General features: G+C 40.6%; 26 protein-coding genes. 18 read left to right on the top strand and 8 right to left on the bottom strand.

Going from position 1 to position 47,215, the window contains the following annotated elements; translation table 11 throughout:
- From BM291_RS04290 to BM291_RS04275, 4 genes are all read left to right on the top strand, one after another.
- Positions 1-2,028 (top strand): T9SS type B sorting domain-containing protein (locus BM291_RS04290; protein ID WP_092894922.1); only part of this gene is annotated, 2,028 nt, incomplete at its 5' end.
- A 35-nt stretch (positions 2,029-2,063) separates the two neighbouring features.
- A complete protein-coding gene (locus BM291_RS04285) occupies positions 2,064-3,038 on the top strand; it encodes a PorP/SprF family type IX secretion system membrane protein (RefSeq protein WP_092894921.1) in 975 nt (324 codons plus the stop codon).
- A gap of 2 nt (positions 3,039-3,040) precedes the next feature.
- Positions 3,041-5,446: an OmpA family protein gene (locus BM291_RS04280; protein WP_245786765.1), complete on the top strand. Its 2,406-nt coding sequence runs from the start codon at positions 3,041-3,043 to the stop codon at positions 5,444-5,446.
- Positions 5,447-5,726: 280 nt separating this feature from the next.
- Positions 5,727-6,575, top strand: a complete 849-nt coding sequence (locus tag BM291_RS04275; protein ID WP_092894919.1) for a glycoside hydrolase family 16 protein — start codon at positions 5,727-5,729, stop codon at positions 6,573-6,575.
- Positions 6,576-6,682: 107 nt separating this feature from the next.
- Here the strand turns inward: BM291_RS04275 and rluF are convergent, their stop codons facing one another.
- Complete coding sequence (gene rluF, locus BM291_RS04270) at positions 6,683-7,414, bottom strand: 23S rRNA pseudouridine(2604) synthase RluF (protein WP_092894918.1); 732 nt, start codon at positions 7,412-7,414, stop codon at positions 6,683-6,685.
- A gap of 342 nt (positions 7,415-7,756) precedes the next feature.
- Positions 7,757-9,064, bottom strand: coding sequence for a peptidoglycan DD-metalloendopeptidase family protein (locus BM291_RS04265; protein WP_092894917.1), 1,308 nt, complete (start codon positions 9,062-9,064; stop codon positions 7,757-7,759).
- A 321-nt stretch (positions 9,065-9,385) separates the two neighbouring features.
- Between BM291_RS04265 and aspS the strand changes: the two genes are divergently transcribed.
- The 3 genes from aspS (at position 9,386) to BM291_RS04250 (ending at position 13,213) form a co-directional block, all read left to right on the top strand.
- Complete coding sequence (aspS, locus tag BM291_RS04260; RefSeq protein ID WP_092894916.1) at positions 9,386-11,140, top strand: aspartate--tRNA ligase; 1,755 nt, start codon at positions 9,386-9,388, stop codon at positions 11,138-11,140.
- Positions 11,141-11,508: 368 nt separating this feature from the next.
- Positions 11,509-12,549 carry a methyltransferase gene (locus BM291_RS04255; protein WP_092894915.1) on the top strand — a complete coding sequence of 347 codons (1,041 nt, stop codon included), beginning with the start codon at positions 11,509-11,511 and terminating at the stop codon, positions 12,547-12,549.
- Between the two features lie 190 nt (positions 12,550-12,739).
- Entirely contained in the window at positions 12,740-13,213 is a 474-nt protein-coding gene (locus tag BM291_RS04250; protein ID WP_394333441.1) for a hypothetical protein, read from the top strand.
- Between the two features lie 73 nt (positions 13,214-13,286).
- Here the strand turns inward: BM291_RS04250 and BM291_RS04245 are convergent, their stop codons facing one another.
- Entirely contained in the window at positions 13,287-13,982 is a 696-nt protein-coding gene (locus tag BM291_RS04245; protein WP_092894913.1) for a lysoplasmalogenase, read from the bottom strand.
- Between the two features lie 350 nt (positions 13,983-14,332).
- Between BM291_RS04245 and BM291_RS04240 the strand changes: the two genes are divergently transcribed.
- The 6 genes from BM291_RS04240 (at position 14,333) to BM291_RS04215 (ending at position 25,736) form a co-directional block, all read left to right on the top strand.
- Entirely contained in the window at positions 14,333-17,677 is a 3,345-nt protein-coding gene (locus BM291_RS04240; protein WP_092894912.1) for a TonB-dependent receptor, read from the top strand.
- Between the two features lie 234 nt (positions 17,678-17,911).
- The gene (locus BM291_RS04235) at positions 17,912-18,697 is read left to right on the top strand and encodes an alpha/beta fold hydrolase (protein WP_092894911.1); all 786 of its coding nucleotides are present in this window, start codon (positions 17,912-17,914) and stop codon (positions 18,695-18,697) included.
- A 17-nt stretch (positions 18,698-18,714) separates the two neighbouring features.
- Positions 18,715-19,797 carry an efflux RND transporter periplasmic adaptor subunit gene (locus tag BM291_RS04230; RefSeq protein WP_092894910.1) on the top strand — a complete coding sequence of 361 codons (1,083 nt, stop codon included), beginning with the start codon at positions 18,715-18,717 and terminating at the stop codon, positions 19,795-19,797.
- Position 19,798: 1 nt separating this feature from the next.
- Complete coding sequence (locus BM291_RS04225; protein ID WP_092894909.1) at positions 19,799-22,861, top strand: efflux RND transporter permease subunit; 3,063 nt, start codon at positions 19,799-19,801, stop codon at positions 22,859-22,861.
- Positions 22,861-24,207, top strand: a complete 1,347-nt coding sequence (locus BM291_RS04220) for a TolC family protein (RefSeq protein ID WP_092894908.1) — start codon at positions 22,861-22,863, stop codon at positions 24,205-24,207. The genes BM291_RS04225 and BM291_RS04220 overlap by 1 nt, the downstream gene beginning before the upstream one ends.
- 134 nt (positions 24,208-24,341) lie before the next feature.
- Positions 24,342-25,736, top strand: a complete 1,395-nt coding sequence (locus BM291_RS04215) for an MltF family protein (protein WP_092894907.1) — start codon at positions 24,342-24,344, stop codon at positions 25,734-25,736.
- A gap of 85 nt (positions 25,737-25,821) precedes the next feature.
- Here BM291_RS04215 and BM291_RS04210 read toward each other — a convergent pair whose 3' ends face one another.
- From BM291_RS04210 to BM291_RS04200, 3 genes are all read right to left on the bottom strand, one after another.
- Positions 25,822-26,295 (bottom strand): RidA family protein, encoded by a 474-nt coding sequence (locus BM291_RS04210; RefSeq protein ID WP_092894906.1) that lies wholly within the window; start codon positions 26,293-26,295, stop codon positions 25,822-25,824.
- Positions 26,296-26,319: 24 nt separating this feature from the next.
- Entirely contained in the window at positions 26,320-27,633 is a 1,314-nt protein-coding gene (locus BM291_RS04205) for a gluconate:H+ symporter (RefSeq protein WP_092894905.1), read from the bottom strand.
- 84 nt (positions 27,634-27,717) lie between these two features.
- Positions 27,718-30,030, bottom strand: coding sequence for a T9SS type A sorting domain-containing protein (locus BM291_RS04200; RefSeq protein WP_092894904.1), 2,313 nt, complete (start codon positions 30,028-30,030; stop codon positions 27,718-27,720).
- A gap of 40 nt (positions 30,031-30,070) precedes the next feature.
- On the opposite strand from BM291_RS04200, the gene BM291_RS04195 reads away from it, so the two are divergent.
- The 3 genes from BM291_RS04195 to BM291_RS04185 all read left to right on the top strand — a co-directional run bounded on the left by BM291_RS04195 (position 30,071) and on the right by BM291_RS04185 (position 34,038).
- Positions 30,071-31,261, top strand: a complete 1,191-nt coding sequence (locus BM291_RS04195; protein WP_092894903.1) for an Lnb N-terminal periplasmic domain-containing protein — start codon at positions 30,071-30,073, stop codon at positions 31,259-31,261.
- Between the two features lie 63 nt (positions 31,262-31,324).
- The gene (gene uvrB / locus BM291_RS04190; protein WP_092894902.1) at positions 31,325-33,367 is read left to right on the top strand and encodes an excinuclease ABC subunit UvrB; all 2,043 of its coding nucleotides are present in this window, start codon (positions 31,325-31,327) and stop codon (positions 33,365-33,367) included.
- A 26-nt stretch (positions 33,368-33,393) separates the two neighbouring features.
- Complete coding sequence (locus tag BM291_RS04185) at positions 33,394-34,038, top strand: AlbA family DNA-binding domain-containing protein (RefSeq protein ID WP_092894901.1); 645 nt, start codon at positions 33,394-33,396, stop codon at positions 34,036-34,038.
- On the opposite strand, the gene BM291_RS04180 is transcribed toward BM291_RS04185, so the two are convergent.
- On the bottom strand, positions 34,019-34,936 hold the full coding sequence (locus BM291_RS04180) for a 1-aminocyclopropane-1-carboxylate deaminase/D-cysteine desulfhydrase (RefSeq protein WP_092894900.1): 918 nt from the start codon (positions 34,934-34,936) through the stop codon (positions 34,019-34,021). The two genes, BM291_RS04185 and BM291_RS04180, sit on opposite strands and share 20 nt — an antisense overlap.
- 58 nt (positions 34,937-34,994) lie before the next feature.
- Here BM291_RS04180 and BM291_RS04175 point away from each other — a divergent pair, with 58 nt between their 5' ends.
- Positions 34,995-36,029 carry an RluA family pseudouridine synthase gene (locus BM291_RS04175; protein WP_092894899.1) on the top strand — a complete coding sequence of 345 codons (1,035 nt, stop codon included), beginning with the start codon at positions 34,995-34,997 and terminating at the stop codon, positions 36,027-36,029.
- 1,094 nt (positions 36,030-37,123) lie between these two features.
- A complete protein-coding gene (locus BM291_RS04170; RefSeq protein WP_092894898.1) occupies positions 37,124-41,464 on the top strand; it encodes a hypothetical protein in 4,341 nt (1,446 codons plus the stop codon).
- 84 nt (positions 41,465-41,548) lie between these two features.
- On the opposite strand, the gene BM291_RS04165 is transcribed toward BM291_RS04170, so the two are convergent.
- Positions 41,549-47,215: PKD-like domain-containing protein (locus tag BM291_RS04165; RefSeq protein WP_217647290.1), on the bottom strand; the 5,667-nt coding region annotated here is incomplete at its 5' end.

Genomic DNA, 47,215 nt, shown 5'->3' with positions numbered 1-47,215 from the left:
TGTGTTATCAGCTCAGGTTACTCAGTAGCTCCAGCGCCAGTAACACCAGCAGCACCAGTATTGACAGTTCCTGCACCATTGTGTGATGCGACTACAGTTGCGATAACGTTCACTGCAGTTGACGGAGTTGAGTACTCCTTGAGTTCAGACTTCACGACTACAATTACCAACGGCAGCTTTACAGCAAATGCAAACAGCACAGGAACAGTATATGCAAGAGCAACGGGTACAACCTGCGTGATCAGCTCAGGCTACACAGTAGCTCCAGCGCCAGTAACACCAGCAGCACCAGTTTTGACAGTTCCTGCACCACTTTGTGATGCGACTACGGTAACGATCACGTTCACTGCAGTTGAAGGAGTAGAATACTCATTGACTTCAGACTTCAGTACCACGATTTCAGAGGGTAGCTTTACAACAGAAGTAAACAGCTCAGGAACGGTATATGCACGAACTGAAGGAACAACATGTGTTATTAGCTCTGACTACACTGTAGCTCCAGCGCCGATATCACCTGCAGCACCAACTACTGATGGAGACCAAGTTGAGTGTCTTCAGGATCAAATGGATGCTTTGACAGCATCCGCAACAGTGGGCGAAGGACTTAGCTTAGTTTGGTACGATGCGCCAACAGGAGGAAATGAAGTGGCTGACCCAAGCTTAAGTACTGTAGGGAATATAACCTACTATGCAGAAGCAGTAAATAATGCAACTGGTTGTGTAAGTGTGACTAGAACTCCAGTAACCCTAACCATATTTAATTGTGCAATTCAGTTTACTAAAACAGCTGATGTGACTGAGGTTAAGGAAATTGGTGAAGTGATTACTTACACCTTAACAGTAACCAATACTGGAAATGGAACATTGACTGACGTGATTATCACTGATCCAATGACAGGATTAGATAAGAACATTGGCACTTTACTTCCTGGAGAGGTTAAAACTGAGGAGACAACCTATACTGTTACTGACTCTGATCTTCAGAAAGAATCCATCTTGAACGTAGCTACGGTGAAAGCCACTCTACCAAATGATGAAACTATTGAAGAAGAAGCTAGTGAGACAGTAGGAGTGTCAAACAACCAGATTATTGCAAACGATGATGACTTTGGAACCTACTTCCTTAGCTATGGCGGAAGACTAGGTAACATCTTAGATAACGATATCTTGGATGGTGTTAGACCAGATGATGCTGATGTCGATTTCGAATTCACTGAATTGGATGGAATAATAGGTTTGTTAATTGACGAAAACGGTGAATTGAACCTAATCCCAGGAGTGAATGAAGCGAGAGAATATACATTGAAGTATACCTTACGTGAGGTAGTCAATCCTTCCAATACTGATGATGCGATTGTAGTATTCAGATTAACAAATGACGAAGTCAACTTAAATATCACTAAGACAAGCTTCGAGAAAGAAGTATTTGTTGGAGATGAATTCGAATACGAAATTGTCCTTAGCAATATCGGAGGAACTCCGGCTAGTAATGTGATCGTTTCCGATGACTTGCCAAATGGTGTGACTTATATAAGTTCTCAAGTGACGGCTAACAGTAGCAATGCTGAAGTGGTACTGTCTGTAACTGGAAGTAGACTCACATGGACAATCGCTAATTTGGCAGCAGATGCTAAAGTGACATTCAGAGTAAAAGTCCTTGCTGCAACAGCAGGATCAATTACCAACGTCGTGGTAGTAGGTGCGGAAGAGGATGACACTGATGAGGTAGATAATCAAGATGACGATGTCAATACGATCAAGCCGTTCCATATTCCGAATGTGATCACTCCGAATAATGACGGAGACAATGATACTTTTGAAATTGAAGGGATTAACATATTTGTTAGCACTGAGATTACCATATTTAATAGGTACGGTGATCATGTATTTGAAAAGAAGAATTACCAAAATGATTGGAATGCTCCAGGACAAGCAGCAGGAACTTACTTCTACGTGTTGACAGCTATTGATAAAGCTGGTCAGGCACACGAGTACAAAGGTTGGATACAAGTAATAAAGAGTAATTAAGATACGTCTGCGGACAGGAAGAAAATAGACAGCATATGAAAACTACTTTTAAAATCATTGGAATGACCTTTCTGGTGGCCATATTGGCCACCGGTGGGACTTTTGGACAGCAGCTTCCGCAGTTCAGCCAGTATATCTTTAATGGGTTACACATTAATCCAGGATATGCAGGGTATAAGCAGGAGGCGTATATTCAGTCTACTTACCGAAGCCAGTGGGTTAATTTCCCTGGAGCTCCGGAGACGTTCACTGTAACGGCAGATTTATCTGCCAACGAAGGCAAGATGGGCTTCGGTATTTCTTTTCTAAGTGACAATTTAGGTCCTGCAAAAACTACTGGAGGCATGTTAACTTATGCTTATCGTATTCAGACAGGAACCAATAGTCATTTAGGTTTAGGGGTGAGCGCTGGCTTCTCTCAGTATTCGATAGATGGTAGTATGCTCGACCCGAATGACTATCCTGATTCACAGATTCCTGACGGTAGAATTAATGTGACCGCACCGAATTTGAATACTGGATTGTTTTTCAACACAAACAGGTTCTATGCCGGTTTCAGTGTTTACAATATGGTAGGAAAGAAATCTTTGGAGAAAGAAGATGTAGCACTTGCCTATCATGATTTCCACTATTACCTGACCGCAGGAGCGATCTTTGATTTTGGAGATATGGTTAAGTTTAAGCCTAGCTTTTTGATCAAAGAAGTAAAAGGTGCACCGACCAATTATGATTTGAATGCGATGTTCCTACTTGGGGAAAGACTTTGGGTAGGAGGATCTTATCGAAGCAACATCAAAATTTGGAATGACAATCTACAGGAGAACCTGAACAGTCGCAATGCAGTAGCAGCGATAGTGGAGATCTACGCTACCAAGCGATTACGTCTGGGCTATGCCTATGACCATAACCTTAATGTGTTGAGTAACTATCGAAATAACTCTCATGAGCTTTCTGTAGGCTACTATATCACTCCAAGAACAGCAGTAATGAAAAACCAAAGATGGTTCTGATTATGAAAAATACAATTACAATACTCAGTATTACCGCCGCGATGATCTTTGGATCCGTAGGAATAGCAGATGCTCAAAACAGCAAGGTGCGTTATGCCGACCAACAGGTCAAGCTGATGAATTATACGCATGCATTAGATGTGTATGAGCAGTCGTATGCGAAGAAACCTAACTATGAGACTGCTAAAAAAATCTCTATGACACAGGATGTCATTCGGGATTATGACAAGTCATATGAGTGGTGGAAAACTACAGTAGGTTATGAAGATGCTCAAAATTCCGATTATACTAGTTTCTTAAGGTCTGCTCAGTTAACAGATAATTTTAATGAGGCTGTAAGTATATTAGAAGCAAAAGGAGTAGCAGCCGACAGCTTGGGAGTAGCCAAGTTATTGACACTTCAAAGCAAAAAGAAAGTAAAGCTGGAGCAGGCTGAAGGGCTAAACTCTGCTGGATCTGATTTTGATCTGTCTGTGGATTCAGATGGAAACAAATACTTCGTATCAGACAGAGGTGGAGTGTATCCAAGTGAAATGCCAAGTTTGAGAATAGATGCCAAAAACAAATACTTCAGTGAAGAGAAAAGTGACTTCAATGATAGAGAGTACTTTTCGGTATATAGACAAGATACTACAGGCAACATAACAGCATTGGTGTCGAATGTACCAGGTACATATCATTTTTCAGATCCTAGTTACGACAAAGGACTAGGAATCTTGTTTTACTCAGTAACCAGAGATATTAAGAAAGTTAAGAAACGCGATAATATAGTCGTTCAACCAGAGATATTTTACAGCAAACTGAATGCAGACGGCACCATGGAAGGGTTTTATCCTGTACCGTTCAATGATTCAATTGGCTATTCTGTAATGAATCCTTTTGTGGATGAAGACGCCAAGCGACTTTATTTCACATCTGATATGCCTGGCGGAATGGGAGGTACAGATTTGTATTATGCTACCTACGATGAAAACATGACTTTTGGTACTCCAGTCAACCTGGGTTCTCAAATAAACTCATCAGGTAATGAATCTCACGCCTTCAGGAATGGTAATAAATTTTACTTTAGTTCTGCTGGACATCCAGGAGTAGGTGGAATGGATGTTTTCCAGGCTAACTATACAGCTACACAGTTTAGTAATGTGCAGAACATGGGGATTCCGATCAACTCGACAGCAGATGACTTTGCTTACCGCGAAATCCTAGACAAAAATGGCAACCCAGAAGTTTACGTGTCCTCAAATAGACAAGGTGGACAGGGACTTGATGATATCTACACGATACAGGAAGTGTATAAGCAATTCCTTGCTAGAGTAATTGACTGTGATGGATTGGTGGTCACTGATAGCTACATGGCTACTTTGAGAGATAAGACTCAGAATGGCAATGTGCAGACTACTAGAGGGAAGTCTGGAGAACTGCTTGCAGAACTTGAACCAGAAAGTGATTTTGGTCTTGTCATTTCCAAGCCTGGTTATTTTAGTGTGACAGACGAGAGTCTTACCACAAAAGGTTTTGCAGGAGACACAGTAAAAAGAGAATATACACTAATTGCTATTCCTTACCAATTACCAGTTCATGTAGATATTGTCTACTATGACCTTGATAAATTTAAGATAAGAGAAGATGCAAAGCCAGTTTTGGATAAGATGGGTGAGATGATGAACAAGTATCCATTCTTGGATCTATTGGTTGCTTCTCATACAGATTCTAGAGCTAGTGATGAGTATAACATTATCCTTTCCAATAACAGAGCGAAAGCAGTGACAGAATACATGGCACAGCATAATATTTCTGGAGACAGAATCAGGCTAGAATGGTTTGGAGAGCAAGGATTGGTGAATAATTGCGGGAATGGAGTTCCATGCCCTGAAGTTGATCATCAGTTAAACAGAAGGTCAGAATTGATTCTTGAAGCTTTTCCAGATCCTAGTAAGCAATACGAAATCCCAGCTAGCTTCAAAGACATGAACTTCTGTGATCCGGAAACTTTGTTTGAGGAGATACAAAAAGAGCTAGCCTCAATTCCTACAATCTATTTTGATTTTGACAAGTCTATGCTAAGATCAGTACATAAGAAAGAGTTGGAGCGCACAGCTATTATGCTGAAGCGTATGCCAAATCTGATGCTGTACATTGAAGGACATACCGATCAGCGAGGAGACGACGCATACAACAAACCTTTGTCTGAGCGTAGAGCCGAAGTTGTTAAGGCATATCTTACTAAGAGAGGTATAGAAGCTAACCGAATGGAAGATACCTGGTTCGGAGAAACTAAGCCGGTAAATGACTGCAATGAAATCACTTGTACTGAAGCGATGCACCAGTTGAATAGACGTACCGAACTTAGAGTAGGCAAATCATCATTTACTTATTCAGGTAGAAAGAAGAAAGTAGATACAATGTAATACGCTATTGATGTGAATAGTATAGTGCTAAAAGAGGCTGCCATTTGGTAGCCTCTTTTTTGTTTTTGAGCTATCGAAGCTTGATCTGTTATTATTGATCTGTGAAATTTCCGGTAATTTTTTATGAGCAAGGGCTATACTAATTATTTATAGCTTTCGACCTCATGTTCTTTATTCTAGTAATAATCTTCACTCTTTTACCTGCCTGATCTTTTAGCGCATTTGCTGAAAACTATTTTGGACTTATCTTAATCTTTTCTATTGTCCCAAAACCCTTAAAATGATCAAGCATATACTTCCCATTCTATTTTTCACACTTGGAATTGCTACCGTAGCTCAGGCACAATTCAATCCTATTGGGACAGAATATAAATTAGTTTGGCAGGAGGAATTTGAAAATGAAGGTGAAGTAAATCCTGGAATTTGGTCTCATGAGAAAGGCTTCGTGAGGAACAATGAACTGCAGTGGTATCAAGAGGCAAATGCTAAAGTAGAAGATGGAAATCTTGTGTTCATAGGAAAAAGAGAACAAGTGAAAAACACTAGGTTCGATCCAGGAAACAAGGATTGGAGAAGAAATCGGGAGTTTGCAGAATACTCGTCATCCAGTATTAATACGCGTGGAAAATATGAGTTCCTATATGGAATAATGGAAGTGCGTGCGAAAATAGACACGTCTATGGGTATGTGGCCAGCGATCTGGACACTCGGAGTTTCTAAACCTTGGCCATCTAACGGGGAGATCGATGTGATGGAATATTATCGAGTGAAAGGCGCGGCAACCATATTAGCCAATGCAGCTTGGGCAGACGAAGGGCAATACAATGCCAAGTGGGATGAGTCTAAAATTCCTTTTTCCAAGGTTCTGGAGAAAGACCCTGAATGGCCAAGTAAATTTCATCTATGGAGAATGGAATGGACAGAGAAATCCATCAAAATTTTCTTAGATGATGAATTGCTAAATGAGGTTGACTTAGCTCGAACAATCAATCCTGATGGATCCAATCCATTTCAACAACCGCATTATGTCTTACTTAATCTTGCGATAGGAGGCAATGGAGGAGATCCAAGCTCAACTTTATTTCCTAAACAATATGTGGTGGATTATGTCCGTGTTTACCAGAAATAAAGGATGCTAAAAGTTTTGCTGCACCTCCAGAAGTAGCAATTCTTGTATGATTAGAAAAGGCTTCTGGTAATGCAGCACAGCAGGAGTCCAACTAGTTCGAAAACTCCTTAATCAAAAGTCTTCGAGCTATCAGAAACCATTTCGTTAATCTCATCCATTTCTTTCTCTGTTAGGTCACGCCACTTTCCTACAGGTATGTCCAAATGAACGTTCATGATTCGGATACGCTTTAACTGAACCACTTTAAAGCCAAAGTGCTCGCACATTCTACGGATTTGTCTATTTAGACCTTGAGCTAGAATAATACGAAATTTGAATTTACTGATTGGTTCTACTTTACAAGGATTAGTGACGGTGTCTAAAATAGGAACGCCGGAACCCATAAGTCGAACAAACTCATCATTAACAGGTCTATCTACCGTGACAATATATTCCTTTTCGTGATTGTTTTTTGAGCGAAGTATCTTGTTTACAATATCACCTTCACTAGTCAGCAAAATCAAGCCTTCACTGTCTTTGTCTAATCTTCCTATTGGAAAAATGCGTTGTGGGTGACCGATGTAATCAATGATATTATCCTTTTCGCCTTTGGTGTCGGTAGTACTTACAATTCCAACAGGCTTATTAAAAGCGATGTAAGTATGAGCTTGTATAGGTTTTCCTACAGGCTTGCCATCTACTGCTACCACATCAGTTGATCCGACTTTAGTCCCAAGTTCTGGGACTATACCGTTGATAGTGATTCTGCCTTCCTCCAGCAGTTTATCTGCTGCTCGCCTGGAGCAGAAGCCAACTTCACTGAGGTATTTATTGATTCGTATTTGTTGATCTGCTTCCACTGGTAATAGAAAATGGATTAAGGCTGCAAGTTACGGAAACTGATCGAGGACTTTGTTTCTATTGGTTCAAGTCTTCAGACCTGTCCGATGCCAGGCGGGCTTGGATCCAAACCAATGCAGTTTTCTGACTGTGCAAATCATTTTTAAAGTATAGTGGTTGCGTCTTTTCTCACTAAACTAGACTTTGTTATTAATCATTATCATTCTAAAAATAATGTACTTCATTTACAAGACTCTTTGAGCAGTATGAAGACTGCCGTGAAATCAGTCCAAGTCATGAGGTTTGAACTAAAAAAAGCGCAAATCCGGAGATCTGCGCTTTTGTATAAATGTGTTTAAAGCCTACTCGCTCTTAGCTGGTGCAAATGGTTTTGGGGTTTCTGCCACTAATCTTTCTGGATCACCAGGAAGTCGTATTAGTGCCAGCCTTTCTAGATACTCAGCCTTTGTTGATTCAAAAGCCAATTTGTTTTTAGAAGAGATCGGCTCGGAAGGTGGGATTTTTTCGCTCAACCAATCTTCCTGTTTGCCATTTTTCCAAAATCTAAAGCAAAGATGCGGGCCAGTTGCTAATCCAGTGCTCCCTACGTAGCCAATTACTTGACCTTGTTTGATGCGTGCTCCAGGCTTAATGCCTTTAGCGATTTTTGACATGTGAAGGTACTGCGTAGTATAGGTGCCGTTATGCTTGATTTTCACATAATTGCCATTCGCAGAAGTGTAACGTGCATCTACTACTGTTCCTTCGCCTACCGATCTGATATCTGTTCCTGTAGGTGCAGCGTAGTCCGTGCCTAAGTGCGCTTTGTAACGTTTCTGAACAGGATGGAATCTTTTTAAACTATATCTAGAGCTAATTCTAGAATATTTTAAAGGGTCTCTCAAGAATGCTTTTTTAAAGCTGTCTCCATTTTGATCGAAGAAAGTAACTTCTCCATTTTGCTCAAAAGGAATAGCATAATAAGGTTCGCCTTTATGCTCAAAATATGCCGTCTGAATATCAGAAACGCCAACAACTATACCGTCAATTACTTTTTCCTGATAAGTCACTTTGAACTTATCGCCTTTTTGCAAAGCTCCAAAATCAATAGACCAGCCATATAGATCAGCAAACTGATCAATGATGTCATAAGTCACACCTAATCCAGTCATGTCAGAAGAAAGATTGGAATTGATGATGCCGCCAGCTTCTTTGGTTCTGAATTCTGCTGGTTTCTCAGCTTTATAAATGTCGATAGAGTCCAAATTGAATACTACATATTCTGCTGGATTTGGCTCGTAAATGAAAAATGCAGCCTGAGATGAATCAGCTGGAGTTACTACTGTGAATTTCTTATTAGCTGCTATACCTCTTACATCAAAAATAGCCTTTGATTTCTTGGCGATTTGATCGATGATTTGGTAAGGCACATTGAAAGGCGCGAGAATAGAACCGAGCGTCTGGTTTTTACTTACTGTGCCTTCTACAATATTCAGTCCGGTGACGTTGATTCCGTAGAGAAATACCTGATTCGCAAGGGAATCAATTAGTGGCGGTTCTACGATCTCTGCTTCCTTTTCGGATTGAAAAGGCAGGCTGAAAAATTGGAGTGAAGATGCTGCGCCAATGGTAATAATGAGTGCAGCAATTCCTATCCAAGTCTTTTTCATTAATCTTTACTATTAAGGGAGGGTGAAATTTAACTCAATGAAGCAAAAAAGGGCTTTTATTCCAAGTTTTGGGGTACAAACCTTTTGACCGCTCATCTTCAACTATCATACCAACGAATAAAAAGCGGTTATTATTTTATAACAAATCCTAAATATAGAATTCTCTCAATTTTCAGGATATTTTGCCTTTTCTTGAAGATCTGCTTACTTTTCTATGAAAATCGCAAAGAAATTATCGAAAAGATTGCTAATCATCCAATGATTCGTGTGTTCTCACGGTCATTTCTTTATCTTTGACCTCCCAAAAAAAACGAAATTAACATGCTGAGAACGCATACTTGTGGCGAACTTCGCCTGGATCACGTAAATCAAGAAGTAACTCTTGCCGGCTGGGTACAGCGAGTGAGAAACAAAGGAGGTTTAATCTGGGTCGATCTTCGCGATCGTTATGGTTTGACTCAATTGATTTTTGAAGAGGACTCCAGCGAAAAAGCATTATTGGAAAAAGCAGCCGAGCTAGGACGTGAGTTCGTAGTTCAGACTACCGGTAAAGTAATAGAACGGACTTCTAAAAACGATAAGATCCCAACAGGCTCTATAGAAATCAAAGTAACAGCACTTGAGGTGTTGAATGCTGCGAAAGTCCCTCCGTTTATCATCGAAGACGAAACAGACGGTGGCGAAGAGCTCCGTATGAAATACAGATATTTAGATCTTCGTAGAAATGTAGTTCGTGAGAAGCTTCAACTGCGTCATAAAATGATGCAGGAAACGCGTAAATACATGGATGCGCAGGATTTTATCGAGGTAGAAACCCCGGTTTTGATCAAGTCCACTCCAGAAGGAGCACGTGATTTTGTAGTGCCTAGTCGTACTAATCCAGGTGAATTCTATGCCTTGCCACAGTCCCCACAGACCTTCAAGCAATTGCTGATGGTTTCTGGTTTTGATAGATATTTCCAGATTGTAAAGTGTTTCCGTGATGAGGATTTGAGAGCAGATCGCCAGCCTGAGTTTACTCAGATTGACTGTGAAATGGCTTTCGTGACTCAGGAAGATATCCTAAATACCTTCGAAGGCTTGACTAAGCATTTGTTTAGTAAAGTGAAAGGTGTGGAATTGGAAGAAGTGAAGCGAATGACGTATGCTGATGCCATGAAATACTATGGTAATGACAAGCCAGATGTTCGTTTTGATATGAAATTTGTTGAGCTGAATGAACTTGCTCAAGGTAAAGGATTTAGCATTTTTGATCAGGCTGAACTGGTAGTAGGTATCTGTGCCAAAGGAGCTGCAGAGTATACCCGTAAGCAAATTGATGCACTGACTGAATGGGTAAAACGCCCTCAGATTGGAGCAAAAGGCATGATCTACGCCAAATACAATGCTGACGGCACGATCAAATCTTCTGTGGATAAGTTCTATTCCCCTGATGATCTTCAGGATTGGGCAGATGCATTTGGAGCCGCTCAGGGAGACTTGATGTTGATCCTAAGTGGTGATGCTGATAAAGTTCGTAAACAACTTTCTGAGCTTCGTTTGAAGATGGGTGAAGACCTTGGCCTTCGTGATCGTACGGTTTTCAAACCACTTTGGGTGATGGACTTTCCATTGTTAGAGTGGGATGAGGAGACGGCACGGTTCCATGCAATGCACCATCCATTCACTTCTCCTAAGAAGGAAGACATGGCACTTTTGGATACTGATCCAGGAGCTGTGCGTGCAAATGCATATGATTTGGTCATCAATGGGGTTGAAATTGGAGGCGGATCTATTCGTATTCACGATCGAACTACGCAGCAATTGATGTTCAAACATCTTGGATTTACCGAAGAAGAAGCACAAAAACAGTTTGGATTCCTGATGGAAGCATTCGAATACGGAGCGCCACCGCACGGAGGAATTGCCTTTGGTTTTGATAGATTGTGTGCAATTTTCGGAGGATCTGATTCTATCCGTGATTACATCGCCTTCCCGAAAAACAACTCTGGAAGAGACGTCATGATCGATTCACCAAGTAGCATTGCCGATGAGCAATTGAAAGAACTGTCCATCCAATTAGCAATGAAAAAGTAAGGGCGGGTCAGCATTCGCCTTGTAGCGAACAATCTTTCGACCAAATAAATCATATACAAAAAAGCTGTTTCTTAAATGAGGCAGCTTTTTTTGTTTTTTAGTTAATGTGTTGACAATGAGTGAAATGATGTTTTCATAGATGTGAGTCATATTTTGAATGCTTTAATACAATTGAAGCCATTTTTTTTAAATATTTTTATCAATTCATTTAACTATTCTAATATTAATGGTTAAATTCTTAGCCAGAAACTATAATTTTTGATTTGTTGACTTGATTTAACTTGGCTAATTTTTCTAGTGTTGAGCTGAACTCAAAAGAAGGTCAAGACTTGTTTTTTTTCTATTAAACACTTTTAAATCCAAACGTCATGGAAAACACAGCACAACAACCCAATCCAGAAAACATCTTGAAAATTGGTTCAAGTTTTATGGCATGCAAAACCCTATTAGCTGCCGTCAATTTTCAACTTTTCACAAAGCTTGCAGCTCATCCCGATCAATCGGCAAGAGCATTAAAGAGCCAGTTGAACCTTAATTGTACAGATCGCCATTTTTTTGATTTCCTAGATACCTTGACGGGATTTGGTTTTTTGACTCGGAATGGAATTTTGGATGAAGCTTTGTACTCTAACTCAATAGATACAGAAGTCTTTCTGGATAGAAATAAACCTTCTTATATAGGAGGGATCTTAGAAATGATGAATAAAAGACTTTATGGGTTTTGGGGAAACCTTGAAGAAGGTTTAAAAACCGGGACACCTCAAAATGAAGCAAGGAATGGTGTGAATATATTTGAGGAAATATACAAGGATCCAGAAATTCTGGAAAATTTTGTAAATGGAATGACTGGAGTGCAATTGGGTAATTTCATGACTTTTGCTAAGAAATTTGACTTTTCTCCTTACAAAACATTAACAGATGCAGGTGGATCTGCAGGGTACCTTTCAATAATGGTTGCTAAGGAAAATCCTCATATGACATGCACTAGTTTTGACTTGCCTCCTGTGGAACCTATTGCAAAAGAAACCATCAAAAACCTACGTTTAGGAGACCGAGTAAAAGCTGAGAGTGGAAATTTTTTTGTGGATCCAATACCCGCTTCGGACATTATTGTTATGGGAAATATCCTTCACGATTGGAATGAGTCCGAAAAGTTACAACTCCTACAAAAAGCCTATGATACCTTACCTGAAGGAGGAGTGTTTGTTGCTATAGAGAATATCATTGACGATGAACGTAAACATAACCTCTTTGGAATGATGATGAGTTTAAATATGATGATCGAAACCACAGGTGGATTTGATTATACCTTCATAGATTTTAATAAATGGGCAAATTCCGTAGGCTTTAAATCTTGCGAAATTCTTCCACTTGCAGGGCCAGCAAGTGCAGCCATAGCATACAAATAACATTATTTTAAAAAGGATTGCTAAGTGCTTTACCATTTGATCTGATTTAAGCGGATCGATACTTTATGTCAAGATTAACGGAAGCTTTTTAGAGCTTTTAGTATACGCAAGTTGCTTTTTATACTTTCCCAATAGTTAGTGCCATTTCTATTATGAATGATTCTCTCTTGCGTAAACTCAACGAATTCACTTGATGATCACTGCTGACGGTTATCAGGCCTTAGTCACACAACTGTATTTTTCAGGAGATGTAAATATCCAGAAAGATGTCTGGGCATCTGCGGATGTTGCAAAAAATAGAATTCTTGAAGTAATTAAGGGAAGTAATGGTGTGAATACAGTGACTTTCAATGTTGGCCTTGCCAAAAAACTAAGCATGGAAAATGCTTCTCTGGATAAACTTACTGGAACCTATGAGCCAGATGATGGAAAGGGTGACCAAATTGAGCTTTTTCAAAGTGGAGGAAAACTGTGGAAAAAGAATGAAGTTTTCGGAGATACTTATGAATATTTAGGAGACAATATTTTCGAGTATCTAGGTTTTCATGATGGATCGTATTTAAGGATTCAATTTGTGCCAGAAACTGCACATGTGAAAATGATCCAGCATAGATTTCAGCCTGGCTCAGAAATTCAGACCAAAACATTTGTTAAAAAGCCTTGAAGAAAGTTCTTGCAGAGTCTAAGTTGGTTCGAATGTAATACCTCACTCCTATTTTCCCCTAATTAATAGGTTGTCAATTCATAGTAGGCTGGATTATATGAGACCTGATTCCCATGACGATCATTAATTGGGCTATTGCGTAGGTTCCCATAATCATTAAATCGGCATCAGGAATTGCCTGGTAAAATTTGTCCAGTGCGATCAGGCCATCAGAAATAAAGAATAGACTGGCACCTATGAAAACTTGCCAAAAGGAAGCTTTATTACACTTGTTATATCGCTCTCTAGCAGTTGTTAGCATGCTTACGATCGCTATGATGTAGACAATCACCGGGATTTTAAGTACCCCCAGATTAGGGTTGATCATATAGAATACAAAAGCCGCCACAAAGTAGATTGGTAGATTGATAAAGAAGGTCTTTACGAAATTTACATTCAATATAGATTCAGGAGCTTTTTGAGCTACTTTGAAACCTATGATATAGCATACATGAGCGATGAGAAATGCTCCGATTCCATACATGAAAAGGTTGTCCCAGAGAAGTAAAATATCGCCAATAAGGGAGAAAATCAGTCCACCAAGAATTGACTTTGCCAGTAAAGTGGAGGAAATTGGTTTGGTGATTTGATAGAAATAGAGTGCTAAGCCTAAAATAATCAGAGGTTTGGAAAAAAATCTCAATTCATTTTTTTGCTCTAGAATAAAGGCCATATCTGTCATAGAAGCGAACAAAAACAGGTAAAGCCACAGGATATTTTTCTTTTTCAAGGAGTTATAAATTTTGAGTGGTATAAATAATGTGAATCAATAATTTGAAATAATGCGATTTATCCAAAATAAATTTGGTAAAAACATCACTTAACAATTTGGTAATGGTTTGGGCTTAATTTAGAATATTATTCTAAGTTAAGCGGGTATTTCCTATTCAATGAATGGTGAAACATATTTTTTTCTTACATAAACAGAATATTATTCACCTATCAATGTTAACAAATTGTTAAAAATTGTGAAATTTGAGGCGTAAAACTTAACGGTAAGTACCCTTATATGCCAAAAGGCGAATTTACCTTTGCAACTGAAATTTATTTCAAACCAACTTATATCAAAACGTACAAATTATGAGGCAAAATTTACTTAAAAGTTTGATTTCACTCGTATTGGTTGTGATTGCAACTATCGGCGTGTCACAAGCACAGGTCACCACTAGTTCCATCGTAGGACAAGTGGTGGACGCACAGGGAGAAACTCTTCCAGGGGCGAATGTTGTAGCTACGCACGAGCCGTCAGGTACTCGTTATGGAGCTGTTTCCAATTTGGATGGTAGATTTACTATTCCAAACATGAGAATTGGTGGTCCATACACTATTCAAGTAAGCTTTATTGGGTACCAGCCTGCTACTTATGGCAATGTGGTATTAAGATTGGGCGAGCCATTTGCTCTTTCCATTACACTAAACGATGATAGCACAGAACTTGGTGAAGTGATTGTTTCTGGAGCAAAATCATCAGAATTTGACTCTAACAAAACAGGTACTTCTACTAATATCTCGAAGAAGCAACTTACTGATCTTCCTCAAATCAATAGAAGTGTAACTGAATTTACTCGTTTGACTCCTCAAGCAAACGGGACTTCTTTTGCAGGTCGTGACTCACGATACAACAATTTGCAGGTAGATGGTGCTAATTTCAATAACGGTTTTGGTCTAAGCGGTAATCCACTTCCAGGTGGTAATGCTCAGCCAATTTCTTTGGATGCAATTGAAGAAATTACGGTAAATATCGCGCCATTTGATGTGACTCAAAGTGGTTTTACAGGTGCAGGTATAAATGCAGTAACTCGTAGTGGTACAAATACATTGCAAGGTTCAGCTTACTACTTCACCAAAAACCAAGATTTACAGGGTAAAAAAATCGGAGACAATGAATTGGAATCTGTAGATGCAGGTACTAAAAACTTTGGCTTTAGATTAGGTGGTCCAATCATTAAGAACAAATTGTTCTTTTTCGTCAATGCAGAAAGAGAAAACGAAACAGGAGCTAATGCTTCGGGTACTAACCTTTGGAGACCATCTGAAAATGGTATCGCTGATGCTGAAAACAACGTCACTAGAGTAAGAAGATCTGAGATGGATGCGGTAAGCAATCACCTTATCAACGTTTGGGGATATGATCCAGGTAGATATGAAGGATATGCAAATGAAGCGGAGCAGCACAACACTAAATTTCTAGCAAGAATTGACTGGAACATCAGTGATAAGCACAAGCTTGCAGTGAGATATAACCAAGTAGTTGGTATTTCTAATCAATTGACTAACGGATCTTCAGGTCCTAGACCAAGAACTACTAGTGATGCAAACAGAGTAAGCCAGAATTCAATGGCATTTGAGAATGCTAGCTATGGTTTTGAAAACTCTGTGAAATCGTTAACGGCTGAATTGAACTCCTACTTAAGTCCAAAGATCTCTAATCAGTTCTTGTTCACATATTCTAAGATTCAGGATGTAAGAACTACTCCAAGCAGTCAACTCTTCCCAATGGTAGATATTTGGGATGCTGGAAGAGGTGATGGTGACAGAAACTACATCAGTTTTGGTACAGAATTGTTCTCTTATAATAACGACGTTATTAACGATAACTTTTCTTTCATCGACAACTTGACCTATATCAACGGTAAGCATACCGTTACTGCAGGTGCTGCATTTGAAGTTCAGAAATTCGGTAACAGTTTTACTAGAATGGGAACATCTTACTATAGATATGCATCTGTTGAAGATTTCTTGACTACTGGAACACCAAATGAAGTGGCTCCTATCATGTTTGGTTTGACTTATCCTTATGAAGGTCAAGAAACATACGCTAGAGTGAATTTTGGACTTGCATCAATTTATGCTCAGGACAAATTCGCTGTCAATAATCAATTGACTTTGACATTTGGATTAAGAGCTGAGTTGCCAATCTATTTGAATGATTTGACTGCTAACCCATCGATCAATGCCCTTACATTATTGGATACTGATGGACAACCTAAAAATTACGATTCAGGTAACTGGCCAACCTCTAGAGTGATGGTTTCACCACGTTTTGGTTTTAACTATGACGTGTCTGGCGACAGAAGCTTTATCGTAAGAGGTGGTACAGGTATCTTCACAGGTAGAGTACCATTCGTATGGTTGACAAATATGCCTACAGGTGCTGGTGTACTTCAGAACACTATTGAACCAGGTAGTTACGCTGAAGTAGCTCCTTGGATTGGTAATGTGACTTTCCAGCCTGAAAGATATTACTATGTGAATACTCCTCCTGCTGGTGGTGAAAATGTATTCATTAAAAGCCCGGCTGGTGGCGCTCCTGGATCATTTGCTTTGGTTGATAGAGATTTCAGAATGCCATCTGTATGGAGAACTAGCTTAGGTGCAGATTACCAACTTGGTAATTCTCCTTTTATCTTGACTGCTGACCTCCTTTACACTAAGGATATCAATGCTGTATACCAGTTTGGTGCAAATAGAGCCATATCTCCAAACAGGATGAACTATGATGCAGGTGATAACAGAGAAGTGGTTCTGTCTTCAAGCAATATTCAGTACAACTCAGCTTTGGGTGCTAATAACGCGACAATCTTGACAAATACTGATCTTAAAGGTCACGCTTTCAGTGCAACAGCTGGAGTTTTGATACCTGAATTCAATGGTCTTTCTGGAAGCATCTACTATACTTATTCTGAAGCGAAAGAAGTTAGTGCAAACTCTGGTTCTTCTGCTACTTCAGCTTGGGGTGCTAGCCCGAGCATCAACAGCCCGAACGATCAGATGTTGAACATCTCAAACTTTGCAGTTCCTCATAGAGTAGTAGCTAACCTAGCTTACCGAGTTGAGTATGCTAAGAATTTTGCTACATCAATTGGTGTGTACTATAGCGGATCTGCTCAAGGTAGATACTCGTACACTTATGGTAATGATTTTAATGGAGACGGTATCAATGCTGATTTACTATTCTTACCTGAGAATACAAGTAGCTTGAAGTTTGTAGATATCGTATCTAGTGGTAATGTAGTTTACACTGCTGCAGAACAAGCAGCTGCTTTTGATAAGTATGTAGCTAGCAATGACCTAGAGCAATACAGAGGAGATTATGTTCCTAGAAATGCATTTGTAATGCCTTGGTTGAGCAGATTTGATGTAAGAGTGCTTCAGGATATCTTCACTAACATCGGTGAAAGAAAAAATACAATCCAGTTAAGTTTGGATATTGTAAACTTTGGTAACCTATTGAACAAAGACTGGGGAATTCAGGATAACCTAAACGGTGCTCAAAACCTGCTTTCTAGATCAGGTTCTGTAAGTCAAAGTCCTAGTGTTGTCATGAACCGAGTTTCTGGTGAGTTGCCAACTAATCCTTATCAAAATGCTTCTAGCTTCTCCACAACTTGGAGTATGCAGTTTGGCCTTAGATATATTTTCTAAGTCCGAAAAGATATAAGTTTAAAGGCATCCCAGATTTGGGATGCCTTTTTTTATGTAGAAAGTAGAAAGGCTAAGCTTCATGCTTGGAGTATAGTCTTTCAGAGTTGAGTATCCTTTATTTTTTCCATTAATAGAGGAGATTTGCCATCAGTAAGTTTTATTGATTTTTACAGTTTTATGTGAGTTATTTTTGCATTCTGACAACCTTGTGAAAGGTCTAAAGGTTAACCAAGCATGTTGTATTATAAAATATTTTCTCATTCAGTGAGCAAAGAATGGGTCGTGTTTATACATGGTGCAGGAGGATCCTCTGCGGTTTGGTTTAAGCAACTCAAGGACTTCAAAGAAAAGTACAATCTATTGCTCATTGATCTTCGTGGACATGGTAAATCAGCTGATTTGCCTCAAGCGATCTACAATGAAGAATATACATTTCAGGGAGTAACAGAGGATATAATTGAAGTGTTGGATCACTTAAAGATCCCGCCAGCACATTTTATGGGGGTTTCGCTGGGGACAATCATCGTTCGTCAGCTTGCAGAGCTAGAACAATGGCGTGTGAAATCACTGGTGATGGCTGGTGCAGTGACTCGATTGACTACTCAGTCTAGGATATTAGTTTTCTTGGGAAGTACTTTCAAGCGAGTGATTCCTTATATGTGGCTTTACAGATTATTTGCATTTGTAATTATGCCCCGTAAGCAACACGCGGAGTCTAGAAATCTTTTTGTCCGAGAAGCTCAAAAATTATGTCAGAAAGAATTTATACGCTGGTTTCAATTGACAAAGGACATTAATCCGCTCCTTAGATACTTTAAGGAATCCGATTTGGGAATCCCTACGTTGTATGTGATGGGAGATCAGGATGTTATGTTTTTGGAGCCAGTAAAGAAAATAATTAAGACACATAAAAACTCAGTATTGAATATTTTGAAGAAATGCGGACACGTGGTGAACGTGGAAAGACCACAAGAATTTAATAAGCTGTCACTAGCATTTCTCCAGAATCAAACTTTATAAGCCTATTACTTTTCTACATGAAAAAGCAAACTAAAACCATATTGATCATTGCGGTTATTTTGATTGCTGCCGTGGCATACATTTATCCTAGAATGGATAGTCGCAAGAGCAATGAATCTGGGGTGGCGTCTGTGGGTGCTGGACCAGGGACTCCTGCCGATTTACCGGTGAAAGTGGTGAAGCTTGCACGCGAAACTCTCCGTAACCAACTTTCCGTAACGGGTACAATCATACCAAATGAATCTGTTAATCTGAGAACAGAGATCTCCGGTTTGATCACTAAAATTTCTTTTAAAGAAGGTCAATATGTAAGCAAAGGAACTCCTTTACTTTATCTGAATGATGATGAGCTACAAGCTCAGTTTCAGCGACTCCAGTATACTCAGAAACTTTTTGAAACTCAGGAGAACAGACAAAAGCAGTTGTTGGCACGGGAGGCAATTAGCCAAGAAGAATACGACATAGTACTGAATCAATTCAATACCACGCTGTCAGATTTGAAATTGGTGGAAGCTCAACTTTCTAAAACAGTCATTAGAGCCCCCTTTAATGGGATTTTGGGATTGAGGCAAGTGAGTGAAGGCTCTGTAATCGGTACCAATGATATTATTGCAAATTTTGTGAATATCGATCCGATTAAAATTGAGTTTTCTATCCCTGAGCGCTATGCTAATCAGGTTTCTGTGGGTTCTCCTATATATTTCACTAATGAATCTACTCCTGAGGAGGTTTTGGGTAAGGTGTATGCTTTTGAACCTCAAATAGATGCCGCTACACGAACCTTAAAGTTACGAGCTGAAAGCCCAAATAAGGAAAGAAAGTATTTGCCTGGAATGTTTGTTAGAATTCGCTTTGTGTTGGGAGAGGTGGAGGATGCCTTGATGGTTCCTTCAGAGTCTGTAATTCCTGAGTTGCAAGGGTATAAAGTTTTTGTAGTTGGCGCCGATAACAAAGCTGAGGAGCGCTCGGTAGAAATCGGTACTCGTACAGATACACACGTTCAGATCATGAGTGGTCTGGAAGTAGGGGATCTGGTACTCACCACTGGTGTATTGCAAGCTAGGACTGGAACTCCTTTGGAATTTACTCAAATAAACTAAAATGGCGAGCTTATCAAGTGTAAGTATCAACCGGCCTGTATTGGCCATTGTGATGTCACTGGTCATCATGCTTTTTGGAGCTATTGGGATTTCCCTTTTAGGAATCCGGGAGTTTCCAAGTGTGGATCCACCAGTTATCAATGTAAGGACAACCTACGTTGGAGCTAATGCTGATGTCATTGAAGCACAAATAACAGAGCCTCTGGAAGAGGCCATTAATGGGATTCAAGGGATCAAATCCCTGACTTCGACGAGTAACGATGGCGGAAGTAGTATCACCGTTGAATTTGATGTGGGAGCTGATTTGGAAGCTGCTGCGAATGATGTGCGGGATAAAGTTTCTGGGGCACAACGAAATCTCCCCCCTGATGCGGAACCTCCTGTAGTTTCCAAGGCTGATGCGGATTCTGAGCCTATTGTGTTCTTAAATGTAAAGAGTGACGAGAGAAGCCTTTTGGATCTCTCAGATATTGCAGAGAATATTTTCAAAGAAAGACTTCAAACTATCCCAGGAGTAAGTAGGGTACAGATCTGGGGTGAAAAAGAGTATGCGATCCGATTAAGAATGGATCCGCTTAAAATGGCGTCTTACGGAGTCACTCCGCTAGATATACTTTCGAAAGTACAAAGTGAAAATGTAGAATTGCCTTCCGGAAAAATAGAAGGTGAGACCATTGAACTGTCTGTCCGAACTAAAAGCAGATTGAGTTCTCCACAGGAATTTAATGATCTGATTATTAAAGAAGATCAGAATAATATAGTTCGTTTTCAGGATGTGGGTAGTGCTGAATTAGCAGCGCTAAATGAGCGTAGTATCTTAAAACGGGATGGCGTGCCCATGGTAGGGGTTGTGCTTGTTCCTTTGCCCGGTTCAAATAGTATTGAGATTGCAGATGAATTTTACAGAAGATTAGAATTTATCGAAAAGGACTTACCGGATGATGTAGGCTTGGAGATTGGTTTTGATAAGACGAAATTCATTAGGAACTCAATTTCAGAAGTTCAAGAAACTATTATCGTCGCCTTTATTTTGGTTGTAGCCATTATCTTCCTTTTCCTTCGGGATTGGAGGACTACCTTCATTCCAGTATTGACGATTCCTATTTCTCTGGTCGGGGTATTTTTTATTATGTATTTGATGGATTTCTCCATCAACGTTCTGACGCTTTTAGGTATTGTTCTCTCTATTGGACTCGTCGTCGATGATGCGATTGTTGTGTTGGAGAATATTTACTCTCGAATCGAAAAAGGAGAAGAACCTCAAAAAGCAGCTGAGCAGGGATCTGAGGAGATTTTCTTTGCTGTCATTGCCACTACTGTAGCTTTGGCTGCAGTATTTTTACCAGTTATATTTTTGACAGGAACTACTGGGCGACTTTTCCGTGAATTCGGAATTGTGGTAGCCGGAGCTGTAATCATTTCTTCTTTTGTGGCATTGACTATGACTCCGATGCTGAGTTCCAAGTTGTTGAAACGAAGAGAAAAGCACAATAAATTCTACACATTCACCGAGCCAGGCTTTGTTTGGATTAACGATAAGTACGATTCCGCTCTATCATGGTTTATGCAATTCCGATGGGTATCATTCCTGTTGGTAGGATGTATGGGTTTTGGGATCTACTGGCTGTTTCAAGAAATCCCTACAGAACTTGCGCCTACCGAGGACAGAGGAGAAATAGTAATACGAATGAGTGGCCCAGAGGGCGCTACGTTCAGCTACATGGATCAGGTGATAGATCAAATGGTGGCAGATTTTAGAAGTGATTATCCGAAAGAAGAAGTAAGCGGAATGGTATCCGTGACCTCGCCAGGTTTTGGTTCCTCTAGCACAAATTCCGGTTTTGTCAGATTTATCCTTACAGATGCTGCAAATAGAGAAAAGACCCAAGGAGAATATTTCAACGAGATCAATGAGAAACTTAAAAGTTATACTGGAGTAAAGGCTTTTGCTTCCCAAGCTCAATCCATAGGAAATAGCCGTGGAGGTCTCCCAGTTCAATATGTATTGCAGGCACCTACTTTGGATAAGTTGAAGGAAGTGATTCCTACTTTCATGTCAGAGGTCGGTAAGAGCCCAATATTTATTTTCTCGGATATTAATTTGAAGTTTACTAAGCCAGAACTAGAAATTGAGATAGATAGAGCAAAAGCTAGAAACATTGGTGTATCTATTCAGGAAATAGCCAGAACACTACAACTGTCGTATTCGGGACAGCGTTTTGCTTATTTCATCAAGAATGGTAAGCAATACCAAGTCGTTGGTGAAATGAGACTGGAGGATAGAAATGAGCCTGTAAATCTTCGGATGCTCTACGTACGTGCTGAAAATGGATCATTGGTTCAGCTAGACAATTTGGTCACTGTTACAGAAAAAAGTACTCCGCCACAGTTGTATAGATTCAACCGATTCGTAGCAGGTACAGTATCAGCCAACCTTGCTGAAGGATATACGATTGGGGATGGTTTGGAAGAAATGGACAGGATCGCTGCCGAAGTGTTGGATGATTCATTTACTACTGATGTTTCAGGTCCTTCTAAGGAATTTAGAGAAAGCTCAAACAGTTTGCTATTCGCATTCATTTTCGCTTTGGTATTGATTTACCTAGTGCTTTCTGCACAATTTGAAAGTTTCTTGGATCCACTTACCATCATGTTTACTGTTCCATTAGCACTCTTTGGTGCATTATTTACACTTTGGTTTTTTGGGTTTACACTGAACATCTTCAGCCAAATTGGAATAATCATGCTTATAGGATTAGTGACCAAAAACGGTATTCTTATAGTGGAGTTTGCCAACCAGCGAAAAGCTACAGGAATGTCAGTTCATGAAGCAATTTTTGGAGCGGCAGTAGCCAGATTCAGACCGATCTTGATGACCAGTTTATCTACTATCTTGGGTATTATGCCTATCGCACTTGGTTTAGGAGCTGGAGCGGAAAGCCGTGTTCCTATGGGGGCTGCGGTAATTGGAGGCCTAACATTTGCCACTGTTTTGACACTTTTCGTGATCCCAGCTATTTATACTTATCTCACTTCCAAAGAAGGAAGATTAGCCAGAATTTGATGAAAAAACTACGCCTATTGCTCTTATTGAGTGTCATTGGAACAAGCCTATATGCTCAAAGTAATGAATCTCTGGATTTGGAGAGAGCGATTACTATTGGGTTGGAGAAAAATCTGGATGTAAAAATTGCTGTAGAAACAGTAGCTATTCAAGAAGGCAATAAGCGCATTGGTGCTGGTGACTATTTGTTGCCTAGCTTAAATGCTGCCTATACCAGAAGCTATAGCAATGAGGATGTGGAACAAGTTTTTGCTACAGATCCAAATCCCAGAACTATCGATAACGCAAAATCCAGATCCAAAAATTTCAGTTTGGCAGCTATTTATGGGTTCCGACCAGAAAGCTTTGTAGTTATGGAGCGATTCGGAGTGTTGACTGAAATCTCTGAGTTGGATGCAAAAATTGCAGTGGAGAATACCGTCGCCAATATTTCCTCAGCTTATTATAGACTGGTTTTGGAGCTTCAGCGTCAGGAAGTTTTGCAGCGTACACTAGAACTTAGCCAGTCTAGATTAGATATCGCTGAAGCGCAATATTCTCTTGGCGGTGCTGGGAAGCGTGATTTTCTTACAGCAGAAGTAGATTATAATTCTGATTTGAGTTTGCTGCTAGGCCAGGAACAAGTAATTCAAAATGCGCGGATTAACCTGAATGAACTGATGGCTTTGAATCCAGATCAGCAATTTGTTGTTAAGGATACAATTCTTATTGGAGAGCCTTTATTGCTTCAAGACTTAGTAGAGAATGCTTTTTTGGAGAATAAAACCTACTTAATTACTCAGCGTCAAGAGAATGTAGCTTTTCTTCAGATGAAGGAGCTGCGTGCTTCTAGGTTGCCAGTCATTAACTTGAATGCCAATTATGCAAACAATACATCCAATTCAGATGCAGGGATTTTGATTCAGAACCAGCGTTCTGGATTTAATTATGGAGGTAATATCCAGTTGAATGTATTTAATGGATTTACGTTGAACAGAAGGATTCAAAATGCCAAAGTGCAACAGAAAATCCAGTCTTACGCGGTAGATCAGTATGAGATCCAGTTGCGTTCTGATATTCACAGGTCTTTTAATACCTATACCACTAATCGTAACCTGTTAGAAGTGGAGCAAAAGAATTATGCGGTAGCGAAAGAAAGCTCTGAAATTGCCTTGGAGCGATTCAGATTGGGTATCTCTTCTTACCTAGAATTCAGGGATGCTCAGGTGAATTTACTGACAGCGGAAAACAGATTAATCACATCTATTTATAATATAAAGGAACAAGAAATCGAGTTGAGAAGGCTTTCTGGAAAGATTTTCTTTCAAAATAGCTTCGAAGATTTTGAGTTGACTTCAGAAGATTAGTTACGAAACGAAGGCCTCACCAATAGCCTTCGTTTTTTTATTTGCTTTTTTTAACGAATGCTTTATTTTTATTTTGGCACAGCATTTGCCAAATGGGCTTTCGTGTAACATCCAGAGTCTTATGGCTCTAGTGAATGAAAAAATCATTAATTCTCTTTTTCTCCATATTGACTCTTCTTCTCTTTGGTGTGCAATGCACCTTTATAGAGAAGAACTTTGGCTCCAAATTCAAGGAGGAAGTCTATATACTTGACCTCGCAGGAATCCAAAATCGAGGATTTATCCGAGCTGCTGTGGATAATAATTCCACAGGTTATTATATCTATCGCGGACGAAGAATGGGCTATGAATATGAGCTACTTCGTGACCTTGCCAAGAGACTGAATGTTCAGTTGCATTTGGTTATGGTTGCAGATATAGACAAAGCTTTTGACTACCTACAAGAAGGCAAGGTCGATTTGATTGCCATGAATCTTGAAAAGAATATGGAACGGTCTGAAAAGGCTTCTTTTTCTATTCCTTTGGGGAAAATGAACACGGTTCTCGTCGGAAATGAATCCTCTGGCAAAATCACTGCATGGGATCAATTGGCTTCTGATACGATATATGTCAGAGAAGGCGCTGTATATAAGAGCCAGCTCTGTGCTCTGAAAGATTCTCTTCTATTGAAGTACACGATTGTGACTACTCCTGATCATGAGGAAACACTGATTGATCAAGTGGCTGATGGAACAATCAAGTGGACTATTGCTGATCAGAATATCGCGCAGGCAAATGCTACCTACTACGATGGGTTGGATATATCATGGAAAGTTCAGAAAGAAGGAGATGTATCTTGGGTAGTTCGGGAGAATTCTCCAAAACTATTGACTGCTCTGGATGATTGGCTCGAGGATAAGCAGAAGAGATTTATACCTGATCTATACGCTAAGTATTTCCTGAATTCTAAAAACAGTTATTTCAGAAGTAATAGCCCTTTTTCATCTCTAGCAGGAAATCAGATTTCTGTCTATGATGATATGATTAAAAATGGCGCAGAACAGCTAGGCTGGGATTGGCGCTTGTTGGCTTCACTTGTATATAAGGAATCTCGTTTCGATACGGTTGCTACTTCATATGCTGGCGCAAAAGGTTTGCTTCAACTCATGCCAGTGACCTTAGAACGCTTTGGTGTGGATAATCCTAATGATCCGCAGCAGTCCTTAATGGGAGGCGTTAGATACTTAAGGTATTTGGATAAGTTCTGGATGGAAAGAGTGCCAGACACCAGTGAGCGTCTCAAATTTATTTTAGCCTCTTATAATATTGGTCATGGGCATGTAGAAGATGCTTGGAGATTGACCATGAAATTTGGTGAAAACACGCAGACTTGGGCAGATGTCTCCAAATTCTTAGAGTTAAAAAGTGATCCCGACTATTACCGGGATCCTATTGTCAAGAGTGGCTTTGCCAAAGGACATTTAGCTGTGAACTACGTCAAGGATGTAATGTCCGTCTTCGAGTCCTACAAGGCCCTCGTAGAGCCTTAAGCTCCTTATTCAACTAATTGTAATCTTCATGGTCTGTCTCTCACAGACCATTTTTTTTTTTATCCTACAAAGCAATCGTGCGGTATCAAGCTCCTTCGTGAAGCTCAAACATTGCTTCTACTTCCACAGGTATATTGTCTGGCAATGTTCCCATTCCGACAGCTGATCGTACGCCAATTCCATATTCTTCTCCCCAGACCTGAGCGAAAAGCTCACTACATCCATTGATGATATAAGGATGGCGCTCGAATGTAGAGACGCAGTTCACCATTCCTAAGACTTTGATCACTCGCTTCACTCGATTGAGAGAGCCAAGGTTAGCTTTGATGGTTGAGAGCATTGCCAGCCCAACTTGTCTTGCCGCCAGTTTTCCGGCTTCTATATCAAGTTCTTCTCCAATTCTTCCGATGATTAAGCTGCCATCATCTTGGACAGTACCATGGCCTGAGAGGTACAAGTATTTTCCGTCAATCAAGCAAGGTTTGTAAACGCCAAGTGGCTTTGGAGCTGGAGGAAGATTGAGACCAAGTTTGGTGAAATTGCTTTCTGGAGTTTCCATTTGGGTGATTTTTTGTAATTAAAATTAGACGAAAATATCAAGGATTAGCACGCCTGCTAATCCGGCTACGGCAACGATAGTTTCCATCAGAGACCAGGATTTGATGGTGTCTTTGATGCTTACGTTGAAGAATTCCTTGTACATCCAGAATCCGGCATCGTTGAAATGTGAGAACATCAAGCTTCCTGCACCGATGGATAATACCAAAAGGTTGGGATCTACATTCATCGTAGTCACTAAAGGGGCAATTATCCCGGCGGTTGTCAAGCCAGCTACAGTCGCAGAGCCCACGCAAACTCGAATAATGGCAGTAATAATCCAGGCCAAGATCAGTGGGTGAATGTCCCAAGTTTGAAGTCCTTCGGCGATCACCAAGCTAACTCCGGTGTCAGTGAAGATTTGCTTCAAAGCGCCCGCCCCAGCAACGATCAATAGAATCATTGCGATGTCTTTGGTCGCGACCGTGTATAGATCCATGATTTGCTTCATGTTGAAACCACGATTTAAACCCAGCGTGTAGGTCGCGATAAGTACGGATACCAACATCACAATTCCTGGATCTGCTACAAAGGCAATGATCGGAGCTAAGCTGCTTTCCGGAGAAATATTTAGATTCAAAGCTGTAGTGCCCACTAGGAGAAACACAGGAAGTAGTGCGGTGAAAAAGCTATTTGAAGCAGAAGGAAGCTCAGATTCAGGTTTTGTTTCTGCCTGGAAGGTCTTTAGAGGTTCAGCTTTCATATTCTTCAGAGTTCTCGCGAATAGAGGTCCTGCAAGAGCAATGGTAGGGATAGCGATCATAAAACCGTAGAAGAGTGTCAATCCCATGTTGGCATCAAACTGAGCTACTAAAGCGGCTGGTGAAGGATGTGGAGGCAAAAAACCATGTGTCACAGAAAGTGCCGCCAGAAGGGGTATTCCCACATAGACAGCCGAGATCTTGTACTGATAAGCTACCGTGAACGCAAGGGGAACAAGTAATACGAAGCCCACATTATAAAACAAGGGAATTCCCACTACTAATCCCGTGATGGCCATAGCCCAGGTGATGTGTTTTTGTCCAAAGATTTTCATGAGGAAACCAGCAATTCGCTGAGCAGCGCCAGATTCAGCTACCAGCTTGCCTAGCATCGCGCCCATGACGATTACTATGACTAGGTCTCCTAATAATACTCCCATGCCGCGCTGTACTGAGCCGGCTATCTGGTTTGCCGGGAGTCCGAGTAGAAAGCCTGCGCTAATGGATGAGATAAGAAATGCTAAAAATGGATTGAGCTTGGCCCAGACAATCAGCAGCACAAGAATGGCAATACTGAGCAGTACAAGAAGAATGGTCATAGGAATAGGTTGGGTTTAGCTGGCTAAGATAAAAAAATTGGGCTAAAGTGTGTTTCAGCTAAGATAATTCCTCGGAAATCATTCTTAGTGCTTAATCCATCTGCTTTGAATGGTGTTCTCTTGGTTTGAAAACTTGATTAGATAGATGCCTGGATTTAACACTTCTAATTTTTCTGAAAGGAGAATTTCATGATACTTAAAGTCTGAAATCAACAAACCTTGAATTGAATAGACACTTATTTGAGAATTCTCGAGATTGAAACTTTCGGGGAGCGATACACTGATTTTACCAGAGAAATGTGGGTTTGGTGAAATGGTGACCTGATCTTTAGAAGTTGAAGTGTCATTTTCAAGTCTCACCACCTTGCTCCAAAATTCTTGCCCTGAGAAATTTATAAGTCTAATTAGATAATAGGTTGAAGAGGATTTTGATAAGTTTTCGTCAGTGAATGAGTACAAAGCTGGAGTGTCGGAATCGCCTTGGCTGTGGATTTCTCCGATTTTTATCCAATCATTTAGCGGGTTGTTGGAGCTATAGATCTCGAACTTTTCATTGTCTTTTTCTTCTGCAACTGACCAAGAAACCTGCTTGATATTGTTCTTTATATTGGCAGAAATGGATAGCCATGTGACTGGTAAGATGCTGAGTGTTCTGAAGCTACCAACAGTGAAATTTTTACCTGTAAGATCATCAAAAGTAAGACTTCTGATTGCCCACAGATTCACTCTATCTGAACTCTCAATATGAGTACCAGGAGCAGCATAACCAGTGCATACTAACCTAAGATCTTCAGGCTCATCCACGATTAGCTTTTCTGCAGAAATTCTCAATTCCAATGGATTCGAACTAGCATTGAGTCCCGAGAAATTGAAGTAGCTGAAAAGTCGATAAAGTATTGGAGTACCGTCCAAGTCATTGAAACTTGGGTTGAAATCTGCTCCTTTATATTCTGTGAATTGAATGTTTAAATGTCCGCCAGCTGAAGTTCCGAGCATTTGAACCTTACGAATACCTCCTTGATACTGATCGTAAAAGGGGAATGTGGCATTTATAGAGGTCATGGAAGAAGGTGTGTTTTGATAAGTGAATTGGCCAATATTTATCCAGTGTCCAGCGCTGTATACCAATCCTCCAGATCCCAAAGTGTTTAGAGTGAGATTATTTCCTTGGAGGTTTAGTCCTCCAGCATCCATTTTAAGAGTATGGCGAATAGCTAAATTTTGTGCGAAAAAAGCTGTTCCAGCAGGCTTGTTTACAGTAAGCTTATTAACATTCATAGCGAAACCTATGATGTGTTGATCTGTTGAGCCAATTAGATTAAGTTCTGTATTGATAAGAACAAAGGCGCCTGAGCCAACTTGAGTCATATCTCCATTCAATGATAAAGTGTTCGGCAATGTGACATTCTGAGAGCCTTGGATCTCTAGGTCGTGGAAGGTTAAAGGAACTGCTGAACTAGCATAAGATTTTGAAAGAAAATCCTGAGTGCCTGAGTTTTTTCTGAATGTTACTTTCCCGTTTAGTTGAAAAGTAGCCGCTTCAATTTTTGGTGAAGATCCTTCGAGAATCAGTTCAGCACCTGATTGAAGATCGAAGAGGTTAGCACTAACCGATCCTGAGATAGATCTGGCTATGACATTGTCACTGCATTCAGAAATAAAAATCCCGCCTGACTCAATTATGAAATCTCCGAATGGTCCAGAAGGATAAAAGCTTGTTTCCGTATTAAATGAGATAGACGAACAAAAATTAGGAACTACTGAAATGTCTAACTTTTGACGTAAAATCCCAGAACGAAGAATGAATTTCACAGCTTTAAATGGTTCTTCAATTGTCAAAGTATTGCCAGCACCTGGGTCAAATATCACTGTATATCTACTCTGGGTAGTAAAGCCACTCCATGCATTTTTTGGGGTAATTATTCTTGTGCTACCCTTAAATGTAATTGTACTTGCGATAGAATTACCAATCCAATTTTGGCTATTCCACGTGCCTGAAGGGATGCCTGGCGCTGCGCCTGAGAATGCTTGCAAAGAACCATAGAGATTGATATTTCTACCGTTGAGATTCAATTTCTCACCTGCTCCAGTCTCGGAATTGATAAATAGACTCTTAGCTTCTTCATTAGCGGTTAAAGTGACTTTGTGATTCTGATTTATATAAATATCATTACCCAGATTTGGTTTAGCTGTAGCTGGAACCCATACCAATCCGTTGTATACTTCCCAGATGCCGAGATTTCCAAAATTTCCAGAAGCGACTGTGCGGTAAGCGCCAATTTCCTGACAGAAGGAAGCGTTTAAGTAAAGGCAATGAAATGTAACTGCCGAGAATATGAAGTATATTCGGCATTGAAAAAGTGCCCTCCAGGCCAACGTTTTGCCCCGTGTTTTCATATAAAAAAGTATATTAAAAAACGTCTATTAATTTAGTGAAATGAACTTGATAAAAATAGCAATTAGTTTAATTTTTTTACTGACTGTCAGTAGTTTAGCTTCTTTGCAAGCCCAGGAATACCAGATCAGTTTGCTCACTTGTGACCCTGGAGAGGAGATTTACAGTTCCTTTGGCCACAGCGGTATTCGGGTACTGGATCTCAACACAGGTAGGGATGTGGTGTACAACTACGGTACCTTTGATTTTGGTGCGCCGAACTTTGTCCTGAATTTTGCCGGAGGCAGATTGGATTACTACCTCTCTGTATCTACGTTTGATCGCTTTATAGCTGAGTATGATTACTTTCAGCGCTCCGTTCGGGAGCAGGTGCTGAGTCTCAATGAACAGCAGAAAACAGAGTTGATCCAGTTTTTGGAGACTAATTATCTCCCGGAGAATCGGGCTTATCGCTACGATTTCTTCTTTGACAATTGTGCCACCCGGGTACGTGACGCGATCAGTACAGTGTTGGGCGATCAGCTAGTCTGGCATGATGAGGTACGGGAGCCTATTGAAAAAACTTTTCGGGAACTGATCGATGAGATGGTTTATTACATGTCCTGGTCGGATCTTGGGATTGACTTGGCACTGGGTTCTCGGCTGGATAGAGATGCTACACCGCTGGAAGAGCAGTTTCTGCCTAAGTATGTGGAGGGGGCTTTTTCGAGAGCTGAGATCCAAGGTGATGGGCCTACCCGTCCGTTGGTAGGGCAGAGCAGAGTTATTTTAGATTTTGAAAAACCAGCGGGTTCTTTTGGAGCTGTCAATCCTTATTGGATTTTCTGGGTGATCGCTATCATTTTTACCGCAATCACATTTATAGGATTTAAGAAAGGAAAGCTGTTTATAGGTTTTGATGTGGTATTTTTTGGCATTCTTGGAGTCATAGGGTTGGTGATGTCTGCACTTTGGATAGGATCTGAAATTCCTTCTACCAAGTACAACTGGAATATTCTCTGGGCCTTCCCGGGTCACCTTGTGCTAGCTATCGTTTTGGTCAAGAAAACCATTAAACCTTGGGTTTTGAAATACTTGCTATTTGCTTTGATCATGGCAGACGCGGCGGTTGTTTTCTGGATCTTGGGTTGGCAGTCTTTTCATCCAAGTTTGATTCCCCTGCTTTTGGTACTGATCCTCAGAACAAATTATTTGTATTATAACCTGGGTAAATTCAAACGAGTCGAAAAGTAATTTTCTCTTTCCCTCTAAACTTTTGCATAGGGGATTGGTGTTGGGTATTTTCGGACGAAGCTTATGGAATTCAAACTTACCTCAGATTATCAGCCTACTGGAGATCAGCCCAAGGCTATAGAACAGCTTACGGCAGGAGTGAATAATGGCGATGCCGCTCAGGTTTTGCTGGGTGTGACGGGGTCCGGTAAAACTTTTACCGTAGCCAATCTTATTCAGCAGACCCAGAAACCTACCTTAATTCTAAGCCATAATAAGACACTCGCAGCCCAGCTGTACGGGGAATTCAAGCAATTTTTTCCAGATAATGCTGTTGAGTATTTTATTTCTTACTACGATTATTACCAGCCAGAAGCATTTATACCTACTTCAGGCACTTATATAGAAAAGGATCTATCGATCAATCAAGAGATAGAGAAGCTTCGCTTGAGTGCTTCTTCCGCGCTGCTAACTGGGCGGAGAGATGTGATCGTAGTGGCTTCTGTTTCCTGTATCTATGGTATAGGAAACCCGGATGAGTTTAGTAAAAATGTCATCAAACTTCAGGAGGGCGACCGAATTCCTAGGAATCAGTTGCTTTTCAAATTGGTAGATATTCTATATAGCCGAACCCAGCATGAGCTGACTCACGGGACTTTCCGTGTGAAAGGAGATACAGTCGATATCTTTGTGGCTTATGCCGATTGGGGCTATAGAATTTTCTTTTGGGGAGACGAGATTGAAGCGATACAGCGATTTGATCCAGCTACGGGAAAAAAGCTGAATGACGAAAAGATCATTTCTATTTTCCCTGCAAACTTGTTTGTAACAGGGAAAGACACCTTACAAACGGCCATTCATGAGATTCAATATGATATGGTAGATCAGGTGAATTTCTTTGAAAGAGAAGGAAGGTTTGCTGAAGCAAAACGTCTACAAGAACGAACGGAGTTTGATTTGGAAATGATGCGAGAGCTAGGATACTGTTCTGGCGTAGAGAATTACTCCAGATATTTTGACAGAAGGGCTCCTGGTGCAAGACCTTTCTGCTTGATTGATTATTTCCCGGATGATTTTCTTTTAGTTGTAGATGAAAGTCACGTGACCTTACCTCAAGTTCGCGCGATGTGGGGGGGAGATAGGTCCAGAAAAATCAATTTGGTGGACTTTGGGTTCAGACTTCCCTCGGCTTTGGATAACAGACCTTTGAAGTTTGAAGAGTTTCAAGACCTATGCGATCAGGTGATCTATGTGTCTGCGACGCCGGCAGATTATGAGTTGTCTTTGACAGAAGGTGTGGTCGTAGAGCAAATCATTCGTCCTACGGGGCTATTAGATCCTACTATTGAGGTGAGACCGAGTCAGAATCAAATCGATGATTTGCTGGAGGAAATTGACCAGACGATTAAATCTGGCATGAGAACGCTAGTAACTACGCTGACCAAGCGAATGGCTGAGGAACTTCAGAAGTTTCTCGAAAGAGCTGGAGTGAAGTCCCGCTACATTCACTCTGAGGTGAAAACTCTTGATCGTGTGGAAATATTGCGTGAGTTACGTTTGGGGATTTTCGATGTGCTTGTTGGTGTGAACTTATTGAGAGAAGGGTTGGATTTGCCTGAGGTTTCCTTGGTAGCAATTCTGGATGCTGATAAAGAAGGTTTCTTGAGAAATGAGCGGAGTTTGGTGCAGACCATTGGTCGTGCGGCTCGAAATTCAGAAGGGAGAGTGATTATGTATGCGGATAAAATCACCAATTCCATGCAGCTCGCGATGGATGAAACGAAGCGAAGACGTGCCCTACAGATTGCGTATAATACTGAGCATGGAATCACTCCTACTACTGTGGTGAAATCGCATGATAAAATCATGGGTCAAACCAAGGTAGCTGACTCTAAGAAAAACCCTAAATACTATGCAGAGCCTATGCCTGGTGAAGCAAGCATGGCGGCAGATCCAGTGGTGCAATACCTAAGTAAAGAAAAGCTGGAAAAGCTGATTCAGCAAACGCAGAAAATGATGGAGAAAGCGGCGAAAGAGCTTAATTTCATGGAGGCTGCGCGCATTCGCGATGAGTGGCAATCTCAAAAATCCAGATTAGAGCAATTGAACCGTGGAGTAAGTAAATAGGCTTTATCTATCTAAAATCTATTAAAATGACGCTGCAGGATGTGAAGGTACTCGCTGCCAAAGGGGAGGGGCTACGAATAGAATTTAAAAAGAAAGCGACTTTTCCTGAGAAGATAGTCCGAGAGCTTATCGCCTTTGCCAATACTTCGGGCGGTGATTTGCTGATCGGAGTAGATGATGATGGGACTGTCAGCGGACAGCGATATATAGAAGAGGAGATTTTTGTGATGGAGAAAGCTATAAATGAGCTTATTTTCCCTCGATTAGAGTATCAATTATATTCCTTAAAGCTCAATGAGAAAAAGGGAGTGGCAGTTTTCAAAGTTCCAGTAAGTATGGAGCGCCCGCATTATCTTAAAGAGAAAGATAGAAAGCGAGCTTATATTCGAGTTGCGGATCGATCAGTACAGGCAAGTAAGGAAGTTTGGGAGATTTTGAGAAGAGGGAAAACGCCGAGGGATATGGTCTTTACTTATGGTAGAAAGGAAGAGCTCCTGATGAAAGCACTTGGCGAATCCGACAAAATCACACTTAATGAATTCTCTAAGTTGGCAAATCTTCCAAGGTTTCTGGCGTCCAAAACTCTGGTACGCTTGGTGCTTGCTAATGTGCTTCTGATTCACCCTCAGGAGTCCGAAGACTTATTTACACTTAAGGATTCGGGAGTTTAATTCCTGTCATTTGTGTAAATCCATTATTTCCCTGCAGTCCTCCGGAATGAATCATCAGGATTTTTGAGCTATAAAAGAAATAGTCATTTTTGATTAAATCCCAAATTCCAAAAGCCATCTTCCCAGTATAGATAGGGTCTAGGACAATGCCAAAACTCTCATAAAACCACCAGATAAAATCGATGAGTTCTTGGGTGTGTTTGGCATAGCCACCATAGTGGTAAGTCGTGAAAATCTCATACAAACCTTGACTGTTGAGTTGGTTTTTCTGGAGTAACTCAGCAATTTCTTCATGAATGAATTCCCCTTTCAGCGATGAGAATCCAAGTAGCTTTTGATTTTCAGAAAGTGATGAATATAGCCCGCAAAAAGTACCACCAGTTCCTATGGAAGAGCAGACATGTGAAAAATTCAGGTCATCAGAATCTAGTATTTCTTTTGTTCCCTCGATAGCCAATTCATTAGTGCCGCCTTCTGGAATTAGATAGAAATCACCGAATTTTTTTTGCAGAGTGGCCAGAAATTGAGGCTGTGATTTATTTCTGTAACTATTTCTATCTATAAAATGAAGATGCATGCCTAGGTTTTCGGCATGTAAAAGCGTAGCGTTAAGCGGCTCAGTTCTTTCCCCTCGTATGATGCCGATGGCTTCTATGTTTTCCGCTTTTGCTGCTTCGGCAGTGGCGTAGATATGATTCGAAAAAGCCCCTCCAAAGGTCAGAATCTTATTTTTCCCTTCTTTTTTAGCTTTTTCCAGGTTGTATTTGAGTTTGAAAAATTTGTTTCCAGAAACTTCTGGATGCACTAGATCTAAACGCTTTACGGCAAGTTCGATACCTTTTTCTTCAAGAATAGAGTGAGCAAGAAATTGAATAGGAGCCGGATTTGGAAGGAGCATTTAGGGTGCTTTTTTGCAGAGTTGTCAAAGTTAAGCTTGATAATCTTATTTTTGCAGCATGAGCATGCAACCAGAAGAAGATTTCGAAGAGGAAGAATTAGAGCTTTATGAACATTTTAAGTTTATAATCGATAAGGGACAGACTCCAATTAGGATCGATAAGTTTTTGACAGACAAGATAGCTTTTGCCACCAGAAATAAGATTCAGCAGGCTATTGATGCTGGCCTAATCCAAGTAAATGGTGAATCCATCAAGGGGAGCTATAAGGTGAAGCCGTTGGATGATATTCGGGTGCACATGGGTAAGCCTCCGCGCGATACCGAAGTGGTGCCAGAAGACATTCCACTTAATATCGTCTTTGAGGATCAACATCTTCTTGTGGTCAATAAGGAGGCTGGAATGGTTGTTCATCCTGCCCATGGAAACTGGACAGGCACGCTAGTGAATGCTTTGGTTTTTTACTTTCAGAATCTTCCTGAGATGAAGGGTAATGAAGGTAGGCCAGGCTTGGTCCATAGAATTGATAAGGATACTTCTGGGCTATTAGTAATAGCTAAATCTGAGGAGGCTATGACTCACTTAGCTTCTCAGTTTTTCCACCATACAATAGAACGTACTTATTTGGCTCTTGTATGGGGTGAAATAGAAGAAGAGGGTGGAACTATCACAGGTAACGTCGGTAGAAGTGCTAAAAACAGAAAGATAATGGATGTGTTTCCAGACGGAAGTCAAGGGAAGCATGCTGTTACGCACTGGAAAGTTTTGAATAGGCTTCGGTATGTGTCCCTGATTCAGTGTAATCTAGAGACAGGGCGTACGCATCAGATCCGTGCTCATATGAAGTATTTGGGACATCCGCTTTTCAATGATGCAACCTATGGAGGTGACAAAATCCGTAAAGGAACTCAATTCTCTAAGTACAAGACCTTTGTTCATAATGCATTTAATCTTTTGCCAAGACAGGCATTACATGCGAAGTCTTTGGGATTTATACATCCTGTTACCAAGGAGAAACTATATTTTGAAGCTCCATTACCTCAGGATTTCCAGGCCGTTTTAGACAAGTGGGAGAATTACGTGAACTTTGAATAAGCATGTGAATATTAGAGAATAAGTAATAATTCGCTCGAATTGATATGATTTTGACAACAAAACAGCCCTTTACGGGCTGTTTTGGCAATATTGGGTTGATCTTTTGAAAAATAGTCAATATACAAGTCGATATTAATGCCCTTTTTGCCGATACTGTATTTTTCAATCGTTATCATTAAAAATACTGTAAAAATTCAGTTTTATTTTTGAATTATTTTTAATAAACAAACCCGTCTGCTATATTTGAATCATACAAAGAGAGCAAACACACGGTAAGCACTCAAAATACATTGAAATTACACAACACTGTAGGATGTTGAAACTGGCAGACAAGCCCTCCTGTCTCGGGGGTGGAGGTTATAGAATAAAGCATTTAGCGAGCTCGTAAATTTGCCTAACTACTCCGTGGAGGTTCGAATCCTTCTCCTACAGCAGGTTATTTTGGGTTTATTGTTAATTGACTAAAACCATGAAATTTTGTTTCATGGTTTTTTTTATGCCCTTTTCAAAATAGGACTCTTTTTAAATTTGGTTTATAAAAGCATTTGCCCAATAAGATTTTGATTAAATGCATGCTCACCTCTATTAATGAATTAGTAATTCACATGCTTAATTGTCCTTTGTATTTATGGTTATGATATTAAAATGATGTCTTTGATATAAATACTGTAAAAAAAATAATTAATTGTTATAATAATTTTAATAAACGAATGGTATTTCTAATTTTGACCCAGCAAAATAAAAGTCGGTTAGTGTAAAACAGCCAGACTTGCTTAACCAAACCTATTAAACCTTTGGTTTTTCTATTAATCAGGAAAAATCAATAAGTACTGGCAGAAGGTCAGTAGAAATTAAAATTCATCATTGTAGGATGTTGAAACTGGCAGACAAGCCCTCCTGTCTCGGGGGTGGGGATCCGGACCTGATATCTATTGGGATCGGAAAGCATAAAGCGTAATTCAACCGGACTATTGCCTAACTGCCCCGTGGAGGTTCGAATCCTTCTCCTACAGCTTTTAAAAGCAGCACATCTGTGCTGCTTTTTTCATTTAAGTTTGCACTAATTGTCTATTTTAGACAAAAATCCGTGCTATATGGCTGAAGAGCAAAAAGACAAACATTCCAAACATCCCTTTAGAAAGAAGGTGCTGAGGTGGATGATGTTTGCTTTTCTATCCATCATTTTTTTAGAGTTTCTGTTTTATTTCGGAGCCAACTTTGTGCTTGCTGATTGGGCTAGACGAAAAATAAACGATTCTGCGCAGGGTGTCTATACAATTGATTTTAATAGAGTTAGATTCTCATTAATCAGGAGGGGCGTGTTTTTAGACGGCTTAATCATGAAGCCGGTAGGGGAGAGAAGACCAGATCAGAAGCAGGCATTATTTGACTTGACATTGGATGAACTGTCACTCCGTAATCTGTGGTATGATTTCTCGGAAGGGGTTTTTTATATTGGGAAACTGGGCTTTGATAACCCTGTTATCAGTATGGATTTGCCAATTTCAGACAGTTTGGACAATGCTATTATCAAAGAATCCTCGGTAAAAGCGTTAGAGAATGAGCTAAAGAAAATTATTAATAATACTAGATTTAAAGGTGTCTATATCTCCGAATTATCAATCAATCATGCGGATTTATTCTTTTTAAACTTCCTCAGCCAAAACTCCTTAAAAGCTGAAAATACCAGACTTTTAGTAAAGGATATCGATTGGACAAGTCGGGAGGAATGGAAAACACCATTCAATGCGAGAGGGTTTGAGTTTGATCTCAATAATGTTGATTTTCCTCTTCCAGATGGAGTTCATTCCATCACTGCGAGTCAGGTTTATGTTAGTTCATTGGATAATGTGATAGATATCAAAGGCTTCAAGCTTTATCCTGATAGAACTCGTGATAGTAAAACCTATTATGATGTGAGTTTGGATGAGCTACGGGTTGGTAATGTTGCGCTGAATGAAGCTTTCATGACTTCCAATGTTGCGATAGATGAGATCATTCTTAACAATCCAGAATTTCGGGTACTGCAAAGTAAACGGGAAACGATAGATAGTACCGCTACGGGTGATTTGAATGAGTTGATTAAGGGGATATTGGAGTCATTTGAGGTAAAGGAGCTTTCTGTTAATAATGGAAAGTTTATCATTTCCGATGCTGAAGACACGCTGAAAAACCGTATTGATATCCAGAAGCTTGATTTTAAGATGGTCAAGTTTTATTTGGGTGCGGATGAGTCTAGAAAAGGAAATCAGTTTTTTTATGGTGAAGATGCTGCCATGGAAATTCAAGATGCTGATTTGTATTTATCTGACGAGATTCATGTGATATACAGTGATCGGGTAAGCGTCTCTTCCTTTAAAGATGAAATTATCATAGAAAATGTGCTGGTGGAGCCTAGGAAGACGGCACTTGAAAAATTGCAGCCGAAAAATATTATCAGGATCTCATTACCCAAACTCTCTCTTAACAAAGCCAATCTAAAGAAACTCTATCGAGAGGGGAAATTGAGTATTGATGAAATGTTGGTTCAATCTCCTAAAGTAGAGATTACAGAACTACTGAGTGGATCCGGGGATGGGGGTAGTGAGCCTATTGCAGAGCTATTGAAGGGCTATTTGAATGAGGTAGCCATAGGAAGGTTTGATTTGCAGGAGGGCGAAGTCCAATTCAAAAATGAGCAGGGTGTAAGGAGTAATGATATTGGGTTTGAAAAATTCAGTTTGCTATTAGAAAAAGTGTTCCTTCAGCCGAATTCGGATATTGATGTTAGAAATCAATTCCTAGCGGAGGAAATGGTGCTTAGTTTGGATAAATACAGGCTGAAATTGCGAGATAATCTCCATGAATTCATGGCTGATAAGGTCTTGATAGACTCGAAGAATTCCCTGGTAGTGGTAAACAATTTTACCCTGAGACCCGAAAATCCAGACTCCATTCAGTACATCCTAGATAGTTATGGCAAGACTGTGATCTTGAACCTTACCATACCTGAATTTAGAGTCGAAGGGATTGATCTGATGGCAGCCTATCAAGACGAAAAGCTACTAATTAACAGGATTCTGGTTCCCTCACCTAATGCAAGTTTAACTCGATTTAGGAAGAAGAATACAGCCGGTGGCGGCTCAAACCAGGTAGAATCTTCTGATGAAATTGAAGAGTTACTCACCTCATATTTTTCTCATATACAGATAGATTCAGTCAGTTTCAGTGATGGCCAGGTGCATTATCTTAATCATGCAGCGACCAAGGAATTGTCTTTAAGCGAGGATAGTCTTTCTCTGAATCTTAAGGGGTTTTATCTGCAAAAGGGGCAAGTTTCTGATCCTGGGAGGACATTCTTCTCTGATGAAATAGAGTTGATATTGAGGAAATATGATTTTTCTGTAGCAGGTGGGAATTATGAGGTGGATACTGATGGATTGAGATTCAATTCAAAATCAAAAACTATATCTGTCGATAATCTAATATTGAAGCCAAGTAAGTCTATAAAGAGTAAAATCGCACTTTCTCTGGTCTTGCCAAGTGTGTTATTCGAGGGAGTGGATATAGAGTCTTTTTTGTTTGAAAATCAACTTGATTTGGATAGGCTGGTAGTAGATGGTAGTACGATCAGTTTAGAAATTAATAGAGATTATGAGGAGAGTGGGGATGGGAAAAAAGATGATTCTCTAGATGGTAAGTCTCTTCCAAAGTCTATTGAGCGAGTTACAATTGAAGGAGTTGTGGCAAAGAATTCAAAATTGAGTTTGAACTATAGAATTGGAGATAACGATTTCCAGTCCATTCAAACAGATTTTGATTTGGAAATAAATGGGTTGAATCTGGATTCGGCAACAAATGCAAAGCAGGATATAGAAGGGCTTTTTAGAGAAATAAATTTGACGTTGGAAGATTTCTCCTATGCATTGCCAGATAGTATGCATACGATTAAGTTCTCTAGCTTGACAGTAGATAATACGGATGTAGAAACTGTTTTTTCTGATTTTGAAATAATCCCAAGAAATACTACCGGTGCTCCCGGACGACCGATCGTATCTGCGAAGATTGATCAACTTGGCGTGCGAAATAACAATCTCCGTGACATTCAGTCCACGGGGATTTTTGATCTAAGTCAGCTTCGATTAAGTAATCCAACGATTAAAGTATATCTGGATTCGGGCGAGAAATCCAAAAAACCTGAAAATCCCAGAAAGGATTCCAAGGAATCTGGGCTAATAGAATCTGTGCTTTTGCAGGATGTGTTAGTTCAAAAAGGAAATATTGCTTTCTATCACAAGGATGGAGGCCAAATACCTAGAATGGCTTTTCGAGATGTGGATTTTGGATTAAAAGCCATGAATCTGGATTTGCTGAAAAAGAGTAAGGATTTTAGTCCTCAGTTACTGCTTGAGAAGGATCTTAGTTTATCTCTTTCCAACTACCGCATTTATACAAAAGATAGTATGAGTAGGCTAACTATTGGTAAGATCAGGTATTTGAACAATGATATTATACTTGATAGTGTCTATTTCGAGCCAGCTATGGGGAGATACGAGTTCCTGAGGAAAAGAGTATATCAAGACAATACAATCACGGCTTTTGCTAGTAGCGTACATCTAAAGGACATAGATTTTCAAGAATATTTTAATAACAACAACTTAAAGGCTCATTCACTAAAGTTGGATGGTTTTCAAATGGATGTGTTTAGAGATAAGAGAATTCCCATTAAGGAAGGAATTATCAAGCCAATGCCTCAGCAATTAATGGAAAATGCTCCGTTTGATTTAACTATAGATTCGGTGATAGTTAGCGATGGATTGGTCAGGTATCAGGAGTTTGCCCCAAAAGCGATGCTTCCTGGGGCTATTCACTTTGATGACCTCAATGCTTCTATTGTTCCATTTGCAATGAGAAGAAGTGGTGAGCAATTCCCCGTAGAGTCTAGTTTGCTGTCGGCCACTTCTAAACTGATGGGCGACGGAGAAGTGCAATTAACAGCTAACATGTATTTTGGTGATCCTTACCCTATGGATGTGGATGTGGAATTGGGAAAGTTTGACCTTAAACATCTTAATAATATGCTCAGTAGAGGGCTTTTTTTAAGAGTGGTAGATGGTCGAGTTACTGATGGTAAATGGAATTTCAGAATGGACGACGATGTGGCTCGAGGTAAAATGAACTTTAAGTATAAGGATCTGAAGATTGAGTTCTTGGATTCTTTGACTTTAGAGAAGGGCAGAGGTAAACTTGGTTTGATGACTTTCCTTGCCAACACCTTTGCTAAAAATAATAACCCAAGGAAGTTTCTGAATCATCGTGTGACCTCACGAGTGTACTTCGAGCGAGACAAGTCCAAGTTTATTTTTGGAGGATGGTGGCGAGCTACATTTAGTGGACTTAAAGGGACTTTGGGACTCGGACAACCCAAAGCGCCAAAGAGAAAGGAAGAGGATTAGAGTTGGTATATATATCGCATTTAAATGAGAAAAGCCCTTATGAAATTGATTTCATAAGGGCTTTTCAGTTAGTTCTTAATTCGTTTACCTTCTAACGATTTTGAGTTGCTCGCTATTAGTACCCCAAATTAACTGAACGATATGTATGCCAGGAGCAGCTTGCTCTAAATACTTATTAACGGCTATGCTTACCTCTTCAATTGTATTGACAGAATGAGATTGGAAAACTCCCTTCACATCAGAGATTTTGATTATTATTTGCTCATCTCTAAAGTTACTTCTGTCCAATAAATCAACAGTTACATAGTTTCCTGGACTGCTAGGATTAGGATAGGCAATCCATTTTGATTGTCCTTTTAAACTTGGGACTTTGATGGATCGAGTGACGCTATAAGTAAATGACCCATCTACATCAATTTGTTTCAATCGATAGAAAATATTACCTCCAGCTGCTGGCAGATTTGTGTCTTCAAATTTGTAATCAGTAGCAGAGTCGCTATATCCTTGACCTTTCACTTCTCCGATTTTAGTCCAAGAAGTTAAGTCACCGTTTGTTGCTCTTTCAATCTCAAAACGGTCATTTTCCCACTCCTTTGCTGTTGCCCAAGTAAGTTCACCTGATCGATTAGCTGTGTTGAGCTTGGCTTCGAAATAGAGGTATTCTACTTGGAGGATGCGGTAGTTATAGTAGGTGATGTATGCTACGCCACTAGAACCGTTTCCTCCTCCTAATGTTCCAGCTCCCCCTCCTGAACCGGTGTAAATAGTACCATTTCCTCCAATTCCATTATCAGTTGCAGTACCTCCTATAATAACTCCATTTACTTCACCTCCAAGTCCTGGGTCATTGGTATTTCCATTGAAATTAAATCCTATTCCTCCTCCTCCTGCTCCATATGGGTAAGTGGTACCACCTAATGAAATAGCAACTCCATTCCCCCCAACCCCTGATTTTGAAATACCAACACCTGCTCCACTACCATTTTCTCCGATTCCACCTACGCCACCACCTCCAGCTCCACCACGAGCATGATTAGGTCGATTTCCTCTACCTCCATTGCCACCATTATTTCCTTGTCCAGGCATGCCGGCACCTCCTATCCCTGGGGTATCGTTTGACTGATCACTGTAAGCACCACCTCCACCGGATGCACCGTTACCACCATCAAGATTATTAAAAGAACCTCCGCCTCCACCTCCTTGGGCAGTTAGGTTGACGGAAATATTTCCGCTAGGATCTGATACTTCCGTTTCCCCGCCATTTCCTCCTTTAACATTTACGGTTGGTGCGCCTAGTCCAACTGTACCGATGTCAATGGTCAATGAATTTCCTGCCGCAATCCCATACGGATCTGTGCTCGTGAATGTGGTCGAGGTAAATCCGCCTGCACCCCCTCCGCCAGCTGTTGGGCCCATTCCACCACCCCCACCGGCACCTATGGCATAAACTGAAAATTCAACAAGTCCTTCCGGAATATCCCAAGCATCATCACAAATGAATCTAATAACGGTTAGGCCAGATTGCCCCCCATCGTCGATCACTTCAATACAATCATTACTATTTGGGTCAGGACACGAGTATGAGATCAGTACTTGTCCATTGACATTTCCACCCGATCCGCTTACATATGTCAGGGCAGTGCTTTGTGGATTTGGATCCGAGGAGTCCCGTGTAACCCATGAGTCTCTATCAGTTCCTGCGGCACCTCCTACTCCGACAAATATCCCCAGCGGTTCACCAGGAGTTACTGGTATGGTAATTAAATCCGAATTGCCGGCACTACCAGCAGCGATGGCCTGAATAGTTATTTCATATATCCCGGCAGGAACATAGAAGGTGCCATCTTCATTAAAAGGAGCTCCACAGAGACTGAAGAAGGTCGTATTCACAGGGTCATTAACATCTAGATTGATAGTACAAACATCTGTTACCTTTTTAATGCTCTTTATGGTTAGTTCATATACTTCTATAGTCTCGTCACTGAGTTCGATTGAAGGAAAGGATCCTCGTCCATTTGAAACTGTAAATGGTGCGGAGCCAATGTTTCCTTGAATAAGATTATTATCCTGGTCAAACAAATCGTATGTCACTACATATTGACCATCTGGAAGAGAAGATACGTTACCGTTAATAATTATCGTCGCGGATCCTGGTAATACTGTGGCTGATACTGATCCAACGGAAGTCAATTCATAATCCGGCGTTACATCAATCGTACCAGTTGCGGTAAGGCCATTGATACAATTTCCGGTCAATGGGATACTATAAGTATAAAGCTGGGTAGGGGCTCCAGATACATTTCCGGAGAACTCAATTTCTCCTGTCGATTGGTTAAATGTGGCAGTGACACCAAGAGGAAGTCCTGTCGGTGTTCCTATTCCCGTTACTCCTGTGGTAGGTTGGGTAAAGGGACTTAATATGGGAGAACTGATACATACACTAGGAAAAGAATTGGAGGTGGGACTTACCGTCGCTAATTCCTCTACATCTGTAGTAAAAGAAGCAGGGCTAGCTGCAACACAGCCTGTGCTGCTATTGGTGTAGCTTACTTCAACGGTTTTAGACCCATCTGTTAACCAAATGATACTTACACTATTGTTTGAGGGGCTAACTCCACCTGCAGTAATGTTATAATCTGTCCCGGCTACTCCAGGAATAGTCCAAATATAATTGGTTTGTCCCGACTGCGTAGTATAAGTTATTTCATCTATTTCCGCACAAACGTTAGAAGCTGGAGAGCTGGTAAAGGTAGGGACTGGTAGGGGATCAACGCTGACTACATAGTCAGTAGCAGGTCCTGAGCATCCGTTTGCGCTCGGTATAATGGAATAGGTAACAGTTCCCTGTGTAGTTCCGGAATTGGAGATAGTTTCAACTGGGATTGGTCCAGATCCACTTATTGTAAATCCGGATATATCTGTAGAGGATGCACTAGCTGTCCAGTTGAAGATAACTCCAGAAACATCAGATGTGAGGTCAACTTGTGTAGTACTTCCACCAGAGCAAATGGTTTGAGTCAATGAAGTGTTGGTTACTGTTGGAAGCGGATCAACTAATACGGTATAGTTTGTTGCTGGACCAGGACATCCACTAGCAGTCGGAGTAATTACATAAGTGACCATTCCCTGCGTATTCTCTGAAGTAGATATGGCTTCGACAGGGATCGGTCCTGAACCACTAGCCGTAAATCCGGAAACTCCGGTGGTTGCCGTTGCTGTCCAATTAAAAGTAGTTCCCGCGACATCTGAGGTAGGTAAGACTTCTGTTGTATTACCTCCGGAGCAAATCGTCTGAGTTAGCAATGTATTGGTTACCGTAGGAATTGGATCCACTAATACGGTATAGTTCGTTGGTGGTCCAGGACAGCCGCTTGCAATTGGAGTAATTACATAAGTAACCGTTCCTTGTGAAGTTGCTGTCGTTGTTATTTTTTCAACAGGGATAGGACCGGAACCACTAGCTGTAAATCCAGAAACTCCAGTTGTTGCGGTTGCCGTCCAATTAAAAGTAGTTCCCGCCACATCTGAAGTCAGCGGAACTTCAGTGGTACTTGCACCTGAGCAAATAGTTTGAGTTAACGGTGTGTTGGTTACCGTAGGTAACGGATCCACAAATACTGTATAGCTTGTCGTTGGCCCAGGACATCCATTAGCAGTTGGAGTAATTACATAAGTAACCGTTCCTTGTGTAGTGGCCGTGGTGGATATTGTTTCAATAGGGATTGGCCCTGAACCGTTTCCTGTAAACCCTGAAACACCGGTAGTTGCGGTTGCAGTCCAATTAAAAATTGTTCCTGATACATCAGAAGTGAATATGACTTCTGTTGTGCTACCACTGGAACAAATGGTTTGGTCTAAATATGTATTGGTGACGGTTGGGATGGGATTGACTGTAAATAGACCAGAAACTGAGGAAGTTTCATCCGGTCCACAATCACTAGAAACGACCACAAAGTAGTAATATGTGCCTAAAGTTGCTGGGGGGGTAAATAAGTTAGAACCTGAACCTATCGCCGTGATGTTTCCCGTAGATGTAGAATTCTGATCGTTTTGATACCACTGGTAAGTCAAAGTACCTGTACCGATTGCATCCACTGATATTGAGCTAAAGAATGCTCCATCACAAATGGTTTGTCCTGCCAAATCTTCATCAGTAATTTCTGTGAGGGGGGTAACAGTATGCGCTCCTGAAACATCAGTTGGTACAGTGCCGCATTTGGAAGCTGCGGTTGCATAATAGTACACTATACCCACTGTATTACTAGGAGGGGTGAAAGTTGAGGAATTAGCTCCTAAAATTAAAGTTCCACCTGTATTTGATGGGCTAGTATTACTATACCATTGATAAATAATGGCTGGGAATGTTGCATCTATCTCACCAATTGCAATGACTTCTAATGGGATGAAAGAGCCATCTTTACATCTCTCAACATCAGTGGTTAAGGGTTGCTGTATTATTGAAGTAGCAGGCGGAGTAACAATATATTCGCCAGAAAGTGACGAGATTTCAACTCCACAATTACCTGTAACCGCTACATAATAGTAATAACTATTAAAAAACGGAGTAGTTGAAGGTGGAGTAAAGCTTGCCGAGGTTGCACCTGAAACCACGGTTCCAGGATTTGATACTGGATCTGATGTATCCGTCTTAGAATACCATTGGTAAGTAAGACCACCACCTATTGCCGTGACAGAAATTGGGTCAAAACCATCCCCAAAACACTCAATATCTCCGGTATTTGTTGGTTGAGCAGTTATTGCAGTAATGGGGTCGACTGTCAGTGTTACAGTAAACGTCGGTCCAATACAGCTGCCCGAAGTTGGAGTAACGGTATAAGTTGCAGTTTGGGGAGTATTTGTTGGATTGACTAGCGTACCATCGATGCTAATTCCAGATCCAGCCGCTCCTCCAGTAATGCCGCCAGTTACCATAGGTGAGTCCCAAGTATAGGTAGTCCCAGTTGGTACAATTCCATCAGTTCCGTTAGCTGGTGTGATTGAAAAGGCATCCCCAGTACAAACGTTGTCGGTGATAGGGGTTATAGTTGCAATAGGGTCCACAGTTACAGTAACTGTGAAATTTGGACCTGTACAGCCATTTACAGTAGGAGTAACGGTATATGTTGCTGTTTGAACAGTATTGGTAGGGTTGGTCAAAGTACCAGAAATGCTACTTCCGGATCCAATCGCTCCACCAGTTAAACCACCGGAAATTGCAGGAACTCCCCATGAGTAAGTAGTGCCTGGAGGTACAATTCCATCTGTTGCATCAATAGGTGTCAGAGCAAAGGAATCTCCACTACAAATGGTGTCAGCGATGTCCGTTACTTCAGGTTTTGGGTCCACTGTGACAGTCACCAAAAATGTATTATCAGAACAACTACCTGAGGTAGGAGTGACCTCATATATAGCGGTTTGAGGAACACTGGTCGGGTTCGTAAGTGTACCCGTGATACTGCTTCCACTTCCTGAAGTTCCTCCGGTTAGGCCTCCAGTCACTGATAGCAAGTTCCAAGAATAAGTTGTCCCTGCCGGAACGACTCCATTGGTGCCATTAGCTGGTGTTGCGGTAAATGCATCGCCACTACAAACCGCGCTAGTCATGTTTGTAACCGCTGGTTTTGGACTGAGGGTTACTATTACAGTAAAGGTATTTCCAGTACAGCTTCCAGAAGTAGGCGTCACGGTGTAAGTGGCCGTTTGTGGGGTATTGGTTGGGTTGGTAAGTGTCCCTGAAATGTTGCTTGCTCC

The sequence above is a fragment of the Algoriphagus aquimarinus genome (assembly GCF_900112005.1).
In the GTDB taxonomy this organism is placed as follows: domain Bacteria; phylum Bacteroidota; class Bacteroidia; order Cytophagales; family Cyclobacteriaceae; genus Algoriphagus; species Algoriphagus aquimarinus.
Note: the sequence above shows the minus strand (reverse complement) of the source record. Positions and strands in the feature narration are given on the sequence as shown.

Coding starts and splice junctions, on each gene's coding strand:
- BM291_RS04285 (WP_092894921.1), top strand. CDS start 2,064: ATGAAAACTACTTTTAAAATCATTGGAATGACCTTTCTGGTGGCCATA.
- BM291_RS04280 (WP_245786765.1), top strand. CDS start 3,041: ATGAAAAATACAATTACAATACTCAGTATTACCGCCGCGATGATCTTT.
- BM291_RS04275 (WP_092894919.1), top strand. CDS start 5,727: ATGATCAAGCATATACTTCCCATTCTATTTTTCACACTTGGAATTGCT.
- BM291_RS04265 (WP_092894917.1), bottom strand. CDS start 9,064: ATGAAAAAGACTTGGATAGGAATTGCTGCACTCATTATTACCATTGGC.
- aspS (WP_092894916.1), top strand. CDS start 9,386: ATGCTGAGAACGCATACTTGTGGCGAACTTCGCCTGGATCACGTAAAT.
- BM291_RS04255 (WP_092894915.1), top strand. CDS start 11,509: ATGGAAAACACAGCACAACAACCCAATCCAGAAAACATCTTGAAAATT.
- BM291_RS04240 (WP_092894912.1), top strand. CDS start 14,333: ATGAGGCAAAATTTACTTAAAAGTTTGATTTCACTCGTATTGGTTGTG.
- BM291_RS04235 (WP_092894911.1), top strand. CDS start 17,912: ATGTTGTATTATAAAATATTTTCTCATTCAGTGAGCAAAGAATGGGTC.
- BM291_RS04230 (WP_092894910.1), top strand. CDS start 18,715: ATGAAAAAGCAAACTAAAACCATATTGATCATTGCGGTTATTTTGATT.
- BM291_RS04225 (WP_092894909.1), top strand. CDS start 19,799: ATGGCGAGCTTATCAAGTGTAAGTATCAACCGGCCTGTATTGGCCATT.
- BM291_RS04220 (WP_092894908.1), top strand. CDS start 22,861: ATGAAAAAACTACGCCTATTGCTCTTATTGAGTGTCATTGGAACAAGC.
- BM291_RS04215 (WP_092894907.1), top strand. CDS start 24,342: ATGAAAAAATCATTAATTCTCTTTTTCTCCATATTGACTCTTCTTCTC.
- BM291_RS04210 (WP_092894906.1), bottom strand. CDS start 26,295: ATGGAAACTCCAGAAAGCAATTTCACCAAACTTGGTCTCAATCTTCCT.
- BM291_RS04205 (WP_092894905.1), bottom strand. CDS start 27,633: ATGACCATTCTTCTTGTACTGCTCAGTATTGCCATTCTTGTGCTGCTG.
- BM291_RS04200 (WP_092894904.1), bottom strand. CDS start 30,030: ATGAAAACACGGGGCAAAACGTTGGCCTGGAGGGCACTTTTTCAATGC.
- BM291_RS04195 (WP_092894903.1), top strand. CDS start 30,071: ATGAACTTGATAAAAATAGCAATTAGTTTAATTTTTTTACTGACTGTC.
- uvrB (WP_092894902.1), top strand. CDS start 31,325: ATGGAATTCAAACTTACCTCAGATTATCAGCCTACTGGAGATCAGCCC.
- BM291_RS04185 (WP_092894901.1), top strand. CDS start 33,394: ATGACGCTGCAGGATGTGAAGGTACTCGCTGCCAAAGGGGAGGGGCTA.
- BM291_RS04180 (WP_092894900.1), bottom strand. CDS start 34,936: ATGCTCCTTCCAAATCCGGCTCCTATTCAATTTCTTGCTCACTCTATT.
- BM291_RS04175 (WP_092894899.1), top strand. CDS start 34,995: ATGAGCATGCAACCAGAAGAAGATTTCGAAGAGGAAGAATTAGAGCTT.
- BM291_RS04170 (WP_092894898.1), top strand. CDS start 37,124: ATGGCTGAAGAGCAAAAAGACAAACATTCCAAACATCCCTTTAGAAAG.